Genomic DNA, 57671 nt, shown 5'->3' with positions numbered 1-57671 from the left:
CTGGACAAGACCACCGGGGCGGCTCTGGCCGGAAATCCTAAGCTGCTGCTGACCCGCGTCGACAATCCGAACGACCTGATCCGCGAGGGGGATGGGCTGTTCCGCTATGAAGGCGCGCCGCAAGGCATCGCCCAAGTCCAGAACGGCGAGCGGGTCGAGGTGCGCCAGGGCTATCTGGAGCGATCGAACGTCGACTCCTCCCAGTCGATGGTCGACCTGATGTCCGCCCTTCGGGCATACGAAGCGAACCAGAAGGTCGTGCAATTTTACGACAAGAGCCTGGACAAGGCCGTGAACGAAGTCGGCAAGGTTTAAGGAGGGTAAACGTTGAACAACTCCATGATCAGCGCCGCCGCTTCCATGGGCGCCATGCAGCAGAAGCTCGACATTCTGGCGGACAATATCGCCAATCTGAATACCAGCGGGTACAAGCGCAAAAATGCCGTGTTCGAGGACATTCTAACGAATGTGCAGCCGCATGAGCGCGATTTCCAGCTGCCCGGGCGCCGCAGCCCTCTCGGCTATACGCAAGGCTGGGGAGCGCGGATGGTCGCCCAGACGCTGGATCTGACCCAGGGACCGCTGCAGCAGACGAACAATAACACGGACGTAGCTATCGAAGGCAACGCGCTGTTCGAGGCTCGTTCCGGCGCTACGCTGAACAGCGATCGCGTCTTTACGCGCCAAGGGGCCTTTCAGCTCATGCCGACGGGCAACGGAGACAGGCTCCTCGTCACGGATACCGGCAATCCGGTCGTAGCGGACGATGGAGGAACGGACGCCCTGATCCGGGTGCCCGACGGATACGACTTGAATATCGCCGCCGACGGCACGTTGACGGCCGTCAATGCGGATCAATCGGAGACGCTGGACCTCGGCAAGCTGAAGCTGGTCGAAGTGCTGAAGCCGGAATTGCTTCAAGCGGTCGCCGACAACTTGTACGGGGTGCCGCAGAACGTCAACGCCGGCGACGTCGTGCAGGCGGTGCAGGCCGCGCCGCAGCAGAGCGGCGGCGTCTCGATCCGGCAAGGATTCCTTGAACAGTCGAATGTCAATCTGGTGGACGAGATGGCGGACCTGGTGACCGTACAGCGGGCGTACCAGCTGAATGCCAGGGCGTTGTCGTCCGGAGACCAAATGTTGCAGATGGCGACCGATCTGCGCGGATAATCGCGAGAAGGGGGGAGCCTGGTGACAGCTTCCAACCGTCCGGCCGTCCGGAAGAAGCGCTCCGTCGGGAGAGTCTTCTGGCAGGTCATATGGACGAGCATCAAAGTATTGATTATTCCGGTTCTTTGCATAGTCGCCGTGTTCGTAGGCATGGCAATCGGTTACGTGGTATTGGGCAAGCGGGAATTGGCCGACGTTTTCGATCTGAACACCTGGAAGCATATGTACGACCTGGTGTTCGCCCCGTGAGGGAGCGGACGACGGACGCCGGTCCGGCAGGGATAGGCAACAGGAACGAAGCTCTCCGGTTCTTACGAGGAGGGCTTTCTTTTCTATAAAGAATGTATAAGCTCCCGGGGCCCCCGCAAAGTACCTGAGTAAGCTTCGGAGTGAAGCCCCACTTTGTGGGAATATCTTATTGGGCATCGGGTAGGACGGCGGAATCAAAAGCGAAGTCCATTTCGCCGCGTCCTGCGGCTTAAGCCGTTTTACGGCTGCAGACATGCGCGTTATAATAGGTAAGAACTTGGAGATGAGGGGGGATTGCCTTCGGATGAACGTTCCCAATATGTTGACGATGTCCCGCTTCGTCATGATCCCCTTGTTCCTGGCGTTGTACTTCAACGATCATTCGGTTACGGCGCTGCTTGTGGTGCTGCTGGCCGGATTGACGGATTTGCTGGACGGCTACATTGCGCGCCGAAGCGGACAGATTACGACTACCGGGATTATGCTGGACCCGCTGGCGGATAAGCTCATGATGCTGTCCGTCATCGCGGCTCTTCTGGTGGGAGGAGAGATTCCTTGGGCGGCGGCGATCCTGATGGCGATTCGCGAAGTGGGCATGATCGCGAGCTCGGCTTTTTTTCACTTCCGCGGCATGAAGACCGTTCCGGCCAATGTGTTCGGCAAAGTGACGACCGCCGTTTATTATTTGGCGATTATGCTGCTCTTCCTGGATCAGCCGGGCGGGGTGGCCGTGCTGTGGTGCGCCGTCGTTCTCTCTTTCTTGACGACCGGCGTCTATTTGATGAAGTTCCGGAATTTGAATCAGGCCTCGTGAGATAACCCCACAAAGTGGGGCTTAGCTTCGAAGCTCATTCAGGTACTTTGCGGGGACCCCAGGACTTTACCTTTTTGCGGATGAGAAAAAGGGTTCGCCGCCGTGCCTCAGCTGGTGCATATGGCAAGCGGCGGCGAGCCCTCTTATCTTAACCTTGGCGACTGCAGTTCGTCCAAGGATACTTGTAGTATGGGTATGGAACCGTAAGCTTATGCGATTCGTCAATTTAAAGGAGGAATTTGATGATGTTGGACGTAACGCAAATCCAGGAGATTATTCCCCACCGGCCGCCCTTTCTGCTGGTGGACCGCATTCTCGAGCTGGAGCCGGGCAAACGCGCGGTCGGCTTGAAGAACGTCACGATGAACGAGCCGCATTTCGTCGGACATTTCCCCGGATTTCCCGTCATGCCGGGCGTACTCGTGCTCGAGGCGCTGGCGCAGGTCGGCGCGTGCGCGATTCTCGGCGTGGAAGAGAACCGCGGCAAGATCGGCTTGTTCGCGGGAGTGGACGAGTTCCGCTGGCGCGGTCAGGTCGTCCCCGGCGATACCGTGACACTTGAGGTTGAAGTCGTCCGGCTCAAGGGGCCGATCGGCAAAGGACAAGCGGTAGCCAAGGTCGGCGATAAAGTCGTGGCCGAAGGCATGCTGATGTTCGCGCTGACGGATCCCGCCAAAGCTTAGCTTTTCGCCGGATTGCCTTATATACATAGAGAAAGCAAGAATAGAAAGGATGGAGTAAGAATGCCTACCGAATCGAATGCCGCAGAACGCTATCAAGCATGGTTGAACGATCCGAACGTCGACGAACGGACGAAGGAGGAGCTTCGGGGAATCGCGGACCAGCCGAAGGAGATCGAAGACCGGTTCTACCGGGAACTCGAATTCGGCACGGGCGGTCTCCGCGGCGTCATGGGCGCGGGAACGAACCGGATGAACCGTTACGTCATCGGCAAGGCGACGCAGGGGTTCGCGAACTACTTGCTCCGGGGCGCTTCCGCGCCGACGGCGGTCATCGCTCACGATTCCCGCCATAATTCCGACTCGTTTACGTTGGAAGCGGCATGCGTCCTGGCGGCCAACGGAATCAAGACGTATCTGTTCCGCTCGCTCCGTCCTACGCCCCAGCTTTCGTTCGCCGTGCGCGACCTGAAGGCGGCCGGGGGCATCGTCATCACGGCCAGCCATAACCCGCCGGAATACAACGGGTACAAAGTTTACAACGCCGAAGGAGGGCAATTGACGCCGGACGACGCCGAGCAGGTAATCGCCGAGATTCAAGGCATTGCGTCGTTCGATCAGGTAAAACGGCTCACGCGGGAAGAAGCGGAAGCGCGCGGGCTGATCGTCTGGCTCGGCGAAGAAGCCGACGAGAAGTTCGCGAACGCGGTCGCGGCGCAATCCGTTCAACCGGAAATGCTGCGCGGCGGAGCGGGAGAGCGGCTCAAAGTCGTGTACACGCCGCTGCACGGAACGGGCAACTTGCCGGTCCGGCGCGTACTGGAGAAGGCCGGGTTCACGCAGGTTCATGTCGTGCCGGAGCAGGAACAGCCGAACGGCCTGTTCCCGACCGTCAAATCTCCGAATCCGGAAGAGCACGAAGCGTTCACCTTGGCCATCAAGCTGGCGGATCAAATCGGGGCGGACCTGATCATCGGCACCGACCCCGACGCGGACCGGATGGGAGCCGTCGTCAAGAACGACCAAGGACAGTACGTCGTGCTGTCGGGCAACCAGTCGGGCGCGCTGATGGTCCATTATTTGCTCTCGAACTTGAAAGCGCAAGGCCGGCTGCCGGCAGACGGCGCGGTTATCAAGACGATCGTTACGAGCGAGATGGGCGCCGACATCGCCGCTTCGTTCGGCTGCGCCGTATTCAACACGCTGACGGGCTTCAAGTACATCGGCGAGAAAATGACCGAGTTCGAGAAGACGGGCTCCCAAACGTTCCTTTTCGGATACGAAGAGAGCTATGGCTATTTGACCGGCACGTACGCGCGCGACAAAGACGCGATCGTAGCGTCCCTGCTGATCAGCGAAGCGGCAGCCTTCTTTAAGACGCAGGGCAAAACGCTCTACGACGTGCTGCTGGAGCTCTACAAGCAGTACGGCACGTACTTGGAGAAGCTCGAATCCCGGACGCTCAAAGGCAAGGACGGCGTGGCGAAAATCGCCGGCATCATGAATGACTGGCGCGCGAACCCGCCCGCGGAAGTAGCCGGCGTCAAGGTAACCAAGGTGCTCGATTACGAGCAAGGGCTGGACGGGCTGCCGAAGGAGAACGTCCTGAAATACCTGCTCGCGGACGGCTCGTGGTTCACGCTTCGCCCTTCGGGGACGGAGCCGAAGATCAAAGTGTATTTCGCGGTTCGCAAAGACGGCTTGCCGGCGGCGGAACAGGCGATTGCCGAGCTGGTCTCGGCCGTCATGGCCCGCGTCGACTCGCTGAGCTGACCCGATAGCCGACCCGCATTCGCGCAAGGCCCCCGGCCTTCGCCGAATGCGGGTTGCCGCGCGGGGAGAGCCCGGCGGGGGATGCCTGGGACAAGCTTGTCTGAAGCGGGACGGTCCCTGTCGTACATGGATCGGAACGGAGCGGGCATTCTATGGACAAATCTTCCTGATCCTTTTGCAAGCGGATTTTGAAAATTGGCTATCTTAGCAACAACAAGAGGAGTGACCGTTGTGCCCCAGTGGCTCGAACAGTGGAACCGGAGATTGGCCAAGTGGTTATGGGCGGTCGTCCTGCTCGGATTGATCGGCACGCTGCCGGTTATCTATTCGCGCGTGCAGACGGAGGCGTCTGCCAAGAAAGTGGAATTCGTCATGGACTATCAGGATTTGCTGCAGATGTCCCTGACGCAGCCGAACCCTTCGGCTTTCGTGCAAGCCCAACTGCAATCGCTTAAAGCGGCCGGCGTTACCGCCATGGCCATCTACGAGAGCAACCTGACCGAGCTGGGCTTGTCGGGCGAAGTGACGGTGTACAGCGCAAGTCAAGCGGCTCTCCTGGAAGGCAAGCTGGCGACTCCCGACGACAACCGCACTTATTTGTTGTTCAACAAGCCGGAGGACGAACCGACGCTGCGCCCGATCGTGGAGCAGACCTTCAATAAAGCCGGCGTGGAAATGAGCGACTGGTCCGTACAGGGCCGCTCGGGCATGATCATCAACTTGAGTCCGGAGGATGCGGCCGCTCGGCAGATGCAGCCGAATCCGATCGAGATGAAGTCGCTGCACGACCAAGGATTTCTTGTCGTTCCGCGGTTATCCGACCGTTCCGTTCCTTACGATGACGCTCAGGCGGCGGATTGGATCAACCAGTTCAAAGAGCTGGGCGTGACACGCATTATTTTCGACGGAGATGCCGTTACCGGTTTTGCGAGCCAGGCGGAGAGCAACAGCCTGAAACAGTTCGCGAACCATCTGAAGGAAGCGGGCATCGGCGTCGGTGCCATCGAGAATTTGAAAGTTCCGCAGAAAGGCCTCGGCACCCTGGCCAAACTGCTCGACTATAATGTCGTCCGCGTACATTCGATCTCGGAAGCCGAGATGAACGCCGCCCAGCCGACCACGCTTGTCGACCGGTTCTTGCTGGCGGTAAAGGATCGCAACATCCGGATCATCTATTTGAACGGCATGGCGGTGAGGGATTCTTCCAAAGGACAGATCACGACGCCGGTGGAGAAAATCGGACAGGCGCTGACCGGCGACAAAGAGGAAAATTTAAAAGGCACGCTCGAGCGGATCCAGGATTTCGGTTTCGTACCCGGCGAGGCGCATGCCTTCTCGATTCATAAGGCTCCCGCCGAAGCGCTCTGGCGCGCTCTCGCGATCGCGGGGTCCGTCGCGCTCATTGCGATTGCGATCGGCCTGTTCATTCCGGCGATTCTGCTGCCGGTGACCCTAATCGGAGCGATCGGCGGAGCGGCCACGTTCGTACTGCAATCTTCGCTGCTGACCCAGGCGCTCGCCCTGTTCGTCGCCATTGCGTCGCCCACGGTCTCGCTGGTGCTGCTCATCCGCTGGTTCCGCAACAAGCGGGAGAAGGGCGGAGCGGTCCCGAGCTCGGCTTGGGGGCGTCTTGGCGGCGCGATCCTGCTGTACATTCGTACGTCGATTCTGTCGGTCTTCGCCGTGCCGTTCGTGATCGCGCTGCTCAGCGACATTACCTACAGCCTCGTGCTTCAGCAATTCCGCGGCGTCAGCCTGCTTCATCTGGCTCCGATCGCGCTTGTCGCCCTGTATGCGGTGCTGTACGGTTACGGCGGATCGGTGATGCATAACTTGAAGACGCTGCTTAAGCAGCCGATCACCGTGCTCTGGGTCATCATCATCGCGATCGTCGGAGCGGTCGGCATGTACTACCTTTCGCGCACCGGCAACAGCGGCGAAGCGACCGGACTGGAGCTGCATCTGCGCACCATCCTTGAGGATACGTTCGGCGTCCGGCCGCGCACGAAAGAATTCCTGCTCGGGCACCCGATCTTCCTGGTCGGCCTGTTCCTGGCGTTCCGCTACCGCTGGGCGCTCGTGCTGCTCGTCGTGGCGTCGGTCGGCCAACTGTCGATGGTGGACACGTTCGCCCACATTCATACGCCGGCCTATCTGTCCGCGATCCGCGACCTGCTCGGCCTCGGCATCGGCGCGCTGATCGGTCTTGTCGGCATCGTCGTGTGGCAGGTGCTGGAGGCGCTGTGGCGCTTGTACCGGCCCCGTCCGCAAGCGGGGCGGTAAACGAGAAAGACACCTTACGTTTATGCTTCGCCGGGTTCGCTTATGTCAGGCGGCCCGGCGGAGCCCAAATTTTTAGGTTCATTTCATGTAAAAACGGGCGGTGCGAGACATAATGAAAGAAAAGCCGGAGTCGGCCGCTTGCCGGCTGGTGTTGTCGGGGTACTACGGATTTCGCAACAGCGGAGACGAGGCGGTGCTGCTCAGCATTCTGACCGCCCTGGAAGAGGTCGGCCGAAAGCTGGGCGTTCGCGTGGAGCCGGTCGTGCTGTCGGGGGATCCGGCCTGGACGGAGAAGCAGTACGGCATCCGGGCGGTCCCGCGCATGAAGCTCGGGGAGATCCGCCGGGCGCTGAAGGACAGCGACGGGCTGATCAGCGGCGGCGGCAGCCTGCTCCAGGATGCAACCGGGCTCGGCTCGATTCCGTACTATTTGGGAGTCATGAGGCTGGCCCGCTGGTGCGGCAAGCCGACGTTCGTGTATGCGCAGGGGATCGGCCCCGTGAACCGGGGGATGTTCCGCCCGTGGATCGCGCGAGCGTTCCGCAAAGCGGCGTACGTGAGCGTGCGCGACGCCGAATCGGCCGAATTGCTCGGCCGGTTCGGCGTTGAGCATGACCGGATCGACGTCGTGCCCGATCCGGTCATGGGGCTTCCGCTGCCGGACGGTACGGCGGCAGCGGATACGGTTGCGGACGAGCCGCCGACGGTCGGCGTGTCCGTGCGGTTTTGGCGCGGCGACCGCGCGGACCTGGACCGCGCGGCGGCCGCGCTTGGGGCGCTGGCCGGACGGCGGAGCGTCCGGCTGCGCCTGCTGCCGTTCCATCAAGGGGCCGACGAGGATGCCTCGCGGCACGTGATGGAACGGCTGGCGCTCGCCGGGGTGCCGGCGGAGCTGGCCCCGGCGCACGAGGCGCCGCAGGCGATGCTGCGCGAGGTCGATCGCTGCGCGCTGCTAGTCGGGATGCGGCTGCACTCGCTCATCTATGCCGCGAACCGCGAGGTTCCGCTGCTCGGGTTGTCTTACGACCCGAAGATCGACCAGTTTCTCGCCCGCCTCGGAGAGAAGGCCGTCGGGACGACGGAAGCGCTCGATCCCGAAGCTTTCGCGGAGCGCGCGGCCGCGTTGCTGGATAAGCCCGGAGAATGGCGGGCTGCCAAGGCGGCCGCCATTCGCGGGCTGAAGGAAGAAGCCATCCGTCCGGCCGAACGCATTTTGCGAATCCTGACCGACAAGAATAGAAGGTGACTTTTGTGGCATTAGGCACCAGCAACTTGAGACCGTATCCGACCGTCTCTTTATACGGCGTCCCCTTTTCCAAGATGACGATGAAAGAGACGGTCGCGTACCTGACCCGGGCGATCGAGGATAAACGTCCGCAGCGTATCGTGACCGGCAACCCGATCATGCTCATGGCAGGGCGGGAAGATCCCGCTTTCCAGCGGACGCTGGAGACGGCCGATCTGATCGTGCCGGACGGCGCGGGCGTCGTGTGGGCGGCCAGGCGGCTGGGACAGCCGGTCGCCGAGCGGGTCGCTGGCTTCGATCTGCTGCACGAACTGATGCGCGAAGGAGACAAGCGTGGCTGGAGCGTCTATCTGCTCGGCACGAGCCAAGACATTCTGGATGCCGCCGCCGCGAACCTCGCCGCTCAGTTTCCGGGAGTGCGTTTTGTCGGAAAACGAAATGGGTACTTCAAAGATGACGATGACGCCGAAGTCGTGGCCGACATTCGGAGAGCCGCGCCCGACATGCTGTTCGTCGCCCGTTCGGTGGCCAATCAGGAGCCGTGGCTGGCGAAATACGGCGACGAGCTCGCCGTTCCCGTCATGATGGGCGTCGGCGGCAGCTTCGACGTGATCTCGGGCAAGCTCAAGAGAGCGCCCGCGGCGTTCCGGAAGCTGGGGATGGAGTGGTTTTACCGGCTGCTTCAGGAGCCGTCGCGGTACAAGAGAATGTTGGTACTCCCTAAATTCGCGATTAAAGTCGTCAAAGACGGAGATAACGTTCTGAAAACGAGATAATTCCCGCTGAAAAAGTCCTGAAAACGAAGGAAACGGGCCATTTCGCCGGAAAACGGTTGGTTAAATGCCTTGTTGAATTCCGTGGGACCGGAGTATAATTCTTTCCGGTGTACACATAAAGGGGAGTTGCAGATGCCGACAGGCTGGTTGGTAGGAATCGGAGTCGCCGGATTTGCGCTGGCGCTCGCGATATCGCTTGCTCTTACGCCGTTCGTTAAAAATTTCGCCATCAAGATCGGCGCCATGGACGTGCCGGATCACCGCAAAGTGCATACGCGGGTCATGCCCCGAATGGGCGGGTTAGCCATATATGCCGCATTTACCGTCGTTATCCTTCTATTCCTGCCTTGGATGCCGAGCGGCCTGCTTAGCTCCTACGACCGGAATCTCATCTACGCCTTGCTCTCCGGCGGCACCTTGATCGTGCTTCTGGGTGCGCTGGACGACCGCTTCCAGCTGAACGCGAAGCTGAAATTCCTCGTTCAGATTGGGGCGGCCTGCATCGTCGTTTTCGGCTTCGACATCAAAATTAATCTCGTTAACATTCCGTTCGGCTCCGCCATGCAGCCGATGGGCGATTGGCTGAGCATTCCGCTCACGATCTTCTGGATCGTCGGCGTCACGAACGCCATCAACCTGATCGATGGACTCGACGGCCTGGCCGCCGGCGTCTCCGGCATCGCGATCGGCACGATTCTCGTGATGGCCGCGCTGATGGGGCAGGGATCGGTTATCTTGCTCTCGACCGTGCTGCTGGGCGCCGTAGCGGGTTTCCTATATTACAATTTCCACCCGGCCAAAATCTTTATGGGCGACTCAGGCTCATTGTTCCTCGGCTTCGCGCTGGCGACGCTGTCCATGCTCGGGTTCAAGCAGATTACGGTCGTCTCGTTCGTGACCCCGATTCTGATCATCGGCGTTCCGCTGTCCGACACGTTCTTCGCGATCGTGCGGCGCTGGCTGCAGAAGAAGCCGATCTTCGAGCCGGACAAAGGACATCTCCACCACAGACTGCAGCAACTGGGCTTCAGCCACCGCAAAACGGTGCTGATCATCTACGGCATCGCCGGATTCTTCGGCGCATGCGCCATCGTCCAGTCGATCGCCACCAGCACCGGCATGGGCAACTGGGTTACCTTCATCGTCATCTGCGTGCTCATCTTCCTGCTGCAGATCGGCGCGGAAGTGACCGGCATCGTCGACAAGTCCAAGCGGCCGGTCATCGATTTCTTCAATCGCCTATTCCTTCGGCAGCAGACGCAATCCCGTTCGAAATAAAACTGCATAGTCGGCATAAGGCCCGAAGGCGCCGGATTCTACTTCTGGAGCTTTCGGGTTTTTTGTTGTTGTGGCCGGAAGGGTTTTTGGCGGATCAGCCTAATGATTGGAAGCTCCGTTGCCGATACATAGTTATATCTCGTCGTTAAAGCTCGAACCGAAAAGCATTTAGAAAAAGGAGAGATCGACTCATGCACCGCTTCAAAAAGACGCTGGTCTGGCTTCTGGCAGCCGTTCTTTTGGCTACGGCGTTTCCCGGCCAGCTTGTCCGACAGGCCAGCGCGGCATCCGCGGCGACCTACTTCATCCCCGATGTGAAGGCGATTCGGGACACCGCCCTTCTGACTACCGATTATTCCACATCATCCAATCAAATTTCTCGTTCGAATGTATACTTGACCAACAACAGCAAGTTAACGATCGACGGAACTTTTTCTTATATTACAGGTTCGAGCATGGGGGTCAAAGTCGAACAGCTCAGCGCATCGAAGGATAGTGCGAACCACTTGATCTGGACAACCGATACGACACACGTTACCGTAGGGGCCGTTACCCAATCGAGCGGATCGACGAATCGTTTCTCCGCCAGCGATCTTTCGCTGTACCCGGGTTTCAACAAGATTACGTTTACCGGCATGCAGGGCAGCGTTCAGCGATCCGACGTGTTCTATGTGCTGTACGACAGCATTCCGTATATTCAATACATTAAAGTGCTTGGCGGATCCGCCGGAGCCATCAATTTGAATGAAGGCACCCAGGTGGTCGTCGATAACCAAAAGATTACTCTTCAAGGCTCCGTTCAAAATGCGACCAAAGTGACGCTCAGCCTGAATGGCGGAACCCCTATCGTCACCTCGCTTCTGGAGGATGGCACGTTCTATACGCCGACGATGTCCCTTTCGTCCGGTATCAATTCGCTGCAGTTCGTCATTTCCAATGCCTCGGATTCGATCAACGTATCTCGGGTACTCTATTTTTATGACAAGAACCAGCCTTTTACCAAGCTGGATATTCAACAGAATAGCTCGAGCGATTCCAATTCCTTGTTGAACGCCACGCCGACGCTGACCGAAGGCACTACATCGCCCGGAAGCGAGTCAGCGGGATTTATTGTTCAAATGCTCGTTCCTTATAATGCTTATTCGGATGGCAGAGGATTTCAAGGCAATGCGAGCTACAGCATTAATGGTGGAACGCCCGTGACGATCACTTCCGCGGACGAGACGGTCATTCCGGGTCCTGACGGGGCGACGCCGGCATACCGGCTGGTGAGTTTCGAGACGGACTCCACGGCATTCGTTTTCGAGGATGACGGTACGGTCATCAAAAGCTTGCAAAATGTAAAGTTCACTGTCAGCTATGGCAGCTTTGCGTCGACCTATGATGCCAAATTTAACTTCCTTCCCGGCAACGTCGTCATCTCAAAGATGTACTATTTGCCCAACTATAGCGGTGCGGGCGACATTACCGACGAGAGCAAGGAGTCTTTGAACAACGTCGAGGTTCCTTCGGCTGACTTCTATATCATGGTCGAGACGGAAGATGATATTCCCATAAATCCTGACGGTTCCAAAGCTACTACTCTTAAAGGATCTTATCTGCCGCTCAGCACTTCTCCAGTAACCCTGACAAACGTAACAGCGGCGACTGGAGTGGAAGACAACCAGGAAGTTTACAAAGTGTCCGGTTTCTCCAGCGGAGTTCAACAAGTCAAGTTTAATTATGAAGGTTCAGACTCTTCCTATACAGCGACAATCACGTACGCTTCCAAGAGCTACATCTATGTAAGCAACATTTATGACGGGCAAACGTATACGTTCGACTCCCGCAAGACCGGCAACAAATTGACCATCTCCGGTCAGTTTATCGGCTTTAACAATCTGGTGGCGAACAGTGCGCAGTACTTTGTGAACGGAACGGAAATCACCAGTCCGCCTTTAGGTGTGACGGCTTCCAGCACCAGCTTTTCCGTCACATTGGATATTTTGGCTTCCGGACCGCTCGTCTACGGCCAGAACACCATTGTGTTCAAGGGAGTCAATGTGGACTCCGCCGGCAACAAGACTGAAATCACGAAGTCGCTTCGCCTTTACATTATCGACACCAACGTGTCGACAATCCAAAGGTTTTATCCGACGAAAGTTCCGACCGACGGCATCCGTCAAACGTTCGATTACCCGGATCCGGATACCTACAGCGACGACGAACTTGGGAAGATTTACGCGCTGTCCACGGACTTCACCAAGAACAGCGATGAGTCTTACCAGACCAGCGAGAAGAGCTACGATCTGGTGCTCCGAGCCGGCGGCGCCAGTACGTTGAATCTGTATCAAGGGTCAGACTTGTTCTTCAGCTTGCCGATTCCGGCGACCGATAAGCTGATCAAGGCGGAAGCCAATAACTCCTTCACCTACAACGGCGCGACGTACTATTACGATTTCTCTGGCAGCCAGGACGATTTCATGCTGCGGATTCGTTCGATCGCGTTTAATGACGCAACAAGCCATGTATATAATCTAGAACTGATCAACTCGACGGGAGCGCGGACCGCCCAGAAGCTTGAGATCGACAGAGTGGTGGCTTCCTATCGGATCGTGTCTCCTCAACCGACCGTAGGAGATCAAATTATCGTCAACAAGAACTTCGTCCATATCGATATTGAAGCCGAAGGAGCCACGAGCGTTCTGATCGGCAAGGATGCCGCCACCAAGCGGGCCGATTTGGATAACCGATTCGAGTATGACTACATTGGACTGAAGCCGAACAAGAACAACGCTATCAAGATTCAAATTGTCAGGTCCAGCGGCTCGATCAGCGATACAATCAATGTTTACTACACCGATGCCGTTCAAGTCGATTCGGAATACATGGAGCAGTTGAGCACGAAGCATTCCGTATTCAACAAGGGCCTTCAGCTGACGTTCCCCAAAGGAACCGTCTTGAAATCGGCTCAGCAGAACGGCAATAAGATCACGAAATACTATTCCGATACGAAGCTACTGTTCGGCATCGCGGATCCCACTGATGGCGTAGTCGGTCGGCGCAACGATTACGGAAACATCATTAACCATATTCAGTCTGACGAAGACGAAGGCAGGGACGAGGTTTTGATTCCCGACTATCTGGTCATTCGTTTTCTGAGCAATACGAACACGAGCAACTTCACTCGCGTATCTCAGATTTATTGGGTCAATGGCGGCGAAGGCGAGCTCGGCGATAAAGGAACTTCCGGATACAAGCCGGCTACAAACGGCTTACCGCCGTATTCGTCCGAAGGTTATTTTACGAATTTCGAATCCGAACGCAAGGTTGTCCCATCCCAGCGGGGAACGCTGACGATCGCTTATGACCCGAACGTAGTGGCCGAAGCAGGTTCGACGTTGACTGTCTTTCGTTATACGGACAGCGGTACCTGGGAGAACGTAGGCGGGGAAGTCGACACGAAGAATCACACCATCTCCGTACCCTTCGATGATTTCGGCTATTACAGCGTCATGAAGCTGAGCCAGAGCTACTCGGACATTACGAACCATGGCTGGGCACGGAATATTCTGAACGCTTTGTACGCCAAAGGAATTATGGTGAATACGGGCAGCAGCACGTTCGGAACCGACGATACGACCACAAGAGGGGAGTTTGCCACTCTGCTGGTCAAGGGCCTGAACATTCCGCTGAACTATGACGATAAAAACACCTTCTACGATGTAGTGCCGGCATCCAGTTCGGCAACCTGGTCTTACAAGTACATCGAGACGGCGGCAAGAGCCGGCATCATCAACGGGTTGAGCGAAGGCTTCTTCAGTCCGGACGGCAAGCTTACCCGTGAAGAAGCGGCGGTTATGATCGCGAGGGCGCTTCAACTGCAGCTGCCGACCAACGATACCAAGCTAGAGACGGCGTTGGCCAAATCGTTCCTGGACTCCGCCAATATATCGTTTTATGCGAGACCCGCGATCAGTGCCGTCAACAAGGCCAAGATCATGACCGGTGCTACCGCAACCGTCACCGGTTCGACAAAGGCATTCTTTAATTTCAATCCCAAATCGTACATGACGCGGGCCGAGGCGGGCAAAGTGGCCGTCGCGCTTCTGCAGAAGAGCACCAAGATCTTCCCGAGCAACTTGAGCTGATCGGGGAGAGGGCCGGACAAGGCCGCAAAGCTTCCGCAATAGGGCGGACTTTGCGGCCTTGATCCTTTCATATAAAAATGGATGAACTTCTTCGCAGTGGAAAAAGTTAAGCGGTGACGAAAACCTTGGGTCAAGCTATACTAAATTCCGGGACCTCGAATACATAAGAAACGGTGTTTTCAAACCTTCGGCATACGGTTAAAAAAAGTGTGATGAAATTTCGATTGACCGCAACTTTTTCCCGCGCCGCGCGTCTAACATCATGTCTTTAATAAGAGGGACTTAAGGCTTACAGTCTAGCAATATCGCCGAGATTTCTCTTTACGCTCATGTAGTGCCCATGTATAATGGTGAAAGTGGCATAATTTACCCTGCTTATTTTCTGTCCAATTTCCAGTTTACGAGTTTCTGCGACATGGTTCTACTTGCTAGACGTCATCGTTGCAGACATCATTTATAGACAATGCTCAACTCCGGAGAGGGGGTGAAACGCCGATGAGAGATTCGAGCTACAATTCTTCCACACAAGTTAATTCGCAGATTCCTTTTCAAGGAGGAGAAAAAAAGGTTATGAAGAAAAGTTTGTCCTTTCTCGTAGCTCTTGCCTTGGTATTCGGCCTGTTTGCCTCCATGGCAGCAGCTGCTGATACCGACCTGACCACTGCTCAGAAGTACCAGCAGCTGGTCGACAATAAAGTTCTGAAAGGTACGACGGACGGAGATCCTCACCTGACCTCCAACCTGACCCGTGCCGAGTTCGCAACGATTGCTGTTGCGATCGCAGGACTGCAAGAAGACACCGCTTCCACCTCGGCTTTCAAAGATGTTAAAGCCGGTCAATGGTGGACGGGTGCTATCCAAGCCGCTTACAACGCTGGCCTGGTTAACGGCGTAGGCAACAACCTGTTCTCGCCGAAGGCTAACGTAACGGTTCAAGAAATCATCAAGGTTGCTGTAGGCATCGCCGGTCTGACTCCGGTTGCCGACGCTACGGTTGATGGCGCTGCTGCCTGGGCTGGTCCTTATATCAAGGCTGCTCAAGACGCTGGCCTGCCGGTTCCGACGAACTACACGGCAGCTGCTACGCGCGGTCAAACGATTGACTTGGCTTATGCTGTCTACCTGTCCAAGCAAGTGAAGCCGCTTAGCGACGTTAAGGCTGTTGTTAACGCTGACGACACGATCACGGTAACGGGTAAGACGGCTGGCGGCGTTGACGGTGTTAAGGTTGCTGTCGGTACTGCCGACGCAGCTGCCGCTACGCTGAACGCTGACGGTACGTTTACGTACACGACGGCTAAGCAAGCTGTTGGTTCCTACGATCTGACGGTTACGGCTTACAAGGGCGATACTTCCGTATCCTCGTCGAAAGTCTCCGCTACGATCGATGGTTTCACAGTTAGCTCTGTAACGGTTCTGAACGGCAAACAAATTGCTGTTAAGTTCAACAAGGCTGTGCAAGAGGGAACTTCTGTAGGCGGCACTTCCTACAATATTGCTGACAATGCAACGAACGATGCCAACAGCTATTTCTTGCTGGCTGGTAAAGATCCTTCGAATGTATCTGTTAGCGATGATAAAATGACTGTAACACTGACTTATGCGTCGTTCCTCTCTTCTAAAGATGCCTTTGTTCAATTTGAAGTTAAGGGCGACCTGAAATCTGCTTCCGGTCAAACGAATGCTGGCTATAAGCAAGCAATTCAACTTTCTGATTCCACTGCTCCTACGGTAACGGGAACGACGTTTGCCGGAACGGTTGCAACGCTGACATTCAGCGAACCGGTTCCGACTGCTACGCTGGGAACGATTTCCGTTAACGGCAGTGAGATTGGTACGGACACGGCAGCTTCGATCTACTACGTTCCGGTTTCTGATGGGCTGGCTGGTTCCGAGGCTAAAGCTGTTGAAATCCATGGCCTGTCCGTTGCTACGAATTATAACGTGTACATTGTTGGCGGCAAAGATATCTTCGGTAACTACTTTGATTACAACGGCACCGTTAATGTTCCGAATGATAACGTTGCTCCGACGATCACGTCTTTGACGGTCGCGGGTTCGGTTGTAACGGTAAAGTTTAGCGAAGCTGTCTCAAATGCTGGTAAGGCAGTTCTGAGCGGAGAAGCCGACGTTAATGGCGTACCTGCGTCTGACAATCTCAGCGCAACTTATGACCTGAGCGGTTGGTTGGATGGCGCGACGTTCCGTAACATTTCTGTTAAGATTTCTGGTTATAAAGATCTGGTAGCAAATCCGGGTCTTGATTACTCGTCTAACGTATCCATTGGTCTTGATCAAACGAATCCGACGTTCCAAGCTGTAACAACGGATGGTCAAAACTTTGTCTTTAAATTCAACGAAGAACTGAATCACGCCTTCAATACTGGTGCTCCCATCACCTATAAGTACACGAATACGGATGGCGTCGTATTTACGAACCAAACGTTGAGCGGTACTCGTACCATTGGCTATGACGCCAACAATGATAACAACGGCGTTGCAGACGATACTGGTGAGTGGAACTACCTGGTTGTTGATTCCGACAACAGCACCACTAACAATGTTCCGGCTGGTAAATATGAGTTTACGATTAATTCCGGAGCTGTTAAGGACCTGGCTGGTAACTCGAGCGATGCTGCGACTGCAGTAATTACGGTTTCTGGCTCCTCTTCTTCCGGCGGGTTGGCATTGAGCGCTGTTTACACGAGCTTTACAAACAGCACGAATCCGACGAACTATCAAAACCTGAAGAACAATCAACTGGTTCTTGAGTTTAACAAGGAACTGGCTGCTGCTAATGATGTCTCCAAGTATCAGATCAATGGCAGCGCGCTTCCTAACGGTTCTACTTCCACGTTTATTTATGACAAAAAGCATGTTCTGGTAGAACTTCCGGACGGTTCGATTCAAGCAACCGGTACGCGTACGGTTTCCGTAACGGGCCTTGCTGCAAGCGACGGTGACACCCTGGGTAGCACCAAGTCTGCAACGCCGATTCTGAACGAAAACGTTCGTCCGGTTGCACAAAGTGTAGTTATTGCTAGCGATTCTACGCTAAATGTAACGTTCAGCGAAACGCTGGGCAATGGCGTTGGTAACAACGGCACGCCGTCTGGCAGTATTTCGGGCGTTGAAGTCTGGATCAATGGCGTGAAGTCCGCTGCATCCTTCACGTATGGATACAGCAACAATGTGCTGACGATCTCTTCTTCTACCGCTAATACCTTCAATGCAACGCAATCGATCCAAGTTAAGTTCATTGGTTCGAATGTTGCGGACATGAAGGGCAACACGGTTGCTGACATTACGTTGAACAAGTAAGATCTATGCTTAACTGAAAGGCAGGCCTAAACGGCCTGCCTTTTTTATGTTTACTTGATATTGTTTCGGAGCACGAATCTTCTAGATCCCATCCATATCTACACAACTTTTTTAATCCTACATACGTCTAATAACTTAGTGAGCTTGCCCTTCTTCAATTTATCTTTCATTCATCTTCTATTCATGTTTTTGTACTATAATTACCGTAATTGACTAAGGGAGGATTTTATAATGGCAAGTGCAAACAAACCCGGAAAGCTGTTATTGGGCGTTACAGCAGCCTTGATTGTGGCGAGTCCATATTACGCTTCATCTTTAACTCCCAAAGCACATGCTGCGACGGTGTCTTCGGGCATTACCGCCGTATCGAACTTTGTCAAACCGATTAAGTTGAATGCGGCAAGCACTTTAAGTCTTGTTGATGCGACGCTGGCACCGACGGAGAACGGGCAGACGGCGGCTTTTACTCTTAGTATTTATAATGGTGGAACAGCAACGTTAGACTTGACAGACTATTGGTTCCGGCTGTCTAGTACAGGCGGAAGCAATTACTCCATTAATACATCATCAGCAGATGCGAAACTGACGAAGGTCGCTCCCAAATCGACAGCTTTGTTGACTGTTTATGCAAATGTTGGTGACAGCACGAAGTTGTCCGATCTCATTTTCAAGGTTGTTCGCTTTGACTTTAGCGTCGCGGGTTATGAAGTCGGCGTCGGCCGATTCACATTCCCGAAGAACTACAATAATGAAGTGGCTGTCGGCTCCTATAAAGCGCTCTACTTTTCCAATTCGAAAGTGTTCTCCAAGGTTTCTTCCGCTACGATCGGAAATTCGGGGGACAACAATTATGCCACTATTAACTTTGTATACAACAATGTCGGCAAGAGCGCGGTCACACTCTCCGGTTATAAATACTACATAGTAACATCGGAGGGAATCCGATACGAAGCAACCAGCTCTGAAGTTTCTGATTCGGATGGAACTGGCTCACAAGCGACCGGTTCAGGGAATGCAGATTTAGTGCTAGATCCGCTCGAACGCGATGAATTCCAGCTCACGGCTACGATTCCAGCAAAACTGAAGACAACCGGTTGGAAATTGCTTGTCGTTCGCACTGACGGTTCATCAGGAGCAGAGGGAGCGACAACGACGACCCCAATCGCAGTTGGCACATATGGGATTGCATTCGGGAATGCGACAACAACGACGAGCAGCGATAACTTTAGCTATTCCAATAGCGAGGGCAAGTACCAATTTAGCCTGCTCGAATTGAATCGTCATCCGTTTGAGACGCAAGATATCTTGTCAGCGCGGATTAGAATCAAGAACGTATCTTCGACTCCGTTGACGTTGCCGGCCATCTCCGGGTATTTTTATCTGGACGACAAGACGAAACTGGATTTCAAAACTGTTGCGACGACGAACCAGTTGGCGTTGAATTCCAACGGTTACGTAGATGTGGACGTATATGCCAAGTTGCCGAGCAACTACACGTACAAGACCGCGAAAGTAGTCGTGAACAACACCGTCGACAAAGTTGCAACGAAGATCGGTGAGTTGTCAGCTTCTTCTTCGACAATCGGTATGCCGATCTATGCGGTCGACAAGCCTTATGTGATCTCGCGCGACGGTAGCGATATGACGGGAGTGCTGAATTCCGTCAACGTCTACAATAGCGTCACCACAAAGGTATTCACCGTACAAATGACGCTGACGAACGACGAGCTGCGTACGATTGATCCTTTGAAACTTGTTGGTATTTTCAAGAGCGACAACGGGGATGTTTTCCCAGCGACAGCCACGATGGCAGACGGTAAAGTGAATGCATCAAACAAGGCATTGGTTACCTTCAGCGCCAACGTTCCGCAGAATTACGATACAAATAACCTTCGTCTGATTATAGGAGAAGGAGTGACGGATACGGCTTATACCAGCGGTACAGCTGCGTTCGAAGGTTACGTCAACCCAGTTACATTTAACTTGCCTAATGATCAAGCGGTGAACAATAGCTTTAAAGATGTAACAACGTTGCCTTATCAATTTACAATTAATACACTCACTCCGACCGTCATGGGTAACGACGTTCAGCTGACTCTTTATTACGATTTGAATAAGGATACGGGCTATAATGTATACCCGACCGACCGAAAGCTGCAATTGACCGTTGAGGCGACCAATCCAAACGATGGAACTCAGTACACATACTTTACGCAGGATTTGACACTTGAAGGCGATTCAGATACGGCACTTCAAGCGGGGACGGACCAAAAGATTGTGCTGTCGAAAACCAATCCGTACAATGGCATTGATGGAAGCCTTAAATATACGCTTAAGTTGTACGAGATCGTTAATGGGGCGAAGAAAGTCATTGCCGAACGTCCAATCGACTTCTGGTTCATCGATAACGACTGGAATGCAACTTCCACGAATTAAACTCTTATCAAGTGAGAGACAGCTCTCGAAAGAGAACTGTCTCTCACTTTTATGGAATGAGTCCTCTGTCATAACGATAAAAGATTAAGAGTATGGTAGAATTTTGATAGACGACATTATTCAACAAAAGGAGATCGAAGATGTTCAAGCTTTCGAAGAAAGTGACTGCGGCTGCAGCGATCGCCGTTGTTCTTGCCGGCATTGGCGGCATTAGCTGGTATCAGTCCGCGTACGCAGATCAGCAAACGGCTACCCCCGGTTCTACGGACGATCCGATCGTAACCAAATCGTACGTGGACCAGAAGCTGGCGGAGATCCAGGGCGGCGGCACGGCAACGGCTCCCGCAGCTTCCAGCAAGCTAGAGGTTGTGAACGTGCCTATTGGGAAAAAGCTGATGGTGGATGCCGGCGGTGAAGTCATCGTACGCAACGGCAAGGCGCTTGCCTATAGTACCGATGCGAATGGATTGTCCGATGTGACGGATGGCATCGATCTAACGTCGGGCAAAGCAATTGCCACCAATCATCTGATTTTATTCCCTCGCGCAGGCAGAGGCATCGAACCCGATCCGAAGCAAAAGTACGGATTGACGGTACTCGTTCGCGGAAATTATTCTTTGCAGTAATCTAGACAACTTGATAGTATCATTTATATGCAAAGCGAAAAACCGCAAGAGCCAGGGAGCTCTGCGGTTTTTTACGGGAGCGAAGGCCTTCCTTTAAACCAACGATAGGGTAAAGGCCGTGTTCGTCCAAACCGCATGACGCATACTTTGTAGAATGCGGGAGAACTGGGGGGATGGAAAGTGAAAGTAACCCAAGGACGTCTAAACGGAGTTAAGCTGATCGAACCTGACGTCTATGGAGATCATCGCGGATTCTTCATGGAGAGCTACAACCGGGAAACTTTCCGGGCGAACGGGATCTCCAATGAATTTATACAAGATAACCACTCTTTATCGGCACCGGTCGGCGTACTGCGAGGGCTGCATTATCAGTTAAATCCTTATGCGCAGGCGAAACTGGTCCGGGTAACGTCGGGGAGGATCTGGGATGTCGTCGTCGATCTGCGGCGAGGATCTCCAACATACGGTCAATGGGAAAGCTATGAATTATCGGCACAGAACAAGAAACAGCTCCTCGTGCCGCAGGGCTTCGCGCATGGATTTTGCACGCTGGAGCCGAATACGGAGGTACAGTACAAGGTCGATTCCCTTTACTCACGCGAACACGACCGGGGGTTGATCTGGAACGATCCGGCTCTAACCATCTCTTGGCCGGTGAAGCAGCCGATCCTGTCCGAAAAGGATGAGAAGCATCCGACAATGGCGCAAGCCGAGATCAACTTTGTCTATCACGAATCAGAGGGTGAAGAAGATTGAGACTGCTCGTAACCGGCGGTGCCGGATTTATCGGTAGCAACTTCGTTCAATATATGTTGAAGAGATTCCCGGGCTATCAGATCATGAACGTGGATTTACTTACTTATGCGGGCAATCCGGATAATCTTCTTTCCGTTGATGGCAACCCGCAGTATCTGTTCGTTCGGGCGGATATTGCGGATCGAATCGCCATGGAGCCTCTTTTTGCCGAAGGGGTCGATGTAGTGGTGAATTTCGCGGCGGAATCCCACGTCGACCGAAGCATTAGTCAGCCGGATCTTTTCGTGCGGACGAACGTAATGGGAACCCAGAATTTGCTCGACTTGTCCAAGGGATACGGGGTTAAGAAATACGTTCAAATCTCGACCGACGAAGTCTACGGAACTCTAGGAGCCGAAGGATTGTTTACCGAGCAAAGTCCGCTCATGCCAAACAGTCCTTATTCAGCCAGCAAAGCCGGTGCAGATCTGCTGGTCCGAGCTTATGCCGAGACGTTCGGATTGACGGTTAATACTACCCGCTGCTCCAACAATTACGGTCCCTACCAGTTTCCCGAGAAGCTGATTCCGTTAATGATCACGAACGCTCTATCGGATAAACCCCTTCCCGTCTATGGAGATGGGCTTAACATCAGGGACTGGCTCTATGTCGAGGATCACTGCAGCGCTATCGATCTTGTGATTCATCAAGGGAAGCCTGGCGAGGTGTACAATATCGGCGGCAATAACGAGCGCACGAATCTGCATGTGGTTCGGACGATTTTGCAGGAGCTTGGGAAGCCGGAGACATTGATTCAATATGTTACGGACCGGCTAGGACACGATCGCCGATACGCGATCGACGCCTCTAAAATCCGCCGGGAGCTGGGCTGGGTGCCGCAATATGATTACGAGACGGGAATCCGGCAGACGATCCAATGGTATTTGCAAAATACGGAGTGGCTGCGAAGAATCGAGACAGGGGAGTATCGACGGCATGGCTGATCGAAAACTCCGAATTGCCGTTACCGGAGCCGGCGGACAGTTGGGACGAGAATTGACGAACCTTCGCATCGAAGACGTGGAGTGGCTAAGCTGGACTCGCCGGGAGTTGGACATTACCGATGAGGCTCAATGCCGAAGCAAGCTGGCGGAAGAAAAGCCGGATGCGGTCATTCATGCGGCAGCTTATACGGCAGTAGACCAGGCAGAGAGCGATGCGGAGACGGCTTATCTTGTGAACGCCTTGGGGACGCGATACATGGCAGAGGTTGCGGAAGCGACAGGAGCCAAGTTCTGCTATGTCAGCACGGATTACGTTTTCGACGGCAAGGGGACAGCCCCTTATCAAGAAGAGGATGCGCCAAATCCGCAGACCGTATACGGACGAACGAAGCTCGAAGGGGAGAGAATGGCGTTAGCCCAATGCTCCAAATCCTTCGTGGTTCGGACCTCTTGGGTCTATGGCGGATACGGAAGCAACTTCGTCGCAACCATGCTTCGGCTCGGCCGTACTCACGAGCAAGTGAAAGTCGTGGACGACCAGGTCGGATCCCCGACTTACACGTTGGATCTCGCACGTTTTCTGACGGAGCTGGTCCGAACGGAGCATTATGGGATTTATCATGCCTCCAATACCGGAACTTGCTCCTGGTACGAATTTGCGCAGGCGATTTTCGAGCTCAGCGGATCCGGTACGAAGGTCATCCCATGCACGACCGCCGAATTTCCCAGACCGGCGCCGCGACCGGCTTATTCGGTGCTGGGGCAGGAACGGCTGCTTCGCATGGGCTTCGAACCTTTGCGTCCTTGGCGATCCGCTCTTGAAGAGTTCCTCGCAAGCTATAATTTTCCCGCATTGCCATGAAGTCATACGCCTCCGGGAAGGCGGTCGCGAGCATACTAAGACCGTCAAAATTCAAGGAGGTGCCTCGAATCATGGCAGGCAGAAATCGCAAGCTCGTCCCGGAATGTCAGAAGGCTCTCGACCAGATGAAGTATGAGATCGCTTCGGAACTCGGCGTACCTTTCGGTCAGCCCGCGGCCGGCGATCTGGACTCGGAATTCGCCGGAGAACTGGGCAGCATGTCTTCGCAGCGCGGCGGAGCCGCTTATTTGGGCGAGCTGACGGCTCGGGAAGCGGGAGCTGTCGGCGGCGGAATTACGAAGCGGCTTGTCCAGCAAGCGCAGCAAACGATCTTGTAAGACCGGTCATCTTTGGCAGGCGGATGCGCATTGACACCGATCGACAATTCCGGTATCATTATCATCTGAAGGTCTGTCTGACAACCTTTTCCTACCGGAAAAGGTTCATTTTTTGTGTAGGGGAGGTTGAAGAAGTTGTCGATTAAAGGACGACATCTCTTCACGTCCGAATCGGTCACGGAAGGCCATCCGGACAAAATTTGCGATCAAATCTCCGACGCTGTGCTCGACGCGTTCCTGCGTGAGGATCCTTACGCCCGCGTCGCTTGCGAAGTTTCCGTTGCGACCGGCCTGGTACTGGTCATCGGGGAAATCAGCAGCAAAGCGGATTATGTAGATATCTCGGCCATCGCGCGCAGCACGATTCGCGAGATTGGATACACGAGGGCCAAGTACGGCTTCGATGCCAGCACCTGCGCGGTGCTTACTTCGTTGAATGAGCAGTCTGCGGATATCGCCCAAGGGGTCAACGCGGCGCTTGAGAGCCGTGACGGCAAAGACGTTCTTCAGGAGAACCCGGACATCGGAGCGGGCGACCAGGGGCTTATGTTCGGCTTCGCCACGAACGAGACGCCGGAACTGATGCCGCTGCCGATTGCGCTGGCTCACCGTCTTTCCCGCCGTCTGTCCGAAGTTCGCAAGAACGGGACGCTCGACTATCTTCGCCCGGACGGCAAAACGCAAGTGACGATCGAATATATCGACGGCAAGCCGACCCGTGTCGATACGATTGTCGTGTCGACGCAGCATTCCGAGGAAATCCCGCTGGATCAGATTCAGGACGATATCCGCACTCATGTCATTCAACCGGTCGTTCCTTCGGAATGGCTGGATAAAGAAACGAAATTCTTCATCAATCCGACCGGACGGTTCGTCATCGGCGGCCCGCAAGGCGACGCCGGTCTGACGGGACGGAAAATCATCGTCGATACGTACGGCGGATACGCCCGCCACGGCGGCGGCGCGTTCTCGGGCAAGGATCCGACCAAGGTCGACCGTTCCGCCGCTTACGCGGCCCGCTACGTGGCTAAGAACATCGTTGCAGCCGGACTCGCCGAGAAATGCGAGATTCAACTGGCTTACGCGATCGGCGTCGCGAACCCGGTATCCATCAATGTTGATACTTACGGTACGGGCAAAGTGAGCGAAGAGAAGCTCGTGGAGCTGATCCGCGGCAACTTCGACCTGCGCCCCGCCGGCATCATCAAGATGCTCGATCTTCGTCGTCCGATCTACCGCCAGACGGCCGCATACGGCCACTTCGGCCGCAGCGACCTCGACCTGCCTTGGGAGCGCGTAGACCGCGCCGAGGCGTTGAAGCAAGGCGCTCTGGCCTAATTACACAGCTTCATCCTAAGCCGCTTATCATCGGTTACTCGAACCGGTGGAAGGCGGCTTTTTCCTTTTCTCCCTAAACTACACATGCCTTTGAGCCGAAAAAGAAGGTACGGGTTTGTCTTGAAGCCTAGCAATTTTTGGGAGGTATCGTTTTGCGCCGTTTTCGATTTTATGCCATGACTTTAGTTGCCGCTTTGTTCCTCCAGGGCATCGCCGCCGCCGGAGCGTTCGCGGCTTCTGCCGACGCCCCGATACTGATTGCGGCTGCGGGAAGCGGGCCGACCGTTCAAACGCTCTATCCGGCCGACAATGCGGTTTCGGTTCCGATGAATGCGAAGCTCGTGATGCAGTTCTCCGAGGCGGTAACCCCGGGCAGCGGAACCATTACCATTAAAAACTCCAGTACCTTTGCAACGGCTGCGTCCTATGACGTGAATTCATCGAATATCCAGGTGTCCGCCTCCGGAACGTTCGTTACGATCACGGTGGAGGCGAACAAGCTCCAGACGGGTACCGGGTATTACGTTCAAGTCAGCCCTGGCGCTTTTAAGGGGCCGTCAGGCGATTATGCCGGCATTACCGACGCGCTGAGCTGGAACTTTCAGACGGCTTATTCGGACATGTCCGCGCCTTCGGCGATTTCTTTTACGCCGTCCAACAATACGACCGTTGCGGATCTAAGCTCCTCGCTTGTCGTGAAATTTAATGAGTCGGTTTTGCCGGGGAGCGGGAGCATTCAAATTCGGGATTTATCCGCGGGAACGACTTACGATTCCATTCCGGCCAATTCCGCTCAAGTCACTGGAGTCGGAACGGATACGATTACGATACGCCCCTATAAAAGCTTAAAGGCAAATTTGATTTACGCCATTAACATTGACAAAACCGCCTTTACGGACATGTCCGGCAATGCTTATGCAGGGATTGATTCGACGAATACGACGACGTGGAGATTCACGACGACGACCGATTCGACCCCGCCGGACCTTTTGGAAACCACGCCAACCTCCGGAGCCAATTACGTGTCGCTAAACGGTGTGTTGAAAATGCGTTTCAGCGAGCCTGTGCAGATTAAAGCAGGAGCGAAGGGGACCGCGATTCCAACGACCGGAAGCACGGGGAACGTCAATCTGATCCTGGGTCCGGACAACGCTTCTATACCCGACCCGAATGTCGTGACGTTGACGCCTTCCTCCGCCTTTACAGGAAAGCTATCCTATGTTGTTCATATTCCCGCAGACGCGATAACGGATGCGGCGGGCAACTTTTTTCCCGGCATCCTGAACGATTATCGCTGGACGTTCCAGACGATCGGCTCGGACACTTCGGCTCCTTCCTTATCTTCGGCGACAATGGACGGAGCGGTCATATTGCTGACTTATAACGAACCTCTCGACGAGACTTCCATTCCTTATGCATCGAACTTTTATGTAACAGTTAACGATGTGCCTCGGCAGGTCAACGCCGTGTCCGTAAGCGGAAGCCAGGTGAGGCTCACGATGCAATCCGGCGTTGCGGTCGGGCAGACGGTTAAACTGTCCTATACGGTCGGCGACGCGCCCTTGCGCGACTTGTCGGCCAACAGCGCTGCAGGCTTTACCAATAAAGCTGTCTCCAACACAACAACGACCACGTTGCCGAAGCCCGATAGCGGCAGTGTATCGGGCAACACGTTGACCCTAGTCTTCAATAAAACGCTGCAGAGCGTAAGCTCTTATGCATCGTCTCAATTCTCGGTGAAGGTGAATGGCTCGGCCGTCTCGATCAACGGGATCTCCGTCAGCGGAACGAATGTCATTCTTATGCTTTCCTCCAGTGTTTCAACAGGCCAGATCGTATCGGTCAGTTACACGCCCGGCTGGTATCCTGTTCAGGATACCAGCGGCAATGCGGTTGCGGCATTCGCCGACTTCTATCTCCAGAACGCCAGCGATACGACCCCGCCAACCGTGTCCTCCGCATCGGTCTCGGGAAATAATGTATCTCTCAATTATAACGAAGGTCTGAACGCTTCTCTGGTGCCGCTTCGCTCAAGTTTCTCGGTTCTGGTGAATGGAGTGTCCAACCAGGTGACGGCTGTCTCTGTAACGAACAATACCGTTAAGCTGACGCTCACTTCGGCCGTTTCATCAGCCAATATCGTACTCGTTACCTACATCCCGGGTTCGCCGGCCATTACCGATCTCGCTGGCAACGCAGCAGCGGGGTTCAGCAATTACCAAGTCGTCTCGGGCAGTACGACTGGCGCTACACTTTCGTCGGCATCGGTAAATGGCTCGGTTCTAACGTTGGCATACAGTGCGAACTTGAACGCTTCATCCGTACCGAATCCGTTGCAGTTCGTCGTAAATGCCGATGGTTCTTATGTCAGTGTTAGCAAAGTCTCCATCTCCGGTTCGAACGTCACCCTTACGCTTGGGAGCGCGATAAAGGGAGGACAGACGGTGCTACTGACCTATTATAATTCGGGCACCCCATTAATGGATGCGAACAACCAGACGATGGCCGGGATCAATAACATGTCCGTTCTGAACCAATCCTCTACCGTGGACAATTTGCCAAGCTATGCGGGCACTGATGGCGAAGGAGGGCTTCAACTGGACGCTTCGGCGGCGACCAAGGCATCGGGCACAACGCCGTCCGGTCAAATCGCCAATCGGTATATCCTGAATTCGGACAAATTCATTCAAGCTTTTGCTTCCTTGAAATCGAACGCATCCCAACTGACGAATCAACAAGTGACGTTTGCCGTACCCGCTTCGGAGAACGGGGCGCTCGTCTCGATTCCGGTTAGCTCAATCGTGCAGGCAGCTTCTATGATATCCAATGCGTCATTCCGGCTTGAATATGGCGGCACGTCTTACTCCATTCCGCTCTCGGCCATCAACTTCACTCAAGAACTAGCTTTGGCGGGATGGAGCCCGGATTCTACTTCTTTGTATCTTGCCATCGAGAAGACTTCAGATTCTCAACTGACTGGCGCCATTTCTTCCGCCGGAGGATCGCTGATGGCGACGCCGGCTGCATTCGCCGCTTCTCTATCGGCCGGCGGAAGCGAACGGGAGATTCAAAATTTCAATCAATATGCGGTCGGATCCTTTGTGCTAAGCGCCGGCTCAGCGTCGGCTTCCGAACTGTTGGTCGTTCGATATGACAGTGATTATGGCGATCTGACGTACGTGCCGACGAAGACGGAGACTCAGAACGGTGAACTGAATGTTCGTTTTATGGGGAAAGGCAACGGCAGTTTTGCCGTTGTTCGCAAAGACAAACAAGTCTATAGCGACATGGCGAATCACTGGGCCAAAAACGACGTGGCGGCGCTGGGAGCCAAGTTTATCGTGACGACGCCGACCCCAACGACCTTCGCTCCAAGCCGCAATATCACCCGCATGGAGTTCGCCGAATTTATTGCCCGCGGTCTCGGTCTGACGGGCGATAAATCCGCTGCCACCCGTTTCCCCGATGTAAGCTCGGGCAGCGCCGGAGCGGGCTATATCGGCGCCGTAAGCGAGGCCGGGATCGTCCAAGGAGACGAGAAGGGACGCTTCAATCCGAACGCGTCGATCACTCGCGAGGAGATGGCCACGATGATGATGCGGGCGATGACCTATGCGGGAACGCAGCCGACTGCGTCCGCCGCCGTCCTGAGCAAATATTCGGACCGCGGCAAGATCGGCTCCTGGGCCAGCAGCGCGGTCGCGGCCAACGTGCAGGCCGGGATCATGAACGGCGTGTCGGACACCCAGTTCCAGCCGAAGGCCAACGCGACCCGCGCCGAAGCGGCTGCCATGGTCAAGCGATTCCTGGAGTATGCGGATTTGTTCGAAGGCTGAGTCCAATAGCGAAAGGAGGGCGAGAGCCCTCCTTTCACAATTTAACGATGTCTATCATTAGCGGCCTGAATCCTTTTTTTAAGCCATCTTCTCTTCTCCAGCATCTCCGGCCACTTCTTCCAGATAGTCGGCCAACAAGCGAGCAGCCCCGGCTCGAATAATGCAATATAGCCCAGCTTCAAGCCCTCGGTAACGATGAGAAGCGGCAGCAAGCCGAACCAGTGCCAGCCTGCCGGCTCATTTTTGATTAAGGTGAAGAAACGGTTCTGGTACGAATGCCTGCGAACGAAGAGCGGAAGAGCTTTGCGTCCTCCCTTTTTCCAGCCTCTCCGATGAACGGCACGGGCGTTAGGGACGTACTTCGCCGTCCACTGCAGCCTCCTGGCCCGCCAGGCGACGTCTACGTCCTCCTTATAGGCAAAGAAGGTCTCGTCGAAGAACTGGCCGTTATAAGAGATATCACGCACCATAGCCGCACGGTAGACGGCCGCAGCCCCGGATACCCCAAATACATCGAGAGACGTCCCCCATGCCGCGACAGGCTCTCCTGCGGCCAAGTCATAGGCCTGCCGGTTCCGTTTGAACGCCAAGCCGGCACTGTCCATGACTGCGGGGTTGTCCGACAGCACAAGCTGGCCGGTGGCACTGCCGATGGAGGGATCCCGGTCCATAACCGCAAGGATCTCCGACAAATAATGGGGATCCAGAACGACATCCGGATTCAGAGCCAGAACATAGTCGCTGTTCGACTTGGCGATAGCCTGGTTCTGTCCGCCCGCGAACCCGACATTCACCGTATTGGCCTCCAGATGAACTCGGTCGCTCCACTGCCGAACCTGAGCCGCTGACCCATCGCTTGAGGCATTATCGACAACGATAATTTGCTCGACAGGATGGGTTTGCCCGACGACAGCTTCAAGACAAGCCATAATATCCCCGATGCTGTTGTAGGTAACGATGCATACGCTCACGGTGGACATGGCCGGCTTCCTTTCTTCTCCAAAGCGTGTTACATAGGAGTTGCTTCGTTTTGCAGCATCTGCACCTTGTTCCACAGCCGATCGCTTGAACATAATTTGCGGCATAGGGATTCGGGCAGCCTGTCGTAATGTTTCCCGAGTTGAAAGCCGACAAATTTCACGATGGATTCGACAATCACTTTCGGGATCCATCGGCGCCGCTTCATGCGAGTAAGTTCTTGGATCAGGTAAACGATCATCCGCTTCCCCTCGTTATTGACGGAAGAGTAACGATGGACCTGAGGATTGCTGCGCATCGAGACTCCGTTGTCGAAGTATCGTCTGAATTGCTGAACAAAAGAAAAGTCGTGGGAATGAATCACTTTCGCCAGGGGGGCATAGGCCACCTGGTAATCGGCGAGAATACAATTGGCAGCCATAAACAGATCTTCATTAAAAATAACGGGAGACGCAAATCCCCCCATCTGATCGAAAAGCTCTTTGCGAATGGCCGAGCATACGTTGGAGCAGAAGAAAGTCTTGATCCCCAAGCGCGGCAGATCGTCTTTGCTCTTCAGAATGGCTTCCTCCGAATAGTTGTAGCCTCGAACAAGCTTTTCGAGAAGGGAAGCATCGTCCCGAGGAAGCTGCCGTCCATATACATAAGCAACCGAACGATCCAACAGCGGCCGCGTCAGTTCCTCGAGTAGTTCCCGATGGGCCGGCATCGCGTCCTGAGTGAAAAAAGCCAGGACATTGCCTCTAGCTTGCCTGGCAGCGTAATTGCGCGTTCCGCCGTGGTCGAAGTCCCTCTTGTCAATGCCGAGCAGTCGAACGTCTCTACTGCGGGCGATAGCCACCGTATCGTCATCAGAAGAAGAGTCGACGACGATGATTTCGAGCGGCGGGAGCGTCTGGTCCAGCAGTTTATCGAGCAACGGACCCAGCTCCGGACCGGCATTCCATGTTGGAATAATCACGGATATTCGAACTTCTTGCTCAAGATCAGTATGCATTCTTATCCACAATCCCTTTGCGTATCGTTCTCGCGATGATCTTCAGATCGAACAAGAAGCTCCAATGCTCGATGTAGAACAGATCATGGTCGATTCGATCTTTAATGGACGTGTCCCCCCGCAAGCCGTTCGCCTGCGCCCACCCCGTGATACCGGGACGAATGTGGTGCTTCACCATGTACTTCGGCACTTTCCGTTTGAACTGCTCGACAAAATAAGGCCTTTCCGGACGCGGGCCGACAACGCTCATGTCCCCCTTAAGGACATTAATAAACTGAGGCAACTCGTCCACGCTCAACTTTCTCAGCAACGCACCGAACCGAGTGCGCCGAGGATCGTTTTCGGTCGTCCACTGAGTGTCGGATGTCTTCGAATCCGCGATGTGCATCGTCCGCAGTTTGAACATGCGAAACGTCTTGCGGTCCAGTCCCATTCGCTCTTGGATGAAGAAAACCGGGCCTGGAGAAGTCAGCTTGATTCCAGCAATCGCAATAAGCAGGAAAGGAGTTGAAACGAGAAGCGCGATTAACGAGAAGGCAATGTCAAAGCCCCGCTTGGCAATCCGATTGCCGAATTCATCGAGCGGAATGTCTCGGATGTTGATCATCGGCATGCCGGCGAAATTGTCGAAGAACGGACGCGCCGGCAAAATGTCGAAATAATCCGGAATAATGAGCGTCTTCGCCCCGGCATTGTCGCAGATGTCGATAATCGCCGGATATTTGCCGTGCGCGTCCAATGGCAGTGCGATAATAACTTCGTCGATCGGGTTGATCTGAAGTATCGATTCCAGATCATCTAGCGTCCCGATGATCGGCTTCAGGTGCGCATACCCATGAGGATGCTCCGTTGCATGATCGTCCAAGAAGCCAAAGACCTCATATCCCATCTCCGGGTACTGCTGCAACCGTTCATAGAATTCGCGGCCGACCGAACCTGCGCCAAGGATCAGCACATACCTTTTGTTAAAGCCTTTGCGACGGATCCGATTGAGAAATTGCTTCAGAACGATTCGATAGGCCGACAGGACGAACAGATTCAATGCATAAAAAAGGAGCAAAAATTCCCGTGAGATATGTACTTCTTTCGCGGCATATAAGAAGCCCACGAGAAAGACGAGGCTCGTCGTCTGAATCTTAAAGATCGTCCAGATGTCCGATCCCAAGCTCTTTTTCCTCCGCGGCGCGTAGAATCCCGCAAAGTATCCAATTAGAATGGCAGCCACTATGAAAATGAGCGTTCTGGAAAAATAGATTTGGAACGGCAGAGCCCCCACCTTGACCATCAAGCCGCTATAAAACTTGAGCCAATAGGCCGCGAGAAAGACAAGGACCATGCCTGCAGCATCTGTAAGCACATATAACTGAGTGAGAACCCGCGAATATTTTCGAATCACGGCGCTTCTTCCACCTCTTACAATTTAATCATGATAATATAATACCATCAAAGACCTATATATTAATACGTTTTTGCTTTCCATTTGTTCTACCCCGAATTAAGTTTTTTCAATTATGTTTTCTCAAGTTGCAGATTAATAACAGCTGAGAAAGTCATCAACTAGTTCTAATATTTCTAAGAACAGCACAAATCGCTTTAGGGTTTCTTGACTATTGCAGTTTAAAGCAACTTTCAGCGATTGATGTCGTTAAATTAGGTAACAGTGTAGGAAGGGCTTGTAATTATATAGTTTACAATTCTTCTCGACAGGGTGGATGTGGAATGTCTTGAGATAGTAGCAGATAATATGTAAATTATATTCTTGCTTTGAGAAGAATAAAGAAAAACTTGTGTTATAATGTTAGGCATGATTGTGGACGAATTTCGACAACATTCTTAAATAACATCATCTGTGATACCCATTGAGTAGATTCCAAAAAGAGTCATAGCTTTTTTTGGAAAATGGGGTTAAGTGCAAATCTTAATTGGAAGTGGGTATTAACGTGATTTTTGTATCTGTTGTCAAAAGAATTATTAACTTTCCGTTTAACATTATTAAAATGTTTATTTTGAATAAAGAACTTATTCAACAATTAACTTGGAGAGAAGTATTGATCAGGTACAAGGGGTCCTATTTAGGAGTGCTTTGGTCTTTTCTTACCCCGATGTTAATGTTGATTGTTTATACTTTTGTATACAGTCAAATTTTCAAATCACGTTGGCCTGATCAAAGTGACAATACAATGCAATTTGCCCTGATTATATTTGCAGGTTTGTCTACGTTTAATATTTTTGCTGAAGTAGTTAGCAGAGCTCCTATGTTAATCATAAACAATGTTAACTATGTTAAAAAGGTTGTATTTCCTTTGGAAATCTTGCCCATTACTGTGTTGGGTTCGGCATTGGTTCAGGGTGGAATAAGCTTATTCATATTACTTCTTGGTAATCTAATTACGCAGCAATCGATCTCCTGGACATATTTGCTGATCCCATTGATTTTAGTTCCTTTAGTATTGTTGGCACTAGGTCTGGGGTGGCTTTTATCAGCACTAGGAGTTTACTTTAGAGATGTAGGGCAAATCATTGGTGTTTTTATTCAAGCATTAATGTTACTAACGCCAATATTTTATTCGGCGGATGCAGTTCCTGACTCTTTGAAATTTCTATACGTGGGCAACCCTCTGTCAAGTATTGTAGAGAACATGAGATTAGTTGCTGTATTCGCTAAACAACCTGATTGGAACATGTTTTCTTCAAATATGATAGTTGGGTTTGCAATTTTCTTTGTAGGATATTTTGTGTTTAAGCGTACTAAAGGAGGCTTTGCTGATGTCCTCTGATACAGCAGCGATATCAATTCAAAATGTAAGCAAAATTTTTAAAGTATATAACAAACCACAAGATAGGCTGTGGCAGGGTCTATTTAAATCTAAAAAGAAATTATATCGAGAATTCTGGGCGATTAATGATCTAACATTTACTGTGAAGAAAGGCGAATGTATTGGCATTATAGGACGAAATGGCTCAGGTAAAAGCACGATTCTTCAAATTATCGCCAAGACATTAAAACCTACATCAGGGCAAGTGGAGGTTAATGGAAGAGTTTCGGCTTTGCTTGAACTGGGGAGCGGTTTTAACCCGGAGTTTACTGGTCGCGAGAATGTGATGACCAACGGTGTTATTATGGGGCTAAGTATTGATGAGGTTATGAAAAAAATGCCCGAAATTGAGGCGTTTGCTGAAATTGGCGAATTCATTGATCAACCTGTAAAGACTTATTCATCAGGTATGTTTGTAAGGCTGGCGTTTGCCTGTGCCATTCACGTCAATCCCGATATTTTGATCATAGATGAGGCCTTAGCTGTAGGGGATATGAGGTTTCAACTTAAGTGTATTGAAAGATTAAAAAAATTGAAAAGTGAAGGCAAAACAATTCTGTTTGTAAGCCATGATTCATTCATGGTTCGAAACTTTTGTGATCAAGCTATTTGGATGATGGATGGGAAAATCCATTTGCGTGGAGATGTAAACACAGTAACTGAACAATATCAGGACTTCATGAAATATGAAGGGGATCAACAAAATAGTCCTGCACTGATTGGAAGTCCAGTGACCCATCAAGTTTTAGTTATAGATAAAGTAAATATTAAAAATACAGACAACAAGGACGAAGACCGATTTAAGTTTGGTGATCCATTCTCAGTTGAGATTTCTTATACTTTAAAAGAGAAATTAAACGGAATCGTGGGCGGGGTTGCGATTTATGACAAGCAAAACAATTATATTTGTGGACTCAACACTAAACTTGATTCGATAAATTTACCAACTGAACCGGGTGAGCACCAATTAGTCCTAAATTATTCGGAAATGAAACTTTTGCCGGGAACTTACTTTATAGATATCGGTTTTTTTGAGAGTTCAGCCGTTGTGATTCTGGATTACAAATCAAGACACAAGATGTTCCACGTGCATTCTGGAGAATATTTTGCCGAAGGACTAACATTTATTGAGCACTCATGGTCTTCGAAGGAGAGTGTACAAAAACGATATGCTAAAGTATGATCATGATTTTAATTCGTCTATCGAAACATCCCATACAAAAATATTAAAGCATATTGAACCTAGTTCCTATGTTTTGGAGTTAGGTCCTGCTACGGGGTATATGACACGGCACATGAAAGAACAACTTGGATGTCGTGTTGTTTGCGTCGAGTATGATCCAGAATCTGCACAAATAGCTTCTCAATATAGTGTTAGAACGATTGTGGGAAATTTAGAGGAGGATCACTGGTATAAAGAACTGCTGGACGAAAAATTCGACTATATAATATGTGCGGACGTGCTTGAGCACTTGAAAAATCCGGTTGAGGCATTAAAAAAGGCTACGAATCTCTTGGCTCCCAAGGGTACAGTATTAGTTTCAGTACCCAATATAGGCCATAATGCAATAATTATGGATTTGGTCAAAGGTGATTTTAATTATCGTGACTTAGGATTATTAGACAATACTCATCTTAAGTTTTTTACTCGAAAAAGCTTGTTATCTATGTTAGATGAGGCTGGTTTGAAACCGTTACTAATTTCGGCAACTTTTGCATCCCCGGAGGAAACAGAATTCCAGCAAAATTACGGGTTGGTGAATAATGGGTTTAGAACTGTTTTGGAATCTAATCCCGATGGGCATGTGTATCAATTTATTACTGTGAGCAAAAGAAAAGAAGAACTGGGAAATAAAGAAACCGTTTATGAAATTGACAATGAAGAGTTGAAGCATAAACTTAATTTTAAGTTTGCTCAGTTTTTTTTTCCAGTTGACGGGCAGTATTCGGAGGAAGAATCGCTGAAGTATTTTATTGAAAACGAACGTATTGTAATTAATACAGAGATTGATTCATCTTTAGAGGGAGAAATTAGATTTGACCCAATCAATTTTATTGGTTATGTAAAGTTTCTGAATCTAGACTTGGTAGACGAAGACGGGCATTCTATTCTTTGGGAGAAAAAGTTGTCAGTTAATGAGAGTGTGACTATCATTGAGGACGAAACTGAAAAAATTTTATTTTGTAAAGATTCTGACCCGCAAATTTACTTTGCTCTTCCTAAATTGTCAACCGGGAAGAAATTCTTTTTAAATTTGGAATTCATTCAAAGTGAAAATGTTATTGATTTTCTAATTAGCGAATTGATTTCTAAAGATGAAGAATTGACTTCTAAAAATGAAATTATTTTAAAAAAGGAAAAAGAACTAAGGCATTTAGAAAACAAAAATCTTAAACTTGAAGACCAAGTGAAAGAATTAGAATTTCAATTAAGCACTACTCTAAAACAGAATACTTTATTAGAAGAAAGCTTTCAAAAAAAGACTGCAGAATTCGATGGATTACTAAATGAAATTAGAGAACTAGAAGCGAAAATTAACGAAGTGACTTCATCTAGTTCTTGGACTATTACTCGACCGCTACGTTTCTTGGGACAAGTGGCAAAAAATCCAAAAAGAAGTCTAATTCAGCTGGGCTATTTTATAACCAGAAAAAAAATGCACCTCAAACTTCGTCCAATTTACCAGTTGGAAAAATCGAAAGAAACCGCAAATTGGATTTCCAATGGTAACGACCCGCAATTTCATATCGACAAGTGGCTAACCGGTTGGGTTAAAGTTGTCTTTCACATCGATTATGAGATGGCCGGTGGAGGGAAGGCACGGATTTACTTTGATCATGGGAAAGGTTTCAATGAAAAGTATTCCTATGACCTTGGTAAGCAGGGTTTAAATTATAAATATATATATATAGACCCAGAAGTAAAAGTCATAAGATTGGATCCAATTGAGTGTGATGGTGAATTTATAGTCAAAGAAATTAGCATGATAAAATCTTCACACGTTACAGTTCGATTGGGGGAAAAGTTTAAAGCAAAGACCCTGAAATTTAATAAGGGTATTAGATTCCTTAAATACGGGCTAGCTAAACTTAACGACTGGAAGCAAAAAAGAGGACGCTATCCTCGCTTGTCAGAAATAAAACCATTAGCTCGTAAAGCATACTACGAATGGGCCAGTCGACAAAGGCAACATCAGGATCAACTCCAGCCTCCTGTCGGATTTTCACCAGCAGAGCCCATTGATCCATACGATACATGGTTAGAGGTTAATCATTGGAATGAAAGAAAAAAAGTTTTGCTAGAAGAGGAATTAGATTCTTTGAATGTTTTTCCGCTTTTTAGCATTATTATGCCCGTATATAATCCGCCAATTGCCTTTTTAGAAAAAGCGTTGGAAAGTGTTGTGAATCAAGTTTACGAAAAATGGGAACTTTGTATTGCTGATGATGCTAGTACTAATCCAGATGTAAGACGCACCTTAGAGAAGTGGTCGTCTTTGGATAATCGCATTAAGGTTGAATATTGCGCACAGAACGGAAATATTAGCAAAGCTACGAATGTAGCTGCTTCGTTGGCTAATGGCGAATTTTATGTATTTATGGACAATGACGATGAGCTAGCCCCAGATGCTTTGGGCGAGATTGTAAAGTATATCAATGCTCAACCGGAGACAGATGTACTTTACTCGGATGATGATAAAATCGACGCTAATGGGAACCGGTTTGCCCCACAGTTTAAACCGGACTGGTCCCCTGAATTGTTGCTGTCATTTATGTATCTAAGTCATATTGTTGCTATTAGAGCTGAGCTTTTTCACAAGGTAGGGGGAACTCGAGTTGGATTTGAGGGTTCGCAAGATTACGATCTTGCTTTAAGAGCGACTGAAGTCGCAAGAAATGTGGGGCATATTCCTAAGATTCTATATCATTGGCGAGTGCTTCCAGGTTCCACCGCCTCAAGCGGGGATGCCAAGCCAGAGAGTATAGAGGCTGGTCGCAAAGCAGTCCAAGAGGCTTTTAAAAGACGCGGAGTTGAGGCTCAAGTTTTTCAACCTGATTGGGCTAAAAAAGCAGCATGCGGAATTTTTGCAGCTTCATTTCCAGACAATGGGCCTAAGGTGGCAATTATAATTCCTACTAAGAATCAATACAAAGTTTTAAAAAAATGTATTGATTCTTTAAAAACAACTACTTACCAAAACTATGAAGTGTATGTTATTGATAATGACAGCAATGACCCAGATACCTTGTCTTATTTAAATACGCTTGAACATCATGTACTAAAAATATCAAATCCCGGCGGTAAGTTTAGTTTTGCCTATATTAATAATCAAGCAGTAAAACAAGTGGAAGCGGATTTAATAGTATTCCTGAACAATGATACGGAAATCATAAGTCCGAATTGGTTATCTCAAATGGTGGGCTATTCTCAATCCAGAGGAGTTGGGGCAGTTGGCGCACGTTTGATTTTTCCTGATGGTCGCATTCAACACGCTGGAATTACACATGGACTTTACCATGGCATGGTAGGTCCATCCTTTAAGTTGCTTCCGTCTTGGAACAATGGTTACTTGAGTTTGGCTAATGTCACCAGGAATACAATCGCTGTTACTGCCGCATGCATGTTAACATCGAGAGATCTGTTTTTGTCAATAGGTGGCTTTGATGAAGAGAATTTTGCAGTTGCATACAATGATGTAGATTATTGCTATCGTCTCTACAACGCCGGCTACCGTATGGTTTATTGTGCTTCGGCGGAGTTGAGACATTATGAAGGTTATACTAGAGGGTTCGTGGATAACCCAAGAGAAGCTTTAGCATTTCGCCAGAAGTATGGTAACTGGACAGATCCGTATTATAATGTAAATCTTTCATTGTTAAATGAAAGATTTGAAATTAATTCTAAGGTAGTAGTTTCAAAAGAATTAAAACCGATAAAGACTTTGATGTGTGCATTCAACTTGAACTGGGAGGGTGCTCCATATTGTCAATTTGAATTAACAGTGGAATTAAGAGATTTGGGAGTGATTGATCCTGTTGTTTATTGTCCTCATGATGGCCCTTTAAGAGCGGCTTATGAGGAACAAGGAATTCCAGTCCATATCTTTGATCATCCATTGATCGGCGTATACGGAGATAAAGCATATCGACAAGCGATTAAAGAATTCTCTGATAGAGTTGCTCAATGGGGCATTGAGCTCATTTACGGTAACACGCTACAAACCTTTTATGTTATTGAGGCTGCTAAACATATGGATATTCCATCAATTTGGAATCCGCGGGAAAGTGAGCCATGGCAGACTTACTTTAATCACTTTGATTCCGAAATTGCGTCAAACGCTTTGAAATGTTTTGATTATCCGTATAAGGTTATTTTTGTATCGGATGCCAGTAGAGAGAAGTTCATGCCATTAAATTCACGAAACAATTTTATTACCATCCGTGATGGATTAGAGAGTAAGAATTTTCTTAAGCGAGTCTCAAACTATGACCAAAAGAAAGTTAGAAATTCGCTTGGAATCTCAGATGATGATATTGTTGTTCTTTTACTTGGAACGGTTTGCGACCGCAAAGGACAGCAGGATTTGGTAATGGCTATTGAAAAAATGAATTTGGACAGTGCACGAAAATGTAAATTTTTAATTGTAGGAGATCGTCCTAGCGAATATAGTTCTAAACTTAAAGAAATAAGAAACAGGTTACATCCTTCAATAAAAGAGAATGTCCTAGTAATACCTGAGACCTCAGAGGCTCCTAAGTACTATGCCATTGCAGATATCTTCACTTGCACTTCTAGGATAGAAAGTTACCCTAGAGTAATTCTTGAAGCAATGAGCAGCGGCTTGCCAATCATAACAACACCGGTTTTCGGTATTGTTGAGCAAGTTCAACCGAATGTAAATGGTTTGTTTTATGCACCGGGAGAAATAAATGAGTTAGCTCAAAAATTGGAGTTTATGGTTGCACACGAATCGGAGAGGCAACGCATGGGGGCGAATGGAAAGGTAGTATTTGAAACTATTAATAATTATGCTGGGATGGCGGTGGCGTATGGCGAAGAGTTTAAGGAAGCTTGGATGAGTTATAGATCAAGGTGATTGTTAATTACTGTAGTATTAACAATGTTGGAAAAACATAAATGGACTAATTTTTTATCTTCAAAACTTAATTTAAGTTAAAGCAGCTCCATTTTGCATATAGTTTTTTGAAATGGAAGTTTCGAAACTACATGCAAAAGGGGCTGTTGCTGTGAAGAATATACAAAATACATCGTATTGGTTATCTGTAAAGAAAAGTGGTATCAGGATATATACAAGTCGTCCAATTTCCATCATCCGGTGCGTCGGGTTGTAGGCTAATGAGGCAACTCAAGTTGTTAGATCAGCTGTTACGACATTTATATTAAGAGTAGCTTGAGCTTGTTAGTAATATAGGTAAAATAGAACTAGGACAATATCGACAGAAAACGGTCTGGAGGGACATTAAATGAGTCTAGCAAGGCAATTATTTCAGGAAGAAATCGAGCTTACGATTTTAATGCCGTGTTTGAATGAAGCTGAAACTTTGGCTATTTGTGTCGATAAGGCAAGATCGTTTCTAGAAAAGAGTAGAGTTGTTGGAGAAGTTATTGTTGCTGATAATGGAAGCACGGATGGCTCTCAGAGTATTGCAGAAAAGCATGGGGCAAGAGTTGTACATGTCGAAAATCGAGGCTATGGTAGTGCATTACTTGGTGGGATTAATGCGGCTCGGGGTAGGTATATTATCATGGGAGATGCAGATGACAGCTATGACTTTACTGCTTTAGATGGCTTTGTTGAAAAACTTCGTGAAGGTTACGATTTGGTCATGGGGAATCGCTTCAAAGGAGGTATCAAACCGGGGGCAATGCCTCCTTTACATAGATATTTGGGAAATCCGGTTTTATCTGGGATCGGCAGACTGTTTTTTAAAAGTCCTGCTGGTGACTTCCATTGTGGCTTGAGAGGGTTTAACAAAGATTCAATATTAAGACTAAGTCTTGAGACACCAGGTATGGAGTTTGCCAGTGAAATGGTTGTTAAGGCTACATTACATCAATTAAATATTACTGAAGTTCCTTCAACTCTATCTCCTGACGGAAGAAGTCGTCCTCCTCATTTGCGAAGTTGGAGAGATGGTTGGAGACATCTGAAATTCTTGTTAATGTATAGTCCTCGCTGGCTATTTTTGATTCCCGGAATTATATTATTTGCAATTGGAGTTATATGCACAGCAATCTTGGCACTTGGATCTATTACTATTTCTAAGGTAACATTTGATATAAACACTATGCTTTATGCAGCAATGGTAACAATTTTAGGTGTAGAATTGATGTGTTTCTCTATATTTTCGAAATTGTATTGCGTCTTAGCAGGCATTATGCCCACAACTAATAGCATCAATCGGATATTGAGAAAATTCTCAGTGGAGAAGGGGGTTCTAGCAGGTGCTACGTTATTTCTACTGGGGCTAGTTGGTTCTGTATGGGCTCTAGCAGCATGGGGGGCAGAGTCATTTGGGAACTTAATTCCTGGTACTGTAATGCGTATCACGATTCCATCCTTAACATTAGTGATTGTTGGGGTTCAGACTATTTTCTCCAGCTTTTTATTTGGAGTAATTAGTCTTAAGAAAGGCACAGGGACCAGACAAGATGGTTAAGGGTATATTTGGTGAATATACCAAATATTTAAAATATTTAATGGTTGGAGCCGCAAGCGGAATAATTACGGTTGCGGCTCGAGAAGTGTTTCAATATTTTTTAAATAATAGTAGTGTGTTTTCATATGTCATTTCAGTAGCTTTAGCTTATATAATCGGTATTTGCGTTAGTTATATCCTTAATAGCCATCTTACGTTTAATAACAAAATAAAATCCACAAATTTTCGGCTTGTTGTTAATTTTTTTGTTGTTTCTGGAATTGGGTTTCTTTCTACAACTATTCTATCACTGTTAATCCGCTATCTATTATCCCGAATTGCTATTATTTCATTTGCTGACACTGCATCTTTTGTTATTGGGACGTTAATTACCAGCATTTTAACCTACAGTTTAAATTCATTGTTTGTGTTTAAAAAGAAAAAAGTGGAGGAAGTAGATGGTTGCGAAAATTAGAATAAAAGGTAAATATTACATATTAATAATTATTTTATTGACGTTTTTGAAGCTTTGGCTTGTGATGGGTCAATCAATGACGGCAATTGGAAATGCCGGTCATGATGATAGATTGTTCTTAAATTTATCCAATGCATTATTAAGCGGTGAATGGTTGGGTAGTTATAACAACTTGACGCTAGCAAAAGGTCCTTTTTATCCAATTTGGATTGCACTGTCTTTTATTTCAGGACTTCCACTATTAATATCGGAACATTTATTTTATATTTTCTCCGTTTGGTGTTTGGCAATTGCACTAAAGCCTATAATGAGTAAGAGAATGATTTGTATTTTGTATGTTGTATTATTATTTAATCCTATTAGTTACGCAGATGGTCCCATGACACGAGTTATAAGAGAGGGGATTTACCCTGCTTTAACATTAATTGTTATTTCGAGTATCTTTGGTTTATTTATTAGAAGAGACGAAAAAAACTTCAAATTACTTTGGTGGAGCTTGGTTTTGGGTGTTTCGTTTTCCTGCTTTTGGTTAACGAGAGAAGAAGGAATCTGGATCATACCATTAATTATAGGAGTTTATTTATTTTTATTTCTTTCGATAATTAAACAGAAAACATTAACTATTAAGCGTATATTTTTCCTCTTTTTAGTTCCGATTATCGTGTGGGCAGGAGTCGTTGGAACAGTATCACTGATTAATAAGGCTAAATATGGCGTTTTCAACGTAGTGGAATTCAGATCAAATGATTTTGTTAAAGCTTATAGTTCATTAACGAGAGTAAAAGTAGATAATTGGAATCCTGTTGTTCCCGTACCAAAGGAGGCAAGAGAAAAGATTTACCAAGTTAGTCCTCTCTTCGCAGAGTTAAGACCTTATTTAGAAGGTAAGTCAGGGGAAAACTGGATTAAAAGTAGCGAGAGAAAAACAGGTGATATTGAGGGCGGGTGGTTTATGTGGGCGTTGCGCGATGCTGTGAGCTTAGCGGGTTATTATCAAAATGGCAAAACTGCAGAACACTTCTATAAAGAGTTGGCAGATCAAGTAAATTATGCATGTTATATTGGAGAATTGGTGTGTGGTCCAGAAAGAAAATCAATGCAGCCTCCTTGGAATAAAGAATATTTTAAACCGCTAATGAACACGTTAGTTGATGCAACAAAGTATTTTGTGTCCTTTTCAGGTTTTTCAGCTACTTCCTCTATGAGTGTTGGAGACGAAAACTTATATAAATTGTTTGATGATTTAACAAACAACAATAAAAAGTCAATTCAAAAACAGGTTCTAATAAGTGGATGGGCTTTTCAAGAGGAACAGAAAATTACATTGCAACTTGTGAATGATTCTAACGAACCTGTGGATTCAAAAATTACTTATAGTGAAAGCGAAGATGTGTTCCAATACTTTTTAAACCAAGGTTCAGATTTTAACAATGCAAAGCAAGCTAGATTTCAGATATTGGCACCAAATTACGGGAATTATACTTTGAACATTCTGGAAGGCTCCAACATAATCGGTCAAGTAAGATTAAAAGGCACAAATAATTTAGAGGCTGATAAATTGCATGTGTATATAGACTCTGTTTCTGTTGATGGTAATCTTAAACAAGATAAGATTGATAGCCTTAAAATTAAAATACTAAATGCCATTGGGAAGTTGTACCAATATTTATCTCCTGTAATGACTGCTTTAGCTATTGTCATAACATTAGCCTCCTTATATTTAACGGTAAGAAAGGGCTTGCTGGGAGTTCTCTCCATTGCTAGCATTCTATTATTGGGAACAATACTTATTCGACTAGGAATACTTTCTATGATCGACGTTAGCTCATTTCCAGCAATTAATGTCCTTTATTTATCATCCGCTTATCCGTTATTATTATTTTATATTGTAATTAGCGTCGCTTATATTCCTGATATTGTTAAATCATTTAAAAAACCAAGTAGTTAGAGGAGACTGAGGTATGAAAGGCATCATTCTGGCCGGAGGCACTGGCTCTCGCCTATATCCGCTTACGAAAGTAACAAATAAACACTTACTGCCAGTCGGCAAATATCCGATGGTTTTTCATGCAGTTGCAAAGTTGAAAGAAGCGGACATTACGGATATCTTGATTGTAACGGGAAAGGATCACATGGGAGACGTCGTAAATCTGCTCGGAAGTGGGCGGGAAATGGGCGTCACATTCACATATAAAGTGCAAGACGAGGCGGGTGGGATCGCACAAGCGCTTGGTCTTGCGGAGCAATTCGTTAGTAATGATTCGATGGTTGTTATCCTTGGAGACAATGTGTTCTCCGACAGCATTGCGCCGTATGTCGAAAGCTTTCGTCAACAAGGCAAAGGGGCCAAGATTCTGATCCAGGAAGTACCTGATCCGAAGCGCTATGGCGTACCTGAGCTTGATGGGGACAAGATTGTGTCGATCGAGGAAAAGCCGCAACATCCGAAGAGCAATTACGCAGTCACCGGTATCTATATGTTCGATGCTCAAGTATTCAACATTATCCGTACGCTTAAGCCTTCAGCCCGTGGAGAACTTGAGATCACGGATGTGAATAACGCCTATATCAATGCGAATGAGTTGGGGTATGACATTCTAAAGGGCTGGTGGACAGACGCCGGAACCCATGTGTCCTTGACGAAAGCCAATGAGTTAGCGAAGGGCATTCTGTTCGGAGAAGAATTCGGAAAACTGAAACTGTAACATCGAATTGGGAGAGGGCCGGTGTAGATGAGATGAAAGTGACCGAAGCAAGACTTCCCGGTGTGAAGCTGATTGACCCGGCTGTATTTGGTGACAACCGGGGATTTTTTATGGAATCGTATAATGCACAGAATTTTGCCTCTAATGGCATTGAGCATATATTTGTTCAAGACAATCACTCCCTGTCTGCAGAAGCGGGAGTGTTGCGCGGGCTTCATTATCAATTGAATCCGAAAGCACAAACGAAGCTTGTTCGAGTCGCGGCCGGCGCCATCTATGATGTTGTGGTAGATATTCGCCGAGGATCTCCAACATTTGGTCTGTGGCAGGGGTTTATTTTGTCGGCAGGCAATAAGCGCCAGCTTCTCGTCCCTCAAGGATTTGCGCATGGCTTCTGCACGCTGGTACCGAACACGGAAGTGCTGTACAAGGTGGATGAGTTGTATTCGCCTGAACATGATCGTGGAATTGCATGGAACGACCCGGCGCTGGGAGTCGATTGGCCGACCGATAAGCCGATTCTTTCGGAAAAGGATGGACGTCATCCGGTTTTGTCGGAAGCCGAGCACAATTTTGAATTCGAAAGGTGATTGCTAAATCATGAAATTGCTTGTTACCGGCGGTGCCGGCTTTATTGGAAGCAATTTTGTTCATTATATTTTGGGTGAACATCCGGAAGATATCGTAGTTAACGTTGACAGTTTGACTTATGCGGGCAATTTGGAAAATTTGCGCGCTGTTGAGTCTCTATTGAATTATCGATTCGTTAAAGCGGATATTACAGACCGAACCGCGCTTCAACCGATTTTCGAGGAAGGCATCGACGTGGTGGTCAACTTTGCGGCTGAGTCTCATGTAGATCGAAGCATTTTGGAGCCGGACGTATTTGTCAAAACGAATATTCTTGGCACGCAGACGCTGTTGGATCTAGCCAAGCGATACCAAATTCAAAAATTTGTCCAGGTGTCGACGGATGAAGTCTACGGTACACTCGGGGCTGATGGCCTCTTTTCCGAGACGACGCCCCTGGCTCCGAACAGTCCGTATTCGGCCAGCAAAGCCGGTGCGGACCTGATTGTACGCGCCTACCATGAAACGTTCGGCCTGCCAGTGAACATTACCCGTTGCTCGAACAACTATGGCCCATTTCAGTTCCCGGAAAAGTTAATTCCGCTGATGATTCAGAACGCGCTCCAGGATAAGTCATTGCCGGTATACGGCGACGGATTGAACGTGCGGGATTGGCTATACGTGGAGGATCACTGCAGCGCGATTGATCTTGTCATCCGCAAGGGCGAGAATGGAGAAGTTTACAATGTCGGCGGCAACAACGAGCGGACGAACCTTCAAGTAGTCAATACGATCTTGAAAGAGCTGAATAAGCCTGAATCGCTTATCACTCATGTGACAGATCGCCTAGGTCATGACCGCAGATATGCGATTGATGCGACAAAAATACGTGAACAGCTGGGTTGGAAGCCGAAGTTCAACTACGAGACAGGAATCGTCGAGACAATCCGTTGGTATTTGAGTAATAAGAATTGGATGGATCAGGTTCGTTCAGGAGCTTATCAGAGCTACTACGATAAGCAATACGGAGAACGGCTGGGAACGAAGCAATGAGCGAGCCGAAGCTGACATTGCTTGTGACGGGAGCGAATGGTCAACTCGGGCAAGAATTGGTTCGTATGGGTGACGAACGAATCCATATTGTCGGGTACGGACGGGATCAGTTGGATATTACGGATTTGGCACAGTGCCGTGAAGCGCTGGCTGACGTCCGTCCTAACGCTGTTATTCATACTGCAGCCTATACAGCGGTCGACCAGGCGGAGGCGGAGCCGGACGCAGCTTACCGCGTCAATGCGCTCGGCACCCGCAATATGGCGATAGCCGCACAAGAACAAAATACGAAGCTTTGTTATATCAGTACCGACTATGTATTCGACGGCAAGGGTTCGACTCCTTACAACGAATACGACAATACGAATCCCCAGTCCGTGTACGGGAAGTCGAAGCGAGCCGGGGAAGCGCTGCTGCAATCTTTATGCAATCGGTACTTTATCGTCCGAACTTCCTGGGTCTATGGTAAATACGGGAATAACTTTGTCAAAACGATGCTGAAGCTTGCTTTGGACCGGGATACTATTACCGTCGTCCATGACCAAATCGGGTCTCCTACCTATACGTATGACTTGGCTGCATTCTTGATCGAACTAGTGCAGTCAGAGGCCTACGGAATTTATCATGCGTCAAATACCGGTACATGCTCCTGGTATGAGTTTGCCCAAGCAATTTTTGAAGAACGCGGCATCTCCATCCGAACGGAGCCTTGTACAACCGAGCAATTCCCGCGTCCGGCTCCCCGCCCGGCTTATTCCGTAATGGATCATTCAGCAATTCGAACCAATGGATTTAATGATCTTCGGCATTGGAGAGAAGGGCTTCGCGCTTTTTTGCAAGAACTTGAAGTGTAAATTATATGGTAATTAACGTATAAAAGATTTTAAATAAAATTAAGGTCATCATTTTCAGATATCGCTTATAATACTAGCATGCCTATTTTCTTTATATTTTTTCAAATATGACTAGTTCGGGTAAAAGGGCATTATTTCTATAATTTTGAAGAATTAAAGGCGCAACTTTCGAGATTATTCTGCGTTATAAACTATGTTCTAATTTTGAAAGTGCAAAGCGAGGACACCATGGCAAGAGGAAAAGGTCAAAAGACTCCACCCATTGTGAAACAGATGGATTTCTCGCTTACTCATTGGGCGGGCATCGCGATGGTTACCGGCTTCTTATTTTATTTTCCCTTTCGCCAAGGGTTGTTTAATGGGGATTCTGCTCCGTTCGAAGGGAGTATACTATTAAGTAACATTTTTCTGTTTATCCTATTGATTTTGGTTTCTGTGTATTTGTTTTTCAACAAATGGAGATGGGACGATTGGAGAGCGCGGATGTCCGTTGCCGTGTGGCTCCTTCCCCTCATTTACTGGGTATCTTCATGGCAAGCGGTGAGTCAACATAATGCACAGTTTACAACCTTGATTTATTGCGCATTGGCCGTGCTTTTTATTGGCGGGGCTTATCTGATGGAAAGCAATGTATCTCGGATGTGGATTATTTATTCGATTATTGCCTCCGGGTATATGATCGTAATTTACGGTTTTATGAATGTATTCGGACAAACCTACTATGGGGGGGCTGTCTGGGTTCAATCGTATGGCAACCGACTTGGATCTGTCTTTCAGTATCCGAACACTTATGCGTCTTACTTATCGGCATTGCTTCTTGCTTGTGTGTATGTCATGGTTACGGTCAAGAAGCCGATATGGAAATTTGCTAATGCATTGATGACCGTTCCGATTTTGTTGTCGATTATGCTGACGCTGTCTCGCGGAGCGCTTGCAGTCTTGCCGGTTCTGGTCTTTCTGGTTCTAATCTTTTTAAAGCCAGCCCGACAAGTTTCGTATCTAATCAATGCTTTGATTGCCGGCGCCGTCACTTTAGCGATTCTAGACCCTGTTAGCTCAATCGCCGACCGATCCATGCGAGCCACACTGCCCGACTTTAATGATGGGAAATACATTCATCATTCGCTGTGGGAAAAGTTGCCGTTAAGCGGTTGGCTGTGGATTATCGCAGGATCGCTGGTAGCGTCTATTCTCGTTTTGGCTGCTCATCGTTGGCTGGATCCGCGCCTGGAGAAAAGGTTGCGACGGCTGAATGAGAAGCGCGCTGCTCCTTTTCTTTTGCCTGTAGCTTTAATTGTATTGTTTCTAATTGCTGCAGTTCTTGCAATTTCTAGCCCCTGGGTGCGATCGCAGTTGCCCCCCAGCATTGGAGCTCGGTTGGAGAATTTGAATCTGCATCAGCACAGCGTGTTGGAGAGAGAGACTTTCTATCGGGATGCGTTGACCTTGTCTTCCGATTACCCGATCTTGGGGGCGGGAGGAGGCGCGTGGATCTCTTTATATGAGAAGTACCAGAACAATCCATATGTAAGCAAGCAAACACATAGCTATTTCTTTCAAGTGCTAGACGAAGTCGGCTGGGTTGGCCTTCTCATAGTTGTTGGTTTTATTGTCTTTGTATTTTACCTTTATATAAGAAGTTATATTAGGGATCCGGAGAGTAGAGAGGATCACTTCATCTTTTATATCTTTGCCATGTCCCTCATTATTCACAGTTCCATAGATTTCGACATGAGTTTTATTTACTTTGCTGCTATTTTCTTTCTTTGTGCAGGTGGAATGCTAGCTGCCTATCGACGTTATCCTGCACCAACAAAAGGGGGGGCTAAGCTCAGATTTGTATTTCCGAGTGCAGTGCTTGTGCTGTCGCTTGGTTTGTTATTCTGGGTCTTCCGATTATATGGTGCAAATGTGAATTACATGTATGCCACTGGTCTTGCCTCGGAGGGGGAACAGTCCTTAGGCAATTTGATTCCTCCTATAGATGCGGCAATTCACGCTGACCCGGCGAATCCGATCTATTCGGTTACGAAAATTAATTGGTTAAACCAAGCATATTTAAAATCGTCAAACGAACAATTTTTGCAAGAACGTGGGCAACTTATTGCCGATCTGGAGCGTTATGAACATGTAAATCGAGATTTGATTCTTGCGCAATATCGCTATGAGAAGGATATGCAACAATTTGGTCAGGCCATTCAAACTTTGCAACGGGGAATTGATAATTTTAAGTGGGATATCAATTTCTATAACGCTGCTATTCTTGAATATTATCTTGCGGGCGATCGCGACAAGAGCGATTTATCTCAACGCGATAAGGATTGGGGACAGGCGCTTGAACTTTACAATGAAATATTGCGACGGGAGAACATGCTGAAGGGACTTCCCCCAGAGCAGTTGCAGGGAAGAGACTTCTCCGTTACGACAGATGTTCGACAAACCATTGGACAAATCTACTTCTATCAGGCAAAATATAGGGAAGCTGCAGCGATCTTGCAGCCGGCAACTGAGGGCGATATGTCCGATCAAGAAATTCGTATTTTAACCAGATATTACCTTGCATCCTTGCAATTAATCGGAGAAAATGATGAAAGTTTGCAGATTAAACTTTTTGATTCCGATCCCAATGAAAGGAGGAACTTGAGTGAATTGGTCGAATCCAGTAAGTCGTCCTAGCTCGCAAGCTCGTATTCTATTGAAAGGAGGTGAAAAAAGATGAAAAAGCTGTTTATGCGCAAGACGGCCGGACTTATCGCTCTGCTCATGACCGTATCGATGCTGGTGCCTATTCTCGCTTATGCCGCTTCGGGCTTTGCTGGAGTGCACTATACGAAATACGGAACGACGGGATCTGCTACTGGTGCAGTATATGTTGATGAAGACGTATATAATGCTTACTGGGAGACAAAACTTCCGATCGCTGTATACACTTCAACCTATACGACTTATGTTTATGCTACCTACGTTGGCTTTGAAGAAGGAAAGGGTTATAAGTTTGCGTTTGACAACGTTTATAATCCGATCTTTGGAACTTACAGTCACTTGAATTTCCAATACTTCTACGAAGGCCAACTGAAGGAAGCGACATCGGTCAATGGTAGTGGTTTCGACGTCGGCGTTGTAGGTGGCGGTTCTGCTGTTTCCGGCAGCACGATTTCGGTCGGAACTGACGGTAACGTCAACTCTTCGGCTCTTGAAAGTGCATTTACTGCAGGCAATGGTTCCGCTACGCTGAACCTGTCCGGTGAATTCGCGCTTCTTCCGGCTTCCGCATTGCTGAAAGGCACTACGTTGACGCTGGTTGCAGGTGACGTTACTTACACGCTTCCGCTGAGCGCACTGAATCTCGAAGACCTGGCCGCCTCCCTCGGAGTAACGGTTGACGCTTTGACGATTCGTGTCGACATCTCGAAGCTGTCTGACGATGCAGCTAAGGCTGTAACGACTGCTGTGACGAATGTTGGCGGTAAGGAACTTGCTGATGCAAGGGACTTCAAGATCACTGCGATCGCTGGAGACAAAACGAAGGAGCTTAACGACTTCGGTACTTATCTCTCTCGTGCGTTTACGCTGAGCGAGACTCCGGATGCATCCGCTAACGTGGTCGGCGTGGTTTACGATCCGACAGCGAGCGAACTGTCCTTCGTACCGACGTCGGTAACGACGACGGACGGCAAGACGGTTGCTACGCTGAAGCGGACAGGTAACAGCATCTACACGGTGATCTCGGTTGACACCAAGACCTTCGCGGACTTGGCTGGCCACTGGTCGCAACCGGAAGTAGAGAAGCTGGCTACCAACCTGATCGTCAACGGAGTTGGTGAGAATACGTTCGCACCGAACCGTACGATTACCCGCGCTGAGTTTGCGGCGATTATTGTTCGCGCACTGGGTCTGACGACCAACGGCACGACGGATAAGTTCTCTGACCTGTCCGCAACTGCTTGGTATGCAGGCAACGTAGCTGCTGCTGCGAAAGCTGGCATTATCAACGGTTATACCGATGGCACGTTCAAGCCGAACGCTAACATTTCTCGCCAAGAACTTGCTGCCATGGTCGTTCGCGCCATGAAGTTCGCTGGTAAAGACGTCTCGCTGACGGACGCGCAAGTGTCCACTGCTCTGGCAGCATTCACTGACGCTAAGTCTCTGACTTGGTCGAAGGCGGATTTTGCTGTGGCTGTTCAAGAAGGAGTCGTTAAAGGCCAATCTGCAACGAAGTTGAGCCCGAATGCTACGGCAACTCGTGCTGAAGCTTCTGCAATGGTACTGCGCTTCCTGACGGACGTCGACTTTATCAACTAAGTTAATGGGTGTCTCGCCTTTTAATGAGGTTGAACGAGATGGGGACCCTTCGGGGTCCTCATCTTGTTTTTTGTAATCAAAGTAATGAATGTGCGAACTTGTGTCGAAAGTATAGGATAAGAAGAAAAGCTTTAATGGGAGGGATGAAGTTGAAAGGGATTGTTCTTGCGGGAGGGAGCGGAACCCGGCTTTATCCACTAACGAAGACCGTGTCCAAGCAGTTGCTGCCCGTATATGATAAGCCTATGATCTATTACCCGATCTCTGTACTGATGCTGGCCGGTATTCGCGAGATTCTAATCATCTCGACCCCGGAGGATACCCCTCGTTTCAAGCAACTGCTTGGAGACGGGGGTGATCTTGGAGTAACGTTCTCTTATGCCGAGCAACCACGTCCGGATGGACTGGCACAGGCGTTCCTGATCGGCGAGTCGTTCATAGGCGAAGACCGTGTGGCACTTATTTTAGGTGATAATATTTTCTATGGACAAGGATTTACGAAGGTACTGCAGAGTGTGGCCAAGAAGGAAAGAGTAGCTACTGTATTTGGCTACGCGGTTAAGGATCCCCAAAGATTTGGAGTCGTCGAATTCGACGAGAATCGGAGAGCGATATCGATCGAAGAGAAACCCTTGCAGCCGAAGTCGAACTACGCGGTCACCGGTCTCTACTTTTACGATAATCGAGTCGTTGAGATGGCGAAAAGCATCCGGCCTTCGGAACGTGGAGAACTCGAGATTACGGATCTTAACAAGCTTTACTTGGAGTCCGGAGATCTGAATGTCGAGCTGTTGGGGCGAGGATTTGCTTGGCTCGATTCCGGGACGCACGAGTCTCTTCTGGAAGCCTCTCAATTTATTGAGACAATTGAAAAGAGGCAGGGAATGAAGGTTGCTTGTCTCGAAGAAGTTGCTTACCGCCTTGGTTATATCACGAAAGAAGAGTTGCTGAAATTGGCGGAGCCCATGAAAAAGAACGAATATGGCCAGTATTTGTTGAGATTAGCTGATGAATTGAAGAAGTAATTCCTGTTGTTAAATGTCAAATTGCCACTTCAATTCTGCCAGTCAAGAAGAGTTCAGCCATGTTATGATTTACGCTAAAACTATTTTTGAATTGCTTATAAACGAACTCTTCCCAAAGGCCGTCAAGGCGAGCTAATCGGGACTATGTTCTATAAATAAATAGTAAAGCTACTCCAACGAGGAAAACTCGTTTGGAGTAGCTTTCTTTTTTTCTATTTGCATGAAACCCGAGATGATAGCATACGGATCAGGATGGTTAATAAATAAGGGACTGCAACGCATTAAGCATATGAGGTGATGCGAATGAAAATCGTCTTGCTGTCCGGAGGATCGGGGAAAAGGTTGTGGCCGCTGTCCAACGACTCGAGGTCGAAGCAGTTCTTGAAGGTGCTGGAGACGCCGAGCGGCGGGTTGGAGTCGATGGTGCAGCGGGTGTGGAGGCAGCTGGAACGAGTGGGCCTTCAATCGGATGCGGTGGTGGCGACGAGCCGGTCACAAGTGGATATTCTTTACAGCCAGATTGGTCCGCAGGTGCCGGTAGTGATGGAGCCAGAGCGGAGGGACACGTTCCCGGCGATTGCCCTCGCAGTCTCATATTTACATAGCGTCGAGGGAATGGGCGAGGATGAAGCGGTAGCGGTGCTTCCGGTGGATTCGTACGTGGAGGATCACTTTTTCTCCAAGGTGCAGGAGCTGCGGGAGATCGTGGAAAGCAGTGAGTCCGATCTGGCGCTGATCGGGGTTGAGCCAACGTTTCCTTCGGAGAAGTATGGCTATATCGTGCCCGTGCCCGAGAGCGGGGAAGAGAAGCCGTACCAGGCTGTCAGTCATTTTCGCGAGAAACCGCCGGAGGAGGAAGCGGCGCGGTTAATCGGTCGGAATGCGCTTTGGAACTGCGGGGTATTTGCGTTCCGGGTCGGCTGGTTGGTTCAGCAAGTTGAGAAGCTGGGGATACCGACAGCGTTCGAGGATTTGAAGCGGAGGTATGGGGAACTGCCGAAGATCAGCTTCGATCACCAGGTGGTGGAGAAGACGGAGCGAATCGCGGTGCTGCCTTATCGCGGTTCATGGAAGGACCTCGGCACTTGGAACACACTTTCGGAGGAGATGGATACGCCGCTCATCGGCAAAGGATCGTTGTCGCACGACAGCAAGAACACACACTTGATCAACGAACTCGACATTCCTGTCGCGGTGCTGGGCATCTCGGATGCGGTGGTAGCGGTCAGTCCAGACGGAATCCTGGTATCCGACAAAGGGGCGAGCCCGCGGCTAAAAGAAGTGCTTACGTTCGATCAGCGGACCATGTACGAGGAGTGCCCGTGGGGATGGTATCGGGTCACGGACTATAACCGTTACGATGAAGAATCGGAGATGCTGACACGCCGCATGAGCATTCGGGCGGGCAAAGGGCTCGAGTCTCATTTTCATCGTAAACGGCAGGAAGTATGGACGGTCCTTTTTGGAGAAGGGGAGATTGAACTGGACGGGGAACGCAAACCGATTCGAGCGGGCGACGTCATACGGATCTCCCCGATGGTTCGACATTCTTTGACGGCGGCGACGGATCTGGAGCTGATGGAAGTGCAGAGCGGTCCGGAACTGACGGAAGCCGACGTTTGGGCAGTTTAACTATCGAACGCAACGAAGTCACTCCCAGTCGGAGTGGCTTTTTTTGTCGCCAGCCAAAATGAGAAATTTCATAGCAAACTATCAATCAAGTAACTTTTTGCCGGATTTTGAGTCTTATTTAGTAGGACCTTATCACTTACTAAATAGGAGAGAAGCATGTCTGAGAGATTTCGTACGTTAAACGGCTGGTGCAGAAAATGTCTAATTCCCGTAATTGCGGGAACGTTGGTGATGACTTCGGCGGTGGGAGCGACGGTGCTTCCGCTTGGGAAGGCGCAGGTGGCGTCGGCAGCTACGGTTAAGGCTGCGGTTACGTACAAGCTGGTGAAGCAGGACGAGACGAACATTACGGCGGGAGCGAAGCAGATCGACTACCAGTGGGTGTCGTCGGACTCTTCGAAGCTGACGCAATTGGTTCATGTGGTGCAGGTCGATCTGACGAATCCTTACGTGCAATTGAATGCGATGACCGGAAAAGCAGGCAGCGTAACGGCGCGCCAATCGGTCGGCGGAATGGCGAAGGAGACGGGGGCGGTAGCCGGTATCAACGGCGACGTGTTCAACACGGCCACCAGCAGCGAAGGGGCGCCGCTCGGCGCGGAGATTCGCTCCGGAGAGCTGATCTCCAGCACGTCCAAGCTGACGGGAATGTACGCGTTCGGCGTGACGAAGGACCGGACGCCGATTATCGACGAATTTTCGTTTAGCGGCACGGTTCAGGCGGCGGACGGATCGACTTTTCCGCTCACCGGCGTGAACAAAAGCGCCTACAAGACCGAACCTGACGACGCTTACAGCCATGCGGACGCGATGTATATCTATACGGACAATTGGACCGCTTCGCAGCGGCCGATGAATAGCGGCACGACGCCGACGGAAGCGCTGGTCGTGGACGGCGTTGTGACGGAGGTGTCGGATGGGCAGGAGATTACGACACCGGTGCCGGAAAACGGTTATATCCTTCGCGGGCACAAGTCGGCAGCCGATTTTATTCGGACCCATCTGTCGGTGGGTACTCAAGTGACGTCCAATTACAGCCTGACCTCGCTGACGAACGGCAAGACGTACGATCCTTCGTCGTTCCAGATGATGGTCAGCGGGCATACGATTCTGGTGGATAACGGCAAAGCCTCATCTTTCTCGCGCGACGTGAGCGGTCTGAGCGGTTCTTCGGCGCGCGCGCGTACGGCCGTCGGCTATTCGCAGGACGGCAAGACGGCCTACCTGATCACGGTGGAAGAGAACGGCGGGCTCAAAGGGGTGCCCCTGAGCCAGCTGCAAGATATCATGGTGAAGCTCGGAGTCTGGAAAGGCGTCAACATGGACGGCGGCGGTTCGACGACGATGGTGACCCGGCCGCTCGGGGATTTCGACGTGACGCTTGCGCATCCGACTTCCTTCGGGACGACGCAGCGGCAAGTCGCGGACGGCATCGGCGTCTATACGACGGCGCCGCAAGGGGCGATCAAAGGGATTGTCGCCAGCGGGGAAAAGACGCTTTTCATCGGACAGCAGACGAACTATGCCCTCAAAGCTTACGATACGTACTATAACCCGATCGATCCGAGCGGACTGACGCCGACGTGGAGCATGGACAAGGCGATCGGCTCGTTCCAGAACGGCGTGTTCCAGGCGACGAAGGAAGGAACGGCCAAGCTGACGGTCAAAGCCGGAAGCGCGAGCGACAGCGTCGACATCGAAGTGATCGGGGCGGATCAGATCGACCAGCTGACGATAGCCCCGAGCACGACGCTGTTGGCGGCCGGATCCTCGATATCGGTGCCGGTGACGGCGAGGTTGAAGGATGGGCGCGAGCTGCCGGTACCGGCTTCCGCGATCAAGTGGGAGTTCAAGGGCTTCACGGCGAATGCGGCCGACGGCAAAATCACGATTCAGAGCGTCAACGAGAAGGCGACGGCGGCCTACGCGATCGCGCGCTACCAAGGCTTCTCGACAATGGTCGTCCTCGCTCCGGGAACGGAGAAGAAGTTGGAAGACTTCGAGAACGTCGGCTACACCATCAGTTATGCCGATCTTCCGTCCGGAGCAACCCAAGGAAGCGTCTCGCTCGTGACCGGGCTGCCGGGGCACGAGACGTCGAAGGCGCTCGATTTGAAATACGATTTTACAAGCGGTGCCGGCAACAAGTTGTACGCCTATGCAATGTTTAACGGAGGCAAGGGCATTACGGTAGACGGCGGACCGAGCGCGATGACGCTCGACGTGTCCGGCGACAACAGCGGCAACTGGCTGCGGGCGGAGTTCACGGATTCAAAAGGCGCGATCAAGTATGCGACGATCGCCGACGCCATCGACTGGTCGGGCTGGAAAACGGTGCGCGTCGATCTGACCGAAGCCGGCATCTCTTATCCCGCCAAGCTGACGAAGCTGTACGTGGTCGATCCGGTCGAAGCGCAAGACGAGCGGGCTTTGCAAGGGGAAGTCGCCTTCGACAATCTGAAGCTGCAATATCCTCCTCAGACGATCAAGCCTCAAAGCACGAGCGTGTTGCTTCACATCGGCAGCAAGACGGCCAAGGTCGGTACGTCCACCGTCCAGCTCGACGCCGAGCCGCTCGTGCAGAAAGGAACGACGTACGTACCGCTGCGCTTCATCTCCGACGCGCTTGGCGGAGATACCACTTGGGAGCAGACGCTGAAGCGTGTGACCGTGCTGCGTGGAGACCGGATGCTCGAGTTGTGGCCGGGGCAGTCGGACCTGATCGCGAACGGCGTGCGGGTGCCGGCGCCGTCTGCGCCGGTGGTCAAGAACGGCCGCGTTCTCGTGCCGCTGCGCGTCGTATCGGAGCAGCTCGGACTGACGGTCGTCTGGCAAGCCGCGGCCAAATCGATTACAATCTACTAATCTTCGTACAAAAGTCCCATCCCCGCATACCTTGCTCGAAACAATTATGGTATGATGGAAGCAATCTCCCCGGCTCCCAGCGTTTGCAGAGGGGAACGGGGGGATGCGGCCGCGGGCGAGCACCTGAGCGAAGGAGCAGTACGCGTGGATTATCGTATAGATGAGATCGACCTCGTTATCCAGAACGCCGTCAAAGTGATGGAAGACAGCAAGATGCAAGTTTTCGAGATATGCGAGGCGGCGCGTAGGGAACTTATCTCACTAACGAACGAATTGGACAAGGTATTGCAAGAGACCAGCGCGACGATCGACAAGGTCGACGGGCTGGAACGGGATTATCGAATGTCGAGAATCAGGCTGACCGAGGTGAGCCGCGACTTCGTTCGCTACTCGGAGCGGGATATTAAAGCCGCCTACGAGAAGGCGACGAATTACCAGCTCGATCTGATGGTCTATCGGGAGAAGGAAAACTACCTCAAAGCCCGACGCGACGAGCTGCAGGCTCGAGCGCGCAACGTGGAGCTGTCCATCGAGCGCGCCGAATCGATCGGCTCGCAGATGAGCGTCGTCCTCGACTACTTGTCGGGAGACCTGACGCAGGTAACGCGGATTCTCGAATCGACCAAGAATCGCCAGATGATCGGCCTCAAGATCATTTTGGCCCAAGAGGACGAGAGGAAGCGGATCGCCAGGGAGATACACGACGGTCCGGCGCAATCGCTCGCCAATCTGGTGCTGCGCACGGAGATTGCCGAGAGGATGCTCGGAACGCAGGAACTGGAAGTGGTCCGAGGCGAACTGATCGATCTGAAAACGCAGCTCCGCCACGACCTGGGGGA

General features: G+C 50.2%; 39 protein-coding genes (2 of these 39 running past the window's edge). 36 read left to right on the top strand and 3 right to left on the bottom strand.

Annotation, left to right across the window (positions count from 1 at the left end):
* The 20 genes from H7C18_RS15415 to H7C18_RS15320 all read left to right on the top strand — a co-directional run.
* Positions 1-315: the final stretch of a flagellar hook-basal body protein gene (locus H7C18_RS15415; RefSeq protein WP_185129968.1), read on the top strand. It extends 552 nt beyond the left edge of the window; only the last 315 of its 867 coding nucleotides appear in the window; the start codon falls outside the window, past its left edge; the stop codon is at positions 313-315.
* 12 nt (positions 316-327) lie between these two features.
* Entirely contained in the window at positions 328-1170 is an 843-nt protein-coding gene (locus tag H7C18_RS15410) for a flagellar hook-basal body protein (protein ID WP_185129967.1), read from the top strand.
* Between the two features lie 21 nt (positions 1171-1191).
* Positions 1192-1419 (top strand): DNA-directed RNA polymerase subunit beta, encoded by a 228-nt coding sequence (locus H7C18_RS35740; protein WP_337913545.1) that lies wholly within the window; start codon positions 1192-1194, stop codon positions 1417-1419.
* A 304-nt stretch (positions 1420-1723) separates the two neighbouring features.
* Positions 1724-2233 carry a CDP-alcohol phosphatidyltransferase family protein gene (locus tag H7C18_RS15400; RefSeq protein ID WP_185129966.1) on the top strand — a complete coding sequence of 170 codons (510 nt, stop codon included), beginning with the start codon at positions 1724-1726 and terminating at the stop codon, positions 2231-2233.
* A 245-nt stretch (positions 2234-2478) separates the two neighbouring features.
* Positions 2479-2916, top strand: coding sequence for a 3-hydroxyacyl-ACP dehydratase FabZ (fabZ, locus tag H7C18_RS15395; protein WP_185129981.1), 438 nt, complete (start codon positions 2479-2481; stop codon positions 2914-2916).
* 60 nt (positions 2917-2976) lie between these two features.
* The gene (locus H7C18_RS15390; RefSeq protein WP_185129965.1) at positions 2977-4686 is read left to right on the top strand and encodes a phospho-sugar mutase; all 1710 of its coding nucleotides are present in this window, start codon (positions 2977-2979) and stop codon (positions 4684-4686) included.
* A 231-nt stretch (positions 4687-4917) separates the two neighbouring features.
* On the top strand, positions 4918-6969 hold the full coding sequence (locus H7C18_RS15385) for a DUF5693 family protein (RefSeq protein WP_185129964.1): 2052 nt from the start codon (positions 4918-4920) through the stop codon (positions 6967-6969).
* A 112-nt stretch (positions 6970-7081) separates the two neighbouring features.
* A complete protein-coding gene (gene csaB, locus H7C18_RS15380) occupies positions 7082-8215 on the top strand; it encodes a polysaccharide pyruvyl transferase CsaB (protein ID WP_185129963.1) in 1134 nt (377 codons plus the stop codon).
* Between the two features lie 74 nt (positions 8216-8289).
* The gene (locus H7C18_RS15375) at positions 8290-8991 is read left to right on the top strand and encodes a WecB/TagA/CpsF family glycosyltransferase (RefSeq protein WP_185129980.1); all 702 of its coding nucleotides are present in this window, start codon (positions 8290-8292) and stop codon (positions 8989-8991) included.
* Positions 8992-9138: 147 nt separating this feature from the next.
* Positions 9139-10269 (top strand): MraY family glycosyltransferase, encoded by a 1131-nt coding sequence (locus H7C18_RS15370; protein WP_185129979.1) that lies wholly within the window; start codon positions 9139-9141, stop codon positions 10267-10269.
* Between the two features lie 191 nt (positions 10270-10460).
* The gene (locus H7C18_RS15365) at positions 10461-14399 is read left to right on the top strand and encodes an S-layer homology domain-containing protein (RefSeq protein ID WP_185129962.1); all 3939 of its coding nucleotides are present in this window, start codon (positions 10461-10463) and stop codon (positions 14397-14399) included.
* A 495-nt stretch (positions 14400-14894) separates the two neighbouring features.
* Positions 14895-17720 carry an S-layer homology domain-containing protein gene (locus H7C18_RS15360; protein WP_185129961.1) on the top strand — a complete coding sequence of 942 codons (2826 nt, stop codon included), beginning with the start codon at positions 14895-14897 and terminating at the stop codon, positions 17718-17720.
* A 231-nt stretch (positions 17721-17951) separates the two neighbouring features.
* A complete protein-coding gene (locus H7C18_RS15355; protein WP_185129960.1) occupies positions 17952-20156 on the top strand; it encodes a hypothetical protein in 2205 nt (734 codons plus the stop codon).
* A gap of 140 nt (positions 20157-20296) precedes the next feature.
* Positions 20297-20782, top strand: a complete 486-nt coding sequence (locus H7C18_RS15350) for a hypothetical protein (protein WP_185129959.1) — start codon at positions 20297-20299, stop codon at positions 20780-20782.
* Positions 20783-20962: 180 nt separating this feature from the next.
* Positions 20963-21538 (top strand): dTDP-4-dehydrorhamnose 3,5-epimerase, encoded by a 576-nt coding sequence (rfbC, locus tag H7C18_RS15345; protein WP_185129958.1) that lies wholly within the window; start codon positions 20963-20965, stop codon positions 21536-21538.
* Complete coding sequence (rfbB, locus tag H7C18_RS15340) at positions 21535-22521, top strand: dTDP-glucose 4,6-dehydratase (RefSeq protein WP_185129957.1); 987 nt, start codon at positions 21535-21537, stop codon at positions 22519-22521. The genes rfbC (H7C18_RS15345) and rfbB (H7C18_RS15340) overlap by 4 nt, the downstream gene beginning before the upstream one ends.
* Complete coding sequence (rfbD, locus tag H7C18_RS15335; RefSeq protein WP_185129956.1) at positions 22514-23383, top strand: dTDP-4-dehydrorhamnose reductase; 870 nt, start codon at positions 22514-22516, stop codon at positions 23381-23383. The genes rfbB (H7C18_RS15340) and rfbD (H7C18_RS15335) overlap by 8 nt, the downstream gene beginning before the upstream one ends.
* Positions 23384-23454: 71 nt before the next feature.
* Entirely contained in the window at positions 23455-23721 is a 267-nt protein-coding gene (locus H7C18_RS15330) for an alpha/beta-type small acid-soluble spore protein (protein ID WP_185129955.1), read from the top strand.
* Positions 23722-23856: 135 nt separating this feature from the next.
* A complete protein-coding gene (metK, locus tag H7C18_RS15325; protein WP_185129954.1) occupies positions 23857-25059 on the top strand; it encodes a methionine adenosyltransferase in 1203 nt (400 codons plus the stop codon).
* 152 nt (positions 25060-25211) lie between these two features.
* Positions 25212-28895 (top strand): SwmB domain-containing protein, encoded by a 3684-nt coding sequence (locus H7C18_RS15320; RefSeq protein ID WP_185129953.1) that lies wholly within the window; start codon positions 25212-25214, stop codon positions 28893-28895.
* A 41-nt stretch (positions 28896-28936) separates the two neighbouring features.
* Here the strand turns inward: H7C18_RS15320 and H7C18_RS15315 are convergent, their stop codons facing one another.
* Genes H7C18_RS15315 through H7C18_RS15305 form a run of 3 tightly spaced genes read right to left on the bottom strand, consistent with a single transcriptional unit; the run spans position 28937 to position 32266 of the window.
* Positions 28937-29875 carry a glycosyltransferase family 2 protein gene (locus H7C18_RS15315; RefSeq protein WP_185129952.1) on the bottom strand — a complete coding sequence of 313 codons (939 nt, stop codon included), beginning with the start codon at positions 29873-29875 and terminating at the stop codon, positions 28937-28939.
* 29 nt (positions 29876-29904) lie between these two features.
* Positions 29905-30870 carry a glycosyltransferase family 2 protein gene (locus tag H7C18_RS15310; protein ID WP_185129951.1) on the bottom strand — a complete coding sequence of 322 codons (966 nt, stop codon included), beginning with the start codon at positions 30868-30870 and terminating at the stop codon, positions 29905-29907.
* On the bottom strand, positions 30860-32266 hold the full coding sequence (locus H7C18_RS15305) for an undecaprenyl-phosphate glucose phosphotransferase (protein WP_185129950.1): 1407 nt from the start codon (positions 32264-32266) through the stop codon (positions 30860-30862). Before H7C18_RS15305 ends, H7C18_RS15310 begins: the two co-directional genes overlap by 11 nt.
* 544 nt (positions 32267-32810) lie before the next feature.
* On the opposite strand from H7C18_RS15305, the gene H7C18_RS15300 reads away from it, so the two are divergent.
* From H7C18_RS15300 to H7C18_RS15225, 16 genes are all read left to right on the top strand, one after another.
* The gene (locus tag H7C18_RS15300; RefSeq protein ID WP_337913542.1) at positions 32811-33647 is read left to right on the top strand and encodes an ABC transporter permease; all 837 of its coding nucleotides are present in this window, start codon (positions 32811-32813) and stop codon (positions 33645-33647) included.
* On the top strand, positions 33637-34869 hold the full coding sequence (locus tag H7C18_RS15295; protein WP_185129949.1) for an ABC transporter ATP-binding protein: 1233 nt from the start codon (positions 33637-33639) through the stop codon (positions 34867-34869). The genes H7C18_RS15300 and H7C18_RS15295 overlap by 11 nt, the downstream gene beginning before the upstream one ends.
* Complete coding sequence (locus tag H7C18_RS15290; RefSeq protein ID WP_185129948.1) at positions 34841-39784, top strand: glycosyltransferase; 4944 nt, start codon at positions 34841-34843, stop codon at positions 39782-39784. Before H7C18_RS15295 ends, H7C18_RS15290 begins: the two co-directional genes overlap by 29 nt.
* A gap of 388 nt (positions 39785-40172) precedes the next feature.
* Positions 40173-41369: a glycosyltransferase family 2 protein gene (locus tag H7C18_RS15285; RefSeq protein ID WP_185129947.1), complete on the top strand. Its 1197-nt coding sequence runs from the start codon at positions 40173-40175 to the stop codon at positions 41367-41369.
* Positions 41362-41823: a GtrA family protein gene (locus H7C18_RS15280; RefSeq protein ID WP_185129946.1), complete on the top strand. Its 462-nt coding sequence runs from the start codon at positions 41362-41364 to the stop codon at positions 41821-41823. The genes H7C18_RS15285 and H7C18_RS15280 overlap by 8 nt, the downstream gene beginning before the upstream one ends.
* A complete protein-coding gene (locus H7C18_RS15275) occupies positions 41807-43771 on the top strand; it encodes a hypothetical protein (RefSeq protein WP_185129945.1) in 1965 nt (654 codons plus the stop codon). Before H7C18_RS15280 ends, H7C18_RS15275 begins: the two co-directional genes overlap by 17 nt.
* 13 nt (positions 43772-43784) lie before the next feature.
* Positions 43785-44528, top strand: coding sequence for a sugar phosphate nucleotidyltransferase (locus tag H7C18_RS15270; RefSeq protein WP_185129944.1), 744 nt, complete (start codon positions 43785-43787; stop codon positions 44526-44528).
* 32 nt (positions 44529-44560) lie between these two features.
* Positions 44561-45118, top strand: coding sequence for a dTDP-4-dehydrorhamnose 3,5-epimerase (gene rfbC, locus H7C18_RS15265; RefSeq protein ID WP_185129943.1), 558 nt, complete (start codon positions 44561-44563; stop codon positions 45116-45118).
* A 10-nt stretch (positions 45119-45128) separates the two neighbouring features.
* Entirely contained in the window at positions 45129-46151 is a 1023-nt protein-coding gene (gene rfbB, locus H7C18_RS15260; protein ID WP_185129942.1) for a dTDP-glucose 4,6-dehydratase, read from the top strand.
* Between the two features lie 11 nt (positions 46152-46162).
* Entirely contained in the window at positions 46163-47005 is an 843-nt protein-coding gene (gene rfbD / locus H7C18_RS15255; RefSeq protein WP_185129977.1) for a dTDP-4-dehydrorhamnose reductase, read from the top strand.
* A 228-nt stretch (positions 47006-47233) separates the two neighbouring features.
* Positions 47234-49681 (top strand): O-antigen ligase family protein, encoded by a 2448-nt coding sequence (locus H7C18_RS15250; protein WP_185129941.1) that lies wholly within the window; start codon positions 47234-47236, stop codon positions 49679-49681.
* Positions 49682-49720: 39 nt separating this feature from the next.
* Entirely contained in the window at positions 49721-51310 is a 1590-nt protein-coding gene (locus H7C18_RS15245) for an S-layer homology domain-containing protein (protein ID WP_185129940.1), read from the top strand.
* A 149-nt stretch (positions 51311-51459) separates the two neighbouring features.
* On the top strand, positions 51460-52335 hold the full coding sequence (gene rfbA / locus H7C18_RS15240) for a glucose-1-phosphate thymidylyltransferase RfbA (RefSeq protein WP_185129939.1): 876 nt from the start codon (positions 51460-51462) through the stop codon (positions 52333-52335).
* 303 nt (positions 52336-52638) lie between these two features.
* The gene (locus H7C18_RS15235) at positions 52639-53967 is read left to right on the top strand and encodes a sugar phosphate nucleotidyltransferase (protein WP_185129938.1); all 1329 of its coding nucleotides are present in this window, start codon (positions 52639-52641) and stop codon (positions 53965-53967) included.
* 231 nt (positions 53968-54198) lie between these two features.
* Positions 54199-56832 carry a stalk domain-containing protein gene (locus H7C18_RS15230; RefSeq protein WP_238357708.1) on the top strand — a complete coding sequence of 878 codons (2634 nt, stop codon included), beginning with the start codon at positions 54199-54201 and terminating at the stop codon, positions 56830-56832.
* A gap of 144 nt (positions 56833-56976) precedes the next feature.
* Positions 56977-57671, top strand: partial view of a histidine kinase gene (locus tag H7C18_RS15225; RefSeq protein WP_185129936.1) — the 5' portion only. It continues 499 nt past the right edge of the window; the window shows 695 of its 1194 coding nt (coding positions 1-695); the start codon lies at positions 56977-56979; its stop codon lies beyond the right edge, outside the window.

The sequence above is a fragment of the Cohnella zeiphila genome (assembly GCF_014212055.1).
In the GTDB taxonomy this organism is placed as follows: Bacteria; Bacillota; Bacilli; order Paenibacillales; family Paenibacillaceae; genus Cohnella; species Cohnella zeiphila.
Note: the sequence above shows the minus strand (reverse complement) of the source record. Positions and strands in the feature narration are given on the sequence as shown.

What these genes read in the sequence shown, in the direction of transcription:
- H7C18_RS15400 (WP_185129966.1), top strand. Translation starts at nt 1,724, where the DNA reads ATGAACGTTCCCAATATGTTGACGATGTCCCGCTTCGTCATGATCCCC.
- fabZ (WP_185129981.1), top strand. Translation starts at nt 2,479, where the DNA reads ATGTTGGACGTAACGCAAATCCAGGAGATTATTCCCCACCGGCCGCCC.
- H7C18_RS15390 (WP_185129965.1), top strand. Translation starts at nt 2,977, where the DNA reads ATGCCTACCGAATCGAATGCCGCAGAACGCTATCAAGCATGGTTGAAC.
- csaB (WP_185129963.1), top strand. Translation starts at nt 7,082, where the DNA reads ATGAAAGAAAAGCCGGAGTCGGCCGCTTGCCGGCTGGTGTTGTCGGGG.
- H7C18_RS15375 (WP_185129980.1), top strand. Translation starts at nt 8,290, where the DNA reads ATGACGATGAAAGAGACGGTCGCGTACCTGACCCGGGCGATCGAGGAT.
- H7C18_RS15365 (WP_185129962.1), top strand. Translation starts at nt 10,461, where the DNA reads ATGCACCGCTTCAAAAAGACGCTGGTCTGGCTTCTGGCAGCCGTTCTT.
- H7C18_RS15360 (WP_185129961.1), top strand. Translation starts at nt 14,895, where the DNA reads ATGAGAGATTCGAGCTACAATTCTTCCACACAAGTTAATTCGCAGATT.
- H7C18_RS15355 (WP_185129960.1), top strand. Translation starts at nt 17,952, where the DNA reads ATGGCAAGTGCAAACAAACCCGGAAAGCTGTTATTGGGCGTTACAGCA.
- H7C18_RS15350 (WP_185129959.1), top strand. Translation starts at nt 20,297, where the DNA reads ATGTTCAAGCTTTCGAAGAAAGTGACTGCGGCTGCAGCGATCGCCGTT.
- rfbD (WP_185129956.1), top strand. Translation starts at nt 22,514, where the DNA reads ATGGCTGATCGAAAACTCCGAATTGCCGTTACCGGAGCCGGCGGACAG.
- H7C18_RS15330 (WP_185129955.1), top strand. Translation starts at nt 23,455, where the DNA reads ATGGCAGGCAGAAATCGCAAGCTCGTCCCGGAATGTCAGAAGGCTCTC.
- H7C18_RS15315 (WP_185129952.1), bottom strand. Translation starts at nt 29,875, where the DNA reads ATGTCCACCGTGAGCGTATGCATCGTTACCTACAACAGCATCGGGGAT.
- H7C18_RS15310 (WP_185129951.1), bottom strand. Translation starts at nt 30,870, where the DNA reads ATGCATACTGATCTTGAGCAAGAAGTTCGAATATCCGTGATTATTCCA.
- H7C18_RS15295 (WP_185129949.1), top strand. Translation starts at nt 33,637, where the DNA reads ATGTCCTCTGATACAGCAGCGATATCAATTCAAAATGTAAGCAAAATT.
- H7C18_RS15285 (WP_185129947.1), top strand. Translation starts at nt 40,173, where the DNA reads ATGAGTCTAGCAAGGCAATTATTTCAGGAAGAAATCGAGCTTACGATT.
- H7C18_RS15280 (WP_185129946.1), top strand. Translation starts at nt 41,362, where the DNA reads ATGGTTAAGGGTATATTTGGTGAATATACCAAATATTTAAAATATTTA.
- H7C18_RS15275 (WP_185129945.1), top strand. Translation starts at nt 41,807, where the DNA reads ATGGTTGCGAAAATTAGAATAAAAGGTAAATATTACATATTAATAATT.
- H7C18_RS15270 (WP_185129944.1), top strand. Translation starts at nt 43,785, where the DNA reads ATGAAAGGCATCATTCTGGCCGGAGGCACTGGCTCTCGCCTATATCCG.
- rfbC (WP_185129943.1), top strand. Translation starts at nt 44,561, where the DNA reads ATGAAAGTGACCGAAGCAAGACTTCCCGGTGTGAAGCTGATTGACCCG.
- rfbB (WP_185129942.1), top strand. Translation starts at nt 45,129, where the DNA reads ATGAAATTGCTTGTTACCGGCGGTGCCGGCTTTATTGGAAGCAATTTT.
- H7C18_RS15250 (WP_185129941.1), top strand. Translation starts at nt 47,234, where the DNA reads ATGGCAAGAGGAAAAGGTCAAAAGACTCCACCCATTGTGAAACAGATG.
- H7C18_RS15245 (WP_185129940.1), top strand. Translation starts at nt 49,721, where the DNA reads ATGAAAAAGCTGTTTATGCGCAAGACGGCCGGACTTATCGCTCTGCTC.
- H7C18_RS15235 (WP_185129938.1), top strand. Translation starts at nt 52,639, where the DNA reads ATGAAAATCGTCTTGCTGTCCGGAGGATCGGGGAAAAGGTTGTGGCCG.
- H7C18_RS15230 (WP_238357708.1), top strand. Translation starts at nt 54,199, where the DNA reads ATGACTTCGGCGGTGGGAGCGACGGTGCTTCCGCTTGGGAAGGCGCAG.